Here is a 55,734-nt window from a genome sequence, read left to right on the forward strand (position 1 = left end):
AGGCCTCGATGTTGACCTTGACGCCGGTCTCCTGCTCGTACTGGGTGCCGAGGGTCTTCAGGCCTTCGACCCAGGGGCTGTTGGCGGCGACGACCGTGATCTCGGAGACGTCGGCGGAGTCGCCCGCGTCGCCTGTGCCGCCCGCGCAGGCGGTGAGGCCCAGGGCCGCGACGGCGCCGGCGGCGAGACCGATGACCAGCCGACGGGGTCTGCGTGTCGTGAACATCGTTGTTCCTTTCAGGAGGTGGGTGGTGCGTGGGATTCGGGTCAGACAGCGAGGGCGGCCGGAACGCGGCCCGCGAAGACGTCGACGATGGCCTGCGCGGTGGCGAGGCCGATGCGCTCGTACGCCTCCGCACTGTCGGCGGCCGCGTGGGGGGCGACGACGACATTGGGGAAGGAGAAGAGGGGGTTGTCCGCGGCGACGGGCTCCACCTCGAACACGTCCAGTCCTACCCCGCCGATGCGTCCGGACGCGAGTCCGCGCACCAGCGCCGCCTCGTCGACCAGGCCGCCGCGGCTCGTGTTGATGAGAAGGGTGCCGGGACGCATCGCGGCGATCAGCTCGTCGTCGACCGTGTGGTGGGTGTCGGGCGTGTGCGGGGCGTGCACCGAGACGATGTCGACGTCGCGCACGACATCCGTGACGCGGTCGACGATGCGCACGCCCAGTCGCTCGGCCGCCTGGCGGTCGGCGAACGGGTCGAAGGCCACGAGGTCGACGTCGAAGCCGGTGAGGCGGCGGGCGACGGTCTGCGCGATGGCACCGAAGCCGATGAGGCCGATGCTCTTTCCCGCGAGCTCTCGGCCGACGTAGCGATCCCACCGACCGTCCTTCGTCGCGGCGTCAAGCTCGGGGATGCGGCGCAGCAGCGCGAGCATGAAACCGATCGCCAGTTCGGCGACCGCCGCGGCGTTGCCGCCGGGGACGTTCACGACGCGGATGTCGCGGGCGCGGGCTGCGTCGAGGTCGATGTTGTCGAGTCCCACGCCGAGGCGCGAAATGATCTGCAGCCGGCCGGCGCGATCGAGGGCATCGGCGTCGTAGACCTCGACGCCGGCGACGGCGGCATCCGCATCCGCGATGCGTGCGTGCAGTTCTTCGGCGGTCCACGGCACGGTGGACTCGTTCTCGACGAGCGTGAAGCCGTGCTCGAGAAGCAGTGCACGGCCGGAGGCGCAGAGGGCCGGGTAGCGGACCGGCCCGACGATGACGGTGCGACCTGCACCCACCGGTGCGGTCGAATCGTGTCCTGCCATCTGGGAGCCCCTCCTCGAAACGGGTCTGGGCTGCTCCAGGCGGAGCGACCGGTCACCGTTGAACGATCTGTTTTCTGTTAACAGTCAACATAGGACAGTGTGAGGGCCGTGTCAAATACCCGCCAGGCGGGTATCGACGGCGGAGGCGTCAGTGAGCGGCGTCGGGCAGGCTGCGCAGGGCGTCGCGCACGTGACCCTTGGCGAGGGTGAGGTGAAGGTGCAGCCGCTTGACGGCGGCGTCGGCATCACCGGTGCGGATCACATCGAGAAAGCCCTGATGATCGGCGGTTGCCGAGGCGATGTCGCTCGTGTCGCTGAGCTCGAACAGGATGGCGAAGATGCGCTGGTACGGGCGCCACGCCTCCATCAGCCGACGGTTGCGCGCGTTGACGTAGAAGCTCGTGTGGAACTGCATGTCCGCATCCGCGAAGCGCTCGCCGTCGTCGCTCTCGGCGGCCGCCGCCATGTCGTCGACGATCGCCTGCACACGGTCCCAGTCCTTGGAGCTGGCGTTGGCGATGGCGAGCCGGATGGCGAGGGACTCCAGCACCTCGCGCAGCATGTACAGCTCCTCGATGTCGGTCATGCCGACGGCGCGGGTGTAGATCCGTTTGCGGCGGTCCTCGACCAGGCCCTCCGCCTCCAGGTGGCGCAAGGCATCGCGCACCGGACCACGGCTGACGTCGAAACGCGTGGCGAGGGCGTCCTCGGCGAGGTGCGTGTCGGCGGGGATGATCCCCTTGATGATCTCGACGCGAAGACGATGGGCTATCTGGTCACCCATCGCAAGGGGGCGGAGATCGGACACGAGCACCTCACTGTCGTCGGTTAACAGTCAGCGTTGCATCGTGCTCGTCCGCGGGTCAAATCGCCGCGCGGTGGACTCAGTCCCCGGGCGGCAGCTCGCGCCGGGGTCTCCACACCACGATCTCGGTGGAGCGACGCACACGCGTGCCCGAGCGCAGCGGGACCACGGAGCCTGAGGGGCCGGCGGCGAACACGCGCGCTCCGGGCCGCCGCTCGAGCTCGGCGCGCATCGCGTTCTCGAGGTCGCGTACCCGGCCGTGAAGCTCCCGCACGCGGTTCTCGAGCTCGATGATGCGGGCGATGGCGGGAAGGCTCATGCCGTCCGCCGACAGGCGCGAGACCTCGCGCAGTTGTTCGATGTGGCGCACCGAGTACCGGCGCGATCCGCCCTTCGTGCGTCCGGGTACGACCAGTCCCAGCCGGTCGTACTGCCGCAGGGTCTGCGGGTGCATACCGGCGAGTTCCGCGGCCGTCGCGATCGCGAACACCGGCGCCTCGTCGTCGATCTCGTTCTCGTCCATCCCGCTCACCTCCTTGCCCCGATCGTCTCGTCGTCCGCGGGTGCCGCATCCGGATTCGGATGCGGCACCCGCGGATCATTCGTCAGTTGCGCGCCTTGGCCATCAGCTCGGCGCGCGGGTTCTCCTTGGGCTCCAGCTCCTGGAAGCGTTCGAGCGCCTCCTTGGCCGCATCGTCGAGGTGGGCGGGAACCGCCACCTGCACCTCGGCGAGCAGATCGCCCGTGCCCTTCTGGGTATGCACACCGCGTCCCTTGACCCGCAGGACCCGGCCCGACGGCGTGCCCGGAGCCACCCGCAGGCGCACCGGGTCGCCACCCAGGGTGGGGACCTCGATCGTCGCGCCGAGCACGGCCTCGGTGAAGGTGATCGGCACGGTCAGGCGCAGGTTGAGCCCGTCGCGCGTGAAGACCGGATGCGGCCGCACCGAGACCTGCACGACGATGTCGCCGGCCTCGCCGCCGTCGGGTGAGGGACGTCCGCGGCCGCGGAGTCGGATCTTCTGCCCGTCGGCGACACCGGCGGGGATCTTCACCTTGAACGGCTTGCCGTCCTCGCCCTGGAGCGTGATGGTCTCGCCGCCCACGGCCGTGGCGAAGTCGAGCGTCGTCCGCGCGGTGACGTCGGCACCCTTGGTGGGGCCGCCGAAGCCGCGGTAGCCGCCCGACGTCTGACCGAAGCGGCCGGATCCGAACGTGCCCCCGCCGCCGCGGTCGAACATCGTGAAGAAGTCCTCGAAGCCGCCCGAGTCGAACTGGCTGCCGCCACGGCCCTGGCCGAAGCGCGAGAACACGTCCTCGAAGCCGCCCGCGCCCGCGCCGCCCGCGGTGAAGCGGGCGCCGGAGCCCATGGCGCGCATCTGGTCGTACTCCTCACGCTGCTCCTTGTCGCTGAGCACCGAGTACGCCTCGCTGATCTCCTTGAAGCGCGCCTCGGCCGCCGCATCCCCGGGGTTCGAATCCGGATGGTACTGGCGGGCGAGCTTGCGGTACGTCTTCTTCAGATCGGCGTCGGAGACGTCCTTCGCGACGCCGAGCACCGCGTAGAAGTCCTTGTCGAACCAGTCTTGACTGGCCACGTTCTCCTCCTAGTCCGCCGGCACGGCGACCACGACCTTCGCGGGGCGCAGCTCGACGGAGCCGAGTCGGTAACCGACCTCGACCACCTCGAGGATCGTCGCCTCGGTCTGGCCGGGTGTCGGCTGTTGGAAGATCGCCTCGTGCTGCTGGGGGTCGAACGCATCGCCGGCCGCACCGTAGGTGACCAGGCCCATGCGCTCGGCAACGCCGCGCAGCTTCTCGGCGATCGCCGCGAACGGGGTGCCATCGGCGAGGTCGCCGTGCTTGGCGGCACGGTCGAGGTCGTCGAGCACGGGCAGCAGGTTCTTGGCGACCGAGCCCTTCGCGCGCTCGATCTCCACCTCCCGCTGCTCCTCGGTGCGACGCCGGTAGTTGGCGTACTCGGCCTGCAGGCGCTTGAGGTCTCCCAGCAGGTCGGGGTCCTCCGCAGCCGCATCCGCGTTCTGCTCGGCACCCAGGATGTCGTCGACCGTCAGCTCCGGCTCCTGCGAAGCGGGGTCGGAGGCGTGCGCCTCCGACCCCTCCTCGCCGGGCCGAACCTCGTCGCCGTCGTCCGGCTGTTCGAAGTTCTTGTCCGTCATGGTCGTATCTCTTACTTCTTCTCGTCCTCGTCGTCGACGACCTCGGCGTCGATGACGTCCTCCTCGGGGTTCGGCGTGGTGCCGCTGCCCGGGTCGGTGGCGGACGGGTCGGCGGGCTGACCCTCGGCCTGAGCGGCCTGGTACAGGGCCTCGCCCAGCTGGCTCTGGCTCTGGTTGAGCTTGTCGAACGCGGTCTTGACCGCGTCGTCGTCCTCACCGGCGAGCGCTGCCTTCAGCGCGTCGACGTCGGCCTGCACGGAGTCCTTGACCTCGGCGGGCAGCTTGTCGGCGTTCTCGGAGATCAGCTTGTCGACGGAGTACGAGAGGGTCTCGGCCTGGTTGCGGGTCTCAGCCGACTCGCGCCGCTTCTTGTCCTCCGCGGCGTGCTCCTCGGCCTCGCGCACCATGCGCTCGATGTCCTCCTTGGGAAGCGACGAGCCGCCCGTGATGGTCATCGACTGCTCCTTGCCGGTGCCCTTGTCCTTCGCCGAGACGTGGACGATGCCGTTCGCGTCGATGTCGAAGGTGACCTCGACCTGCGGGATGCCGCGGGGGGCCGGGGCGATGCCGGTCAGCTCGAACGTGCCGAGCGGCTTGTTGTCGCGGGTGAACTCGCGCTCGCCCTGGAAGACCTGGATGGCGACCGACGGCTGGTTGTCGTCGGCGGTCGTGAAGGTCTCGCTGCGCTTGGTCGGGATGGCCGTGTTGCGCTCGATGAGCTTGGTCATGATGCCGCCCTTGGTCTCGATACCGAGGCTCAGGGGGGTGACATCGATGAGCAGCACGTCCTTGCGCTCACCCTTCAGCACACCGGCCTGCAGGGCGGCACCGACGGCGACGACCTCGTCCGGGTTGACGCCCTTGTTGGGCTCCTTGCCGCCGGTGAGCTTCTTGACGAGCTCGGTCACCTGCGGCATGCGGGTCGAACCACCGACCAGCACGACGTGGTCGATGTCGTCGACCTTGATGCCGGCCTCGCGGATGACGTCGTCGAAGGGCTTCTTCGTGCGGTCGAGGAGGTCCTTGGTGAGGTCCTCGAACTTGGCACGCGAGAGGGTCTCGCTCAGCGACACGGGGCCCGAGTCGGTCAGCGACAGGTAGGGGAGGTTGATCGAGGTCGAGGTCGAGCTCGACAGCTCCTTCTTCGCCTGCTCCGCGGCCTCCTTGAGGCGCTGCAGCGCGATCTTGTCGCCGGAGACGTCGACGCCGGTCGTGTCCTTGAACTGCTTGATGAGGTAGTCGACGACGCGCTGGTCCCAGTCGTCGCCACCGAGGCGGTTGTCACCGGCGGTGGAGCGCACCTGGATGGTGGAGAAGTCGTCGTCCTTGCCCACCTCGAGCAGCGAGACGTCGAAGGTTCCGCCACCGAGGTCGAAGACGAGGATGAGCTCGTCCTCCTTGCCGCGGTCGAGGCCGTAGGCCAGAGCCGCAGCGGTGGGCTCGTTGATGATGCGCAGGACGTTCAGGCCCGCGATCTCGCCGGCCTCCTTGGTGGCCTGGCGCTCGGCGTCGTTGAAGTACGCCGGAACGGTGATGACCGCATCCGTCACGCTGTCACCGAGGTACTGCTCGGCGTCGCGCTTGAGCTTCTGGAGGATGCGGGCCGAGATCTCCTGCGGCGTGTACTGCTTGCCGTCGATCGCCTGCGTCTTCCAGTCTGTGCCCATGTGGCGCTTGACCGAGGTGAGCGTGCGGTCGACGTTGGTGACGGCCTGACGCTTGGCGGTCTCACCCACCAGAACCTCGCCGTCCTTGGTGAAGGCGACGACGGACGGGGTGGTGCGGAAGCCCTCCGCGTTCGCGATGACCTTCGGCTCGCCGCCCTCGAGGACGCTGACGACGGAGTTCGTCGTACCGAGGTCGATACCTACTGCACGGGGCATGTGTTTCCCTCTCCCTTTGCAAGGGCCTCCGCGGATGCGACGGCCCGATGTGTGTGAAATCTGCTCGCGGGCTCAGGTTGAGCCGCGATGACTCAAGGATAGACACATCGATCCTGAGCGTCAAGTGAACTTGATATGAATGCGCTCAACTTTGTTCGTCGGGGATGCGGGTGGCAGCGGCTACGCTGAGCGCACCGCGACGACGCGGGCCGGCGCGTCCGCGGCACCGGCTGTTCACCGAGAGGTCCTACCGTGCCCGACATGTCCGACTCGCCTGTCCCGGCCCCCGCGGAAGCTGCGGCGGCATCCGTCGCCGGCACCCCCGCCCCCGAACGCACCCGCCGCGGGCCGGTGATCGCGTGGGGCCTGTGGGACTGGGGATCGGCGGCGTTCAACGCGGTCGCCACAACCTTCGTGTTCACGGTGTACCTGACCAGCAGCTCGTTCGGGAGCACGGCCGAGACCTCGGCGGCCATGTCGTTCGCCCTCGCCGCGGCCGGCATCGTCGTGCTGCTCACGGCCCCGGTCACCGGTCAGCGCTCGGACGTGTCGGCGCACCGCAAGCGCTGGCTCGCCATCAACACGGCCGTGGTCGTGCTGATGCTCGCTCTCATGTCGCTCGTCGCCCCCGACCCGGCGTTTCTCTGGCTCGGCCTCGCGCTGCTCGCGATCGGCACGGTGTTCTTCGAGCTCGCATCCGTCAACTACAACGCGATGCTCGCGCAGGTGTCGACGCCGAAGACCGTCGGCAAGGTGTCGGGCTTCGGCTGGGGTATGGGCTACCTCGGCGGCATCGTGCTGCTGCTCATCGTCTACTTCGGCTTCATCAGCCCCGACGTCGGGCTATTCGGCGTGACGAGCGAGAACGGCTGGGCCGTGCGCGTGTCGATGATCGTCGCCGCGGTGTGGTTCGGGCTGTCCGCGATCCCGGTGTTGATCGCCGTGCCCGAGAACAGGGTCCTGCGTCCGATCGAGACAGAGCGGGTGGGCGTGTTCGCGTCGTACGGGCTGCTCTTCCGCAACATCGCGAAGCTGTGGCGGGAGAGCCGCCACACGGTGTACTTCCTGTTCTCCAGCGCGGTGTTCCGCGACGGCCTGACGGGCGTCTTCACCTACGGCGGCGTGCTGGCGGCGGGCACCTTCGGCTTCAGCCCCGGCGAGGTCATCATCTTCGCCATCGCGGCGAACGTCGTCGCCGGCCTCGCGACGATCGCCTCCGGCCCCCTCGACGACCGCTTCGGCCCGAAGCCGCTGATCCTGGTCGCGCTCATCGGACTCATCGTCAGCGGCTCGTGCATCTTCATCTTCCACGCCGGCGGCGCGGGCATGTTCTGGGTGTTCGGCCTGATCCTGTGCCTGTTCGTCGGGCCGGCGCAGTCCGCATCCCGCACCTTCCTCGCCCGGCTCATCCCGCCCGGGCGCGAGGGTGAGGTCTTCGGCCTCTACGCCACGACCGGCCGCGCCGCGGTGTTCCTGGCACCCAGCGCGTTCGGACTGTTCGTGGTCATCGGCGGCGAGCAGTACTGGGGGATCCTCGGCATCGTGCTGGTGCTGGCCATCGGCCTCGCGATGCTCATCCCGGTGCGCGCCGCATCCCGCCGCCTCACCGCTTCTTCCTCGTCACCCGCCCCCTAGACCGCGAGACTGCATCTTTCGCACGAGATCACGGGTAAATCCAGTGATCTCGTCATGGAAATGGGCCCACGCGCCCCGAGGCTCCGCGTCCGCGTCGCGGGCGTGGAGAGGGCGTGGGGACAGTCTCGCGGTAGGGGGCTGCGGGTCAGCGCGTGGCGCGGGCCAGGTTGGCGCGCAACTCCTCGGCGTTCTGGCGCACGACGTAGGCGGGCTGGTCCCGCTCGACGCGCCAGCTCTCGGCCAGCGGACCGGTCGAGACCGTGTCGTAGCCGAACTCGTCGTAGAGGGCGGTGATGAAGGCGAGACCCTCGTCCGTGTCGGCCGCCGTCGCCAGCGCTCGGCGGTTCTCAGTTCCGGCGGGGGTGCCGTCGGTGTTGATCTGGGCGGCCATGATGTGGTTGAAGCCCTTCACCACGGTGGATGCGGGCAGCCGCTCCTGCAGCATCTCGCTGGTCGTGGTCCGCTTGTCCTCGAGCGCCTGGATGCGGCCGTCCCGCTCCCAGTAGTAGTTGTTCGTGTCGACGACGATCTTGCCCGCGAGCTCCGCGACCGGCAGCTGGTCGATGGCCTTCAGCGGCACGGTGACGACGGCCCACTCGCCGAAGGCGGCCGCATCCGCTGCCGTGGCGGCATGCGCCTTCGGGCCGAGCTCCGCCACGAGGCCTGCCAGCGTCTCGGGCCCGCGGGAGTTGGCGATCGCCACCTCGTATCCGCGGTCGACGAGGCCCTTCGCGAGGGCCGATCCGATGTGTCCTGCTCCGATGATTCCGACGCGTGTCATGAAGAAGGAGAACGCGGACGGATGCGGCGCATTCCCGCTCAGTCGGCGATCCGCCGCATCGGCACGTGGGGGATGCCGTCCTCGTGGAAACGTTCGCCGTCGACGGTGAACCCGAAGCGCGCGTACCAGGGCGCGAGGTGCTCCTGCGCGTCGAGGACGATCGCCGCACCGGGCCAGCGCTCCCCCGCGCGCAGCACGGCACGCGTCATCAGCTCGGCAGCCACGCCCCGCCCACGGGCGGCCTCGGCCGTCGCCACGCGCCCGATGCGTGCGTGACCCGTGTGTTCGTCGTGCAGCAGGCGGAGGGTCGCAACGACCTCACCCTGCTGCTCGGCCCAGAACAGCTCCGCATCCGGCTCGAGGTCGCGCCCGTCGAGCTCGGGGTACGCCGCGGCCTGCTCGACCACGAACACCGTGACGCGCAGCCACATCAATCGATACAGGGTCTCGGCGGGGACGTCCGAGAGACGGGCGGCGCGGTAGGAGAGCTCTGTCACTCCTTCACGTTAGTGCGGGGGCGCCGCATCCAGGCCGGCATACGCAGCCCGCCCTCGTTCTCCTGCTCGACCTCGAGACCGTAGTGGTCGCCGATCTGCTCGAGCAGCTGTGCGCGTTGCGCCCGGTCGTACACCCGCCTCTCGCGCTGGAAAGCGACGATCGTCGCCCAGCACATGAGAAGCATCACGACGCTGAAGGGCAGCGCGATGAGGATGGCGGCGGACTGGAGTGCCGTGAGGCCGCCGGCGATCAGCAGTGCGATGGCGAGCACGGCGGTGGCGAGGGTGAAGAACACGCGCACCCAGCGCTTCGGCTCGGGGTTGCCGCCGGTCGCGAGCATCGCCATGACGAGCGCCCCCGAGTCCGCGGAGGTGACGAAGAAGATGGCGATCAGCACGATCGCACCGATCGTCAGCACGGGAGTGCCGGGCAGGAACTCGAACAGGCGGAACAGGGCGCCCTGCAGATCGACCTCACCGTCGGAGAGCATCGAGCCCGGGTTGTGCAGCTCCTGGTACAGCCCCGACCCGCCGAGCACGGCGAACCACAGGATGCCGACGAGGGTGGGCACCAGCAGCACGCCCATCACGAACTGACGCACCGTGCGGCCGCGGCTGACGCGCGCGATGAAGACGCCCACGAACGGAGCCCACGCGATCCACCAGCCCCAATAGAACGAGGTCCACGCCGCCTGCCACTCCTCGCCCGCGGTGCCCTGGAAGGCACTGACCGTGAAGCTGAGGCCGACGTAGTTCTGCAGGTAGGCGCCGATCGACTGCACCCACTCGCGCAGGAGGTACTCGGTCTGCCCGAACACCAGGACGAACACGAGCAGGACCCCTGCGAGGATCAGGTTGGCGCTCGAGAGCCACTTCATGCCCTTGGTCACGCCGGACAGCACCGAGAAGAGCACGAACACGGTGATGACGGCGATGATCAGCACGTTCATGAGCGTGTCGGGCTCGGGCAGGCCGGTCGCCTGCAGCCCGGAGCCGATCTGCAGCACGCCGAGGCCGAGCGAGGTCGCGACGCCGAAGATCGTGCCGCACAGCGCGATCGCGTCGATGGCGTTGCCCCACCCGCCGCGCACGCGGCGCCCGAGCAGGGGCTCCAGCGCCCAGCGGATGGAGATGGGGCGCCCGCGGCGGTGGATCGCGTATGCGAGGGCGAGCCCGACGACGACGTAGATCGCCCAGGCCTGCACGCCCCAGTGCAGGTACGTCTGGGTGAGCGCGCCCTGCGCGAGTTGCTCCGGCGTCCCGGTCACACCGGGGCGGGGGTCGACGTAGTGGCTGAGCGGCTCGCTCACCCCGTAGAACACGAGGCCGATGCCCATTCCGGCCGCGAACAGGAGCGAGAACCAGGCGCCGATCGAGAACTCGGGCTCGTCGGTGTCCTTGCCCAGCTTGATGTCACCGAAGCGGCTGAAGCCCATGAACAGGGCGAAGGCCACGAAGAACGCCGCGATCAGCACGTAGTACCAGTTGAAGGTGTTCACGATGCCGGTCTGGATGGTGCCGAAGAACACCTCCGCCGCATCCGGGAAGATGATCGCGAATGCTGCGGCGATCAAGACGACGGATGCGGCGGGCCAGAAGACCCACCGGGCGATTCCTCGCGTGGGCGCGGATGCGGGCGGGGTGGCCGATTCGGGTGCGGTTGTCACCACCCCACCGTAGACAAGAGGCGCGAGACGCCCCCTCGCCTCTTGTGCCTCGCGGCGCCGCGAGGTAGTGGCGGCGTCAGTCGCGGGATGCGGGCAGCTGGAACCATGCGGTGGTTCCGCCGCCCTCCCGCGGCTTGATGCCGATCGAACCGCCGTGGGCCTGCACGATGCGACGGCAGGTGGAGAGGCCGATTCCGGTGCCCTCGACCTCAGTGTTCGCGCGGACGAGGGGGTCGAAGACGCGCTCGACGTCGGCGGGGTCGATGCCGGGGCCGCGATCGCCAACCTCGATGCGCCACCCGTCCGGCGTGCGCTGCGCGCGCAGGTCGACGCGAGGATCCGTCCCGCCGAACTTCAGCGCGTTGGACACGAGGTTCTGCAGCACCGCGCGCAGCTGGGTGGCGTCGCCCGCCACGACGGGGAGCTCGCCGATCGTGATGCGCGGATCGCCGTCGGTGACGCCCAGGTCGGCACGCACGTCGTGCGCGAGCGCGCCGAGGTCGGTCGGGGCGAGGTTCAGCACTCCGCCCAGACGCGCGAACGCGAGGATGTCGCGGATCATCTCCTGCATCCGGGACGTGCCGCGGATGCCGGTGGCGACCCAGTTCTCCACGGACGGCGGAACCTTCAGCTCATCCTCGAACTGCTCCTGCAGCAGGTGCAGCGACATCGTGACGGAGGTGAGGGGCCCGGCGAGGTCGTGGCTGATCTGACCGGCGAACGCGGACAGGTGATCGTTCGAGCGACGCAGCTCGTCGCGCAGCTCATCCGCGCGCTGGAGGACTGTGTGCAGGTAGCGCGTGCGCCGTTCGAGCTCGAGGATGTCGACGATCCGCGCGGCGAGCACGGCGAGCAACGCCGTGCGGTGCTCGTCGATCTCGCGGGGCACGGTGTCGAAGACGCACAGTGTGCCGATGGTCTCCCCCGCGAGCACGAGCGGATGGTTGGCGTAGAAGCGGACGGACCCCAGGTCGCCCGTCACGAACGGGTTCGAGCGGTAGCGCGGATCCGCGCTCGCGTCCGCGACGGCGACGGGCTGCCCCAGGTGCAGATTGAGCGCGCACATCGAGTCCTCGCGGCGGCAGATGTCCGCATCGAACCCGACGGCGGCGAGCTGATGCTGCGCGTCGTCGGTGATGATGTTGATCGTCGCCATCGGGACCTCGGCGACGAAGGCGGCGAGCTCGACCACCGAGCGCAGCGCGTCGGGAGGGCTTCCCAGCACGTCGTACTCCGAGATCACTTCCTGCACAGTCATCGTGTCGTCTCCCGGCCCCGTGGTCGCGTTTCTCGATCCAGGTTAGGGCTCTCTCCAGAACTGTGGCGCGCAGAGGTTCGAAAGGTCCTCCTGCGACAATGACGCCATGTCCACGGCTCCACCCGCATCCGTCTCGGAATCTCCTCTGAGCAGGATGCGGGGCATCGCCGTGGCGGTGGCCGCGTGGCTGCGGCGGCATCCGTTCACGACCGCGCTGCTTCTGGTGATGCTGGTGACGGGCGTCGCGCAGATCGTCATCACCTCTCCCCCGGATGCGGACACGGGCCTGCTCCCGCCGTGGAACGACTCGTTCGACGACTTCCGCTGGTGGTCGGCGATCACCCCCATGTTCGTCACGGGCTCCGTCCCGGAGCTGCTGACGACGCTGGTGCTCGCGACCATCGTGGTGGGTCAGGCCGAACGGGTCATGGGCACGGCTCGGGCGGCGATCGCCTATGTCGTCGGCGGCGTGCTCGTCACCTCGGTCTCGATCGCGGTGGGGCTGCTCGAGGAGCACTTCCTGGCCTTCCTGCCGCTCAACGACGTCTTCTTCTTCACGCTGACCCCGCTGGCCGCGATCGTGTGCACCGCGATGGCGGCGAGCTGTTTCATCGGGGCTCTCTGGCGACGGCGGGTACGCCTCGCATCCCTTCTCGCCGTCTGCGTGCTCTTTCTCTACCGCGGCGATGCCGACAGCCTCTTCATCCTCGTGGCGCTGCCGGTCGGACTCGGCGTGGGCTTCCTGCTCGGCGGGCGACGGGCGAAGACCCTGGTCGTGCGCAGCTCGCACCACGAGATCCGCGTGCTGCTCGCGTCCCTCGTGGCCGTGGGCGGCATCGGACCCGTCATCGCGACGTGGTTCGGGTCCGGCACGGGCCTGCTGTCGTTCTACGGGTTCCTCAGCATCGATCCCGTCGTCGTGGTCGACGGCACGACGTGCGCGTTCGGCTCCGCGGTCGACTGCCCGTCCGAGTACACGACGGCGGCCGAGGTGTTCCCCGCCGCGGGCTGGATCGCGCTGCTGCCGATGATCATCGCGCTGATCGCGGCCTGGGGCATCCTCCGCGGCCGGCGGGCGGCGCTGTGGATCGCGGTCGTGCTCAACGCGGCCGTGTTCGGCTGGATCATCGTGCAGTGGATCACGCTGCAGCCCGAGACGGTGGCCGACATCGCCGCGTATCAGGGGACGGATGCGGAGACCTACGTCTGGCAGACGATCTCCGGCGCCCTGCTGGCCGCTGTCGCGCCGCTCGGCACGACGATCGCACTGCTGGTGTTCCGACGGCATCTCCGCGTGACCTCGAGCCCCGCCGCGCGGCGACGCTACCTCGTGGTGCTGGGAACCGCGACGGTGCTCACCGCGCTCATCGCGACCGCGGGACAGGTGCTGACGCGCGAGGGCCACGATCCGGTGATCGATCTCGGCGACATCCTGCTCGCTCTGCCGCTGCGCTTCATCCCTCCGACGCTGCTGCCGCCCGACGTCGTCTCGTTCGTGCCGGAGACCTTCGAGGCGCGCATCTTCTGGTACCTGCCGCCCGCGATCTTCTGGGCCGGGGCGGTACTTGCGACGGCGTACTTGATCTTCGCGCCCGCGGCCGTCGGCGAGCGGGACGACCGCATCCGTGCGCGCGAGCTGCTGCGCGCGGGCGGCGGGGACTCGTTCAGCTTCATGTCGACCTGGCCCGGCAACTCCTACTGGTTCTCGCCCGACGGCACCGCCGCGATCGCGTATCAGGTTCACCACAACGTCGCCGTCACGGTGGGCGGACCGTTCGGCCCGGCGTTCGCGGACGTGCGGGTGTTCGAGCAGTTCGCGGCGTTCTGCGGCGACAACGGCTGGCGGCCGGTGTTCTACAGCGTGAGCGATGGGCCCAGCGCCGAGCTCGCGTCGCGGGGGTGGTACCGGCTGCGGATCGCCGAGGAGGCGCTGCTCGATGCGCAGGAGTGGACCCCGGCGGGCAAGAAGCGGCAGGACATCCGCACGGCGACGAACAAGGCGGCGCGCGAGGGCGTGACGGCGGTGTGGACACGCTGGGCAGACCTCAGCATCGCGCAGCACCTGCAGCTGCGCACGCTGTCGGAGTCGTGGCTGGCCGACAAGGAGCTCCCCGAGATGGAGTTCACCCTCGGTGGGCTCGACCAGGTCGACGATCCGGATGTGCGCCTCATGCTCGCCATCGCCGAGGACGGCCGCATCGAGGCGATCACGAGCTGGCTGCCGTTGTACGGCCCCGAAGGACTCCGCGGCTACGTGCTGGATGTCATGCGTCGGCGGCACGAGGCGTTCAACGGCGTGATGGAGTTCGTCATCGGCGCGGTGGTCGTGCAACTCAAGGAGGAGGGGCTGCAGACGCTGAGCCTGTCGGGTGCACCCCTGGCGTACACGGCCGAGGCGGGCGCGGAATCGGATGCGGTGCAGCGCATGCTCGATCTCGCGGGCTCGCTGCTGGAGCCGGGCTACGGGTTTCGCTCACTGCACAGCTTCAAGCGCAAGTTCCAGCCGGACTTCTCGCCCGTGTGGCTCGTGGTGGCCGATTCGGCGGCGCTGCCGGCGACGGGACTCGCGCTCGTACGGTGTTACCTGCCTCAGCTCACGCTGCGGCAGGCCGCGCGCATGGCGGCGACGCTCGGCCGCGACCGCACGCGAGGCTGAACCGGGTCAGCTGCCGGCGGCTCCCGCATCCGTAATTCCCACGTCGGTGACGTGGAAGTTGCGCGAGGAGCGGGATGCGGTCGGCCCGCGCTGGCCCTGGTAGCGGTTGCCGTAGGGGCCGGAGCCGTAGGCGTTCTCGGCGGGCGAGCTGAGGCGGAAGAAGCAGAGCTGGCCGATCTTCATGCCGGGCCACAGCTTGATCGGCAGGGTCGCGACGTTGGAGAGTTCGAGGGTCACGTGTCCCGTGAAGCCGGGGTCGATGAAGCCTGCCGTGGAGTGGGTCAGTAGGCCGAGGCGTCCGAGCGAGGACTTGCCCTCGAGGCGGGCGGCGACGTCGTCCGGCAGGGTGACGCGCTCGAAGGTGGCGCCGAGCGCGAACTCGCCCGGATGAAGGATGAACGGCTCGTCGGGGCGCACCTCGATCAGCCGGGTGAGTTCGGGCTGGTCCTCGGCGGGGTCGATGAAGGGGTACTTGTGGTTGTCGAACAGGCGGAAGTACCTGTCGAGGCGCACGTCGACGCTGGAGGGCTGCACCATCTCAGGATCGGAGGGCTCCAGCCCGATGCGTCCGTCGGCGAGTTCCTGCTTGATGTCGCGATCCGAGAGCAGCACCAGCCCAGCCTAGCGAGCAATGCCCTTTGCTATGCTGGCCGCGTACCCCCGGGGCTGTAGTTCAATGGCAGAACTTCTGCTTCCCAAGCAGACAGCGCGGGTTCGATTCCCGTCAGCCCCTCAGAATGCACGAAGCGGTCCGGCTTGTCCGGGCCGCTTCGTGCATCTATTGGTTGAGCGAATCGAACCCTTGGGTGGGCCCACGCCGCCAGAGGCTCCGCGCGCGGCGCAGCCGCGGGTGGAGAAGGCGGTGGGGACGATTCCCGTCAGCCCCTCTCTGTTTTCGTGTTTGCCGCGGGAATCGAAAGCAGGCGAAGCCTGCGTATTCGATTGGGCCCACGACGCAGAGGCTCCGCGGCCCGCGCAGCGGGACGTGGAGAAGCGTCGGGGACCGTCAGCCCCTCTGATGCAGAACGCGGTCCGGCTCGTCCGGGCCGCGTTCTGCATGTATCCGGCGCCGCGGGAATCGAAAGCGGGCGCAGCCCGCGTATTCGATTGGGCCCACGACGCCGAGGCTCCGCGCGCGGCGCAGCCGCGGGTGGAGGCGGTGGAGACCGTGAGCGCCTCCATATGTCAGTTCCAGGACTACTTCAGACATTCTGAAGTTAGGTCGGACCTAAGTTTCCGGGCCTGTCGACCGATACGGGCCGTATTTCCGCACCGGCCCGTCAGAAACTCCCACCAATGGAACAGCCGCAATCCCGCCGATGGCTATTCTCAGCCCATGCCTCAGACTCCCAAACGGTTCGTCTTCCGGCCGCTCTGGACCACAGTCGGAGCTGTCGCGACTGTGGTGACGATCCTTCTCGGGGTGCTTCAGATCGGCAGCTGGGTCAACGAGCACGCGCCTTGGATCCTGTGGGTAGCGGTTGCGACACTCATCATCGTCGCCTTGCTCCTCGTCGCTCGGATCGCTGCAGTTAGGATCGAGAAAGAGGGCGTTGCTGAAGAGCTTGTGGTTGCACGAGCCGATGTCGTCATAGCGCAAACTGAGAACGTCGCCGCACATGCTCGGATCCGTGAACTAGAGACAGCGCTGCGGCACGCAGCTCCGCTTAGCGAGGTGGACCGAGGACTCGCGCGTCAGCTCTACGAGTACGCATCTGACGCCGAGGCTCTCGATATGTTGTCGCTCTTCTTCCCGTACCAAATCCCCCATGAACCGGTGAGCAAGATGGAGGAACTCGCTAACCTGCCACGAACGCGTTCTGCGCACGACGTGACGCTGAGTCATCACCTGACGGATCTCTCCGAAGCGGCGACTCAGTGGCTCACCAAGCTTCAGCAGATCGTGTCCACTGACGGCGATTACTACACAACGAGGCTTGATCAGCACGTGAGTCAGAAGGTCTATCAGCAGCACACCGCGATGACCAACGAGTTGGGGTCCGCCGGCTTCGAGCTCCACACCAAGCTGCTCGAGTACCAGCGCTACTACGCGTCACTCGAAACCTGAGACATCCGGCAATCCTCGGCGCGGCGAGCACCCCGGTTCGTTCTGGGGCCAAGCCACCCCTATGCCCAGATGCGGGAGAAGGGCTTATTTGCCAGTCAATCGCACACTCACTTCCGCAGCGATGTCGTCCACCGTCGCCTGCCACCCCTCTCGCACTGCATCAAAGTTCAGCTCGGACGAGTAGTCCGGCGGAACGAAGTACCGAGCGAAGTCTCCTTCTTGCGCGCCTAGTCAAGGAGTGTCAGCCGGGGACGTTCGTCCTGCGCCCCGAGCATGCGGCGGACGTGCGCGGGCGTCCACGCAAGTTCGGCAGCAAGCTCCGGGATCGTCACGCCGCGCTGTTCCGCAAGTTCCACAGCCGTTGAGAGCAATGAGGGAAGCTCGCCCGGGAACTGCGCGACCGGCTCGTGCACGACGCCGGTCTGGTTGAGGCGAATGTAGCCTCGGCGTGCAGTGGCGTCGGAGATCTTCCCGAGTTCACGGCTTCGGTAGATCACCGACTTCGGCTCAACGCCCCACTCCAGACTCACTTTCAGCACATCGGCCATGTCTAACCGGCTCTTCAGTCGAGTCTCCATCGCGGCGCGCGGGGTGAGGAACTCGGCCGCAAACTTGTCGGCCTCCCGCTCGATGTCAGTGGTGCCAGCCACGCGTCCGCCGTGAAGCACCAGGTGGCCGAGCTCGTGTGCGGCGCTAAACCGATGGCGGTAGACATCGTCTGCGCGGTCGGGCGAGAGCACCATGACGGGTCGGTTGAAGGCTGAGGTAGAGAAGGCGTCGATACGGGCAACTTCGTCCTCGACCATCGGGACGAGGACGGCAACGATCCCCTTCGACTCCGCCAGCCTGACGACCTGGGGCACCGGCCCATCGCCCATGTTCCAGGCCTCTCGTAGATGCCTAGCAGCGGCTGCGGGGTCCGCAGGGAACGTGCCTGGTGCGATCTCCCCGCCGGCGAACCCAGGAATGTCGATGGTTGGGAATCGCACGTGCCGCTCGAGAGCGTTCGCGAGCTCCCACACCTGTTCCGTATAGGAGATCGCCTTCTTCCGCTGCCGGGAAGTCGTGGCTCGCAGGCTCCGAAAGTAGACGTTGTCGGATTCGAGTCGGACCCGGGGTCGTCCAGCAGCGAAGAATCCCACCGGCACCTTCAAGTACCCTGCAAGCTTCTCGAGCGTGTCTGCTCTCGGCGGCGTGATGCCGGACTCGAACTGACCGATGGCTGCAGCTGACACGCCGACGGCTTCCGCCACGTCCTGTTTCGTCCGCAGAGCGAGCTGCCGGGCCTGTTGCAGTCGCTCGGGGTCGAACGTGCGCGCGACGGTAGCTGCGTCCGCGGTCTGCATGCCCCCCGTGATCGGCCTCACTTGCTACCCGCTGCGAGCTCATCATCGTCGCCGCGCACACCCATATCCAGGTTCTTCATCGGCGCCTCGTCAAAGCGGCGCGGCTCTCTCGTCTCCTCGGTTGCTTTGAGATCGATCTCAACCGCGACAGGCAGCTCTTCGTGGTGGATCCAGATCACGGCACCGTGGGCATCGAGGTAGCCATCGCCGATATGGATCCGCTCGAGGCCGGCACGATCACTCGCGACGAAAGCGACGAGCACGACAGCCTCAGCTTCAGATGTGGGGGAGGCAAGCTCTTCGGCGTCCGCGTCGTCATGCCACTCCGCGAGGGGGAGGTACTCCTCCGGGCGCCGCTCGACATCGGACAGCAGTTCGTCACGGAACTGCGACCAGCGGATGATGAGGCGATCAGCCTCGGGGCCGGACTGAGAGGCACACTTCGCCACGTAAATGGTCGTCCCTCCGACGACTGGCAGGTAGAAGCGACTGCCCTTTGGGCGGATCTTGCGCACGTTTTGGACCTCAGCGAGCTCTTCCACAACGCCAAGAGCGAGCACCTGCCAGAAGGTCGCGCCGTACGGCTCGTCCGTCGGCAACCCGCTCGTCGCCTTGGTGTCGGCGGATGTGTCGTGCGCGGATCGGCCCGCTCGGATGAGAGCTTCCGCCACGGCGGGTGCGGCATCGCCGAACCGAGCCCGGAACCACTCGCTTCCGCCAAGTCCATGCATCGCGCTCATAAGTCCCCTAAACATCTGCTTCGATCCGACATTAGCACTTTATCGGCAAACATGAAACGAACACTCTTGATTCATTTTCCATCCGGCGATTCGGCGACTACGGTACGTCGTGCGACTTTGCCATCTTGCGCCCAGAACGACGTTGAGGGTGCGGAAGCTAGCGGACCGCGGCTCGAGTCCTCAGGCTGCCGCTTCGGACGCACTTTGACCGGAAGTCAAGTTGCGCCTGATGCTTCGCGCTTACACGCCCGTGCAGCCCCACCGGGTCACTTCCCATGGCCCCGCTGCGTCGGCTCGCAGGTTCGCCGCCCACCGTCTAGAGCTTCAACTCCGGCCACGCGTGCGCCCCAATCGCCCTCCGAGACGCGCCGCAGGGTACTGAGCATGTGTCCGTCGGTCCAAGACAGTAGCCTCGACGGAGGGGGGAACGATGGACGATGACACGGCGATGAGACCATCGGTCGCGCTCGTTGGGAGCTTTCGACAGCACTATGAGGCGATCTGCGGGGCGAAGGCCATCTTCGACTCGCATGGCGTCGAAGTGACGACCCCGCTTGGCTCACCCGTCCTCGATCCAGGCCAGGACTTCGTTCGGTTCGCGACCGACTGTATGGATCTGTCGGATCCCCACGTTCAGACGGTGGCGCTGCACAGAATCTTTCGAGCCCGTGCTGTGTACGTTGTCGCCGTAGGTGGGTATGTTGGGCGCACCACCGCGTACGAGGTGGGCCGAGCCACCCAGGCCGGACGTCCGATCTATTTCAGCGAGCGCCCCCTGGACCTCCCCATTCACGTGCCCGGTGAGCATGTCGTTGAGCCGGACGAACTCGCACGGCGGATACTGGAATCACGAGAGATCGCTTCAGTCCACGCAAGTGAAGATGAACACGCACTGCTCGAGCGGAGGCTTCTGACCGGTGACTACAGCTATGAGTGACCCCAACAGGCTCGTCATCTGCGGCTCTATGCGCGCCTACGACACGATGCAGGAAGTGCACCGCATGCTCGTTGCCCATGGCGTCGACGCGATCCTCCCCGAGCCCGATGCTCTGCCGCTTCGCGCAAGTACCGATGAGGTCGACGAGGCCAAGCGCTCGGCATCCAAGAAGCACTTCGATTCCATCCGCGCGGAACACACGTACGCCGTTCTCGTCGTGAACGTCGACAAGGACGGGGAGCTGGACTACATAGGCCCCAACGCGTTCGCGGAGATCGCCGTGGCCTTTGCCAGCGACCGGCGAATCTACCTGTGGCAGGGCAGCCCGCGTCGCTACTCCGAAGAACTCCGCGCATGGGGCGCGACGGAATTGCACGGCGAACTGGCACAGATCGAAACCGAGCTTCACCGCACTCCCTGGCGCCGATCACTTCGAAGCGCGTAGGCACCGGTCGAATGCCGGCGCTCGACCGCATCTTCCTGCACTTCTTCGACACCCACTACCTCGAAGCGACCGCGAGCCGCGTTGACAAGGTTCAACTTTACGAAGAGATGGTCCTTGCGACGAGAATCGCGATTCTTGCCGCGCGGCAGGTGCTCATCCCTGCATCGTCCTACTTCGAGTCACCGCTGTGCCGGAGGATCATCGACGAACTGCAGCCGCTGTTCACCACAGGGGCGGTGAAACTCGTCGGCGGCGCGACGGGCGTCGACGAGTTCATCGAAAGCAAGCTGCTCACGTATGACCCCGGCGGCGCACAGTTCTCGGCGTACACCAACTTCCGCGACGGCAACGCCACGCTCCCTCCGTTCAGCCCTCGAAACCAGAGCGCGACCCGAGACATCACCAAAGGGTGGTTCGACGTTGCCTCGCAACCGGACTTCGAAGCGGACGTGTTCGGGCGCGCACGCGACGCACTCGACTCAGGATTCGCAGAAAGATGGGCGCAGGCTCCGGTAGCACTGGGTGGGCGGGCGTTCACTCCTGAGTACGTCCAACCGCTCGTCGCACCCCCAGACGCGCCGGCCACCATCGGGATGCGTATTGGGAATGTGATCAATCGCGCGTACTTCTCTAGCTTCGCGTTTGAGTTCCACGCAGGGTTCGTTACCAACATGTCTGTACTGACCGCCGCTCACGGCTTGGACAATCGTTTCGGGAACCTCGACTACGTGGCGGTGCGAGAGGAACTGCGCTCGCGAGGTCTCATGGATCAGGTCCTGGACTCATCGGCCCTGCAACTGGTGGATCTCCGCGATGACAACACCGTGGCGATGGCGATCCTTTCGGGAGTGTCCACGATCGACCTGAGCGTGCTCCACAGCACGAACTTGCGCTTGGACATCCCTATCGACCTTTCCCCCGCGGTCAAGAAGATGCGTGCCATCAAGCCCGGAGCTAAGGCCGCGACCGCCTACCACCACACCGTCGCCGATATCCTCGATGACATATTTGTGGCCTCACTGTTCCGTGTGAAGCTGGAGCAAGAGATCTATCAGGGCCGCAAACGCGTCGATATCTCTTACCTGAACATCGCGCGGACGGGCATCTTCAACTGGCTGCACCTCCGCTACGGCGCACCGCTTATCTATGTGGAGTGCAAGAACTACAACGACGATCCGAAGAACAGGGAGTTCGACCAACTCGCCGCAAGGTTCTCCACACAGGGAACGAGGGTGGGGCTCTTACTCTGCCGTCGCGTGGACGACAAGAAGGATGCGCTCGCCCGCGCCCGCGACGCGTTCCACGCCGGCAACGGCCTCATCATCGTGCTCGACGATGATGACGTAGAGTCCCTGGCCGCGCTGGACCGAAACATGGGCTATGACCTGCCGCAGGGGAAGTTCCTGCGTGAACGAATCATGCAGGTGATCTCTTAGCAGTGAATTGGCAGCGCTTGGGCGACGAGCCTGACGAATTCTTCGCAAGAGGCACTGTCCTGTCCACTTCAAGGAGATCCACCCCCTCCGACCCGACGACCTGCCTGAGAACATCCCCTCCTACGGACTGATAGGCGGCGGCTATCTCCGTGACGCCGGGGGTCGACGTCTAGGCAGCGAACCGCTCGCCATGACGCTGAACTTTCGTCAGCGCGCGGAGACCTGTCCGTGGCGGGAGGTCATCGGGGAAGACTTCGACGCCCGCATCGACAGCCTCGACGCAGAACCGCAGGCCTTCCGCCCGTCCCTGACGCTTGCGCGCCCGGTTCACCTACTTCAGAGGGTCGGCTGGTAGTACCCGACTTCGAGTCCAGTCACTGAATGAACGAGGTCAAGCAAGTGAGTCGAGTAGGCATTACTGCCCTCGATCTGGTCCACCATTCCTGCGAGGAGTGTGAGGGCCGCTGCGGGTGTCTGCGGGTGCAGGAAGTCGCGTTTCACTTTCATCGCGATTGAGGGCAACGTCACATATCCGGTGAACTTTCGGTTCCACAGCCGGCCATGGTGAGCGGCGATGTTCCGGATGAAGGCGATGTTTTGCACGGCCTGGAGGAGCTTGGGGATGTCCTCGAATGCGAGCGACTTCGCAACTGGTTCGAGAACCGACTTATCCCTCAGGGCGCGAAGCATGCGGGAGAACGTGCCGATGGACAGCACCTCGATTGCCGCCCAAAGAGGGACAGTCTCCTCCTTCTCGATGTGGTGCCGGATGAAGAGCTCGCTGCGCGTCCGGAGTTCTTCGAACGCGGCAAGAACTGTGTTTCGGTTCTTCGTCTCAGCTGCGTGCTGCCCCATTGCCCGCTCGTCAGTCGGGTCCGGAAATGAGTCGGGAAGATAGAGGCTCGCCGCGAGGTGACCGTCACCGCCGACAGCGCCGGCGACGTGGTAGGCCACACGAGCACGCAGAGTCGGCTCGACGACAGAGACGCCATCGAGAACCGCGTTACGCACAGCTCGGTCTAGATCATAGACATCCATCAGTCTCGATGCGGTCGCGCCAGAGGCATAGCGGTCTTCACCCGGCTCATAGAAGCAGCGCGCATACCCGCTGACTCGGTAGTAGTTGCTCGAGTACAGGAACAGGCCGAACTTCTTCTCGGAAACGCCGTCGAGCTGAAGCCCCCGGTCGCGGTGTTTCTGCACCTGTGCGGCGAGGTTGATCCAGTCCTTCATCCTGCCCCCAGAAACGAAGAACCCACCCAGCCTTGCGGCTGGATGGGCCCGAATGTTGTCACCAACCTATTCCAGAGAACTCGCGCGCGCAAATCGAGATGGTCGGCCTCAGCAGTCCCCCGCGGCCATGACCGTCCACCTCTCGTCGCATTCGGGATGCGGTTCCATCCTGCCCGAGCAGGCCCCTCACAGGCCCCTCGCGTAGCGTAGGGAGGTATGGCCGACACCCTTGCCGACCGACGCTCACCCCTCCGACCCGCCGTGGATCTCGTCCGCGGCACGCTGATCGGCGCGGTGGAGGTGGTTCCGGGGGTCAGCGGCGGCACGGTCGCCCTCATCGTGGGCGTGTACGCCACGCTCATCGAAGCGGCCAGCCACGTCGTGCGCGGCACGCTCGCGCTCACTGATGTCTTCCGTCGCAAGGGCCTCGCCCGCGCCGCATCCCACTTCCGCGCCGTGCGCTGGCGGATCGTCGCGCCGGTGCTGCTGGGCATGGTGCTCGCAGTCGTGCTGGGCGCGAAACTCCTCGCCCCGCTCGTGCAGGAGTTCCCGACCGAGACCCGCGCGGTGTTCGGCGGCATGATCGCCGCATCCCTGCTCATCCCGATCCGGATGCTGGGACGCGACTGGACCTGGCGCCTGGCCGTCGTCGCCCTCGCCGCGGCGGTCGCCGCCTTCTTCCTCACCGGGCTTCCCTCGGGAACCCTCGAGGATCCGCCGCTCGTGATCGTCGCCCTCGCCGCATCCGTCGCCGTCTGCGCCCTCGTGCTTCCCGGCCTGTCGGGCGCCTTCCTGCTGCTCGTGTTCGGGCTCTACGAGACGACGCTCGTCGCCCTGAACGAGCGCAACGTGCCCTACATCCTCGCCTTCGCGATCGGCGCGATCGTCGGCCTCAGCCTGTTCGTCAACATCCTGCGGATGCTGCTCGCCCGCTTCCACGCGGCGATGCTCGCGATCATGACCGGACTCATGCTCGGATCCCTGCGCGCCCTCTGGCCCTGGCAGGATGCGGCAGGCACCGCCACCACGCCCACGGGCGACGTCCTGGGCCCGGTGCTGCTGGCCGCCGCCGGCGCCGCCGTCGTCCTGGCGGTCGTGGCGATGCAGGCAGGCCTCGACCGGCGAGCGCAGCGCGCCGCGTAGAGACGCCCCTGCGAACCGCTCAGCCGGCGGCGGCCTGCTCGGCGAGCAACAGCGAGCCGTAGAGTCCCGCCTCGCCGTCGAGCTCGGTGCGGGCGATCGCGAGGTCCCGCGACGAGCCCCGCGCCCCGGCCGGACCCACGCGCACGGCTGCAGCCTCCTGCAGCGCCTCGATCAACCCGGGCGTCTTGAGCACGCCGCCACCGAACACGATCAGTTCGATGCCCAGCGTGAAGTACAGCGTCGCGGCGAGCTGGGCGAGATAGAACGCGGTGATCTCGTTGCTCTTCGCGCGGGCGGCCGCATCCAGCTCCTGGGTGTCGATGCCGTTGCGCGCGCGGACGGCAGGGCCCGACGCGACGCCCTCGAGGCAGTCGCCGTGGAAGCGGCAGCTACCGGCGAAGGTGTCGTCGGGGTGCCGCGCGACGGGGAGGTGCGCGATCTCGGGCCAGCCGGTGCCCACCAGCACGCGGCCTCCGGCGATGAGCCCCGCCCCCACTCCCGTGCCGACGGTGACGTAGGCGACGTCGCTCGCGCCCTGCGCCGCGCCCCACTGCAGCTCGCCCAGGGCGGCGCCCGTGACGTCGGTCGTGATCCGTGCGGGAGCGCCGGCGGCAGCGTCGCGGATGCGGCCCAGCACGTCGACGCCGTCCCAGCCTGCCTTCGGTGTCGAGGTGATGGAACCGTAGGCGGGCGAGGCGGGGTCGAGATCGAGCGGACCGAAGGCCGCGATCCCGACCCCGGCGATCTCGCCGTCGAGCGTCCGGATGAAGTCGCCCACCGCGGCGAGCGTGGTGTCGGGCTCTCCGGTCGCCACGGAGCTGCGGCTCAGGATGCGGCGAGGGTCCCCCTCCGGCGCCGCCGCGCACACGATCTTCGTGCCGCCGGTCTCGATGCCGACGAGCAGACGGCTCACGCCGCGTCCTCGTCGCGGGGCACGATCCCCCCGAACACGGAGTTGTTGCGCATGGCACGACTCTCGTCGTCGTCGCCGAGGAGCGCCCGTCGCAGACCGTCGACGTCGTGGGTGCGCAGGAGCGCATTCCACCGTTCGACGGCGGCACGCGCTCCGCCCTCGGTGGTCTCGCGCTTGCGCGGCACGTTCTGCAGCGCCCGGGTGATCACGTAGAGCGGCTCGGTTTCGAGCAGCTCCACGATCCGGCGGTGCTGCGCCAGCTTCTTCTGGTCGTTTCGCGACATTCCTGCCTCCGCGTCCCATCCTGCCGCGGGCGGGCTGCCCGCGGGTGAACCCGCGTCAGTTGACCGAGCCGCCGACGGGCGCGGCGAACTCATCGAGAGCGGCGACGACCTCGGGCGAGAGCTCGGCCTTGCTCGCGGCGATCGCGTCATCGATCTGACCCGGGCGCGAGGCGCCGATGATCGCCGTGGTCACGACCTCGTCGCGCAGCACCCACGCGACCGCGAGCTGCGGGATCGACAGGCCCGCATCCTGCGCGATGCCGTCGATGCCCCGGATGCGGCGCAGGTAGTCGTCGGTGAGCGCGCTGCTGTTGAGGAAGTGGCTGTCGGCGGCACGCGAGTCGGCAGGGACCGTGCCATCGAGATATTTGGCGGTCAGCAGCCCCTGCGCCAGCGGCGAGAAGACGGCGCTGCCGACCTGCAGCTCCCGCAAGGCCGGGAAGAGCTCCGCCTCGGGAGTGCGGTCGAACAGCGAGTAACGGGGCTGGTGCACGAGCAGGCGCACGCCCTCGGCGGCGAGCAGCGCGTGCGCGCGACGTGTGAGCTCGGCCGGGTAGTTGGAGATGCCGACGTACAACGCCTTACCGCTCCGCACGATGTCGACGAGCGCCTGCATCGTCTCTTCGAGGGGCGTGTCGGGGTCGACACGGTGGGAGTAGAACACGTCGACGTAGTCGGTGCGCATCCGCGTGAGACTCTGGTCGAGCGATCGCATCAGGTACTTGCGCGACCCGCCGTCGCCGTACGGCCCCGGCCACATGTCGTAGCCGGCCTTCGTCGTCAGGAACAGCTCGTCGCGGTAGCGACGCAGGTCGCTCTCGAGCACGGTGCCGAACGTCGTCTCGGCAGCGCCGTAGGGCGGGCCGTAGTTGTTGGCGAGGTCGATGTGCACCACGCCGCGGTCGACCGCGTGGAGGAGGATCTCGCGCTGCGCCTCGATCGAGCGACCGCGGCCGAAGTTCTGCCACAGCCCCAGTGAGACACGGGGCAGGCGCACCCCGCTGGCGCCGGCGCGCGCGAACGGCACATCGTCGTAGCGGGTCGCCTTGGCGATGTACGGCGAGAGCAGGCGGGGGTCATCGGCGGCGATGGGCATGACGATCCTTCGGGAGGGAAAGGGGGTGCTGATCGCAAGCCTGCCACACCCGGACGACAGCCGACCCCGGCCCCGCAGGCGGCGGGGTCGGGGTCGGGTGTCAGGGGGTCACTCCTGGATGAAGGCCAGGATGTCGGGGTTGATGACATCGGCGTGCGTGGTCAGCATGCCGTGCGGGTAGCCCTCGTAGATCTTCAGCGTCGAGTTCTGCAGCAGCTCGTGCTGCTTGAGCGCCGCATCCTTGTACGGGACGACCTGGTCGTCGTCGCCCTGGATGACGAACACGGGAACCGTGATGGCCTTGAGGTCCTCGGTCTGGTCGGTCTCGGAGAACGCCTTGATGCCCAGGTAGTGGGCGAGGGCGCTGCCGGTCATGCCCTGGCGCCACCAGTTGTCGATGACTGGCTGCGAGGGCGTGACGCCCTCGCGGTTGAAGCCGTAGAAGGGACCGGATGCGACGGCCTCGAAGAACTCGGCACGGTTGGCGGCGAGCGCCTCACGGAAGCCGTCGAACACCGAGATCGGCGTGCCCTCGGGGTTCGCGTCGGTCTGCACCATGAGCGGCGGCACGGACGACACGAGCACGGCCTTGGCGACGCGGCCCTGGGGCTCGCCGTACTTCGCGACGTAGCGGGCCACCTGGCCGCCGCCCGTCGAGTGTCCGATGTGGATCGCGTTGTGCAGGTCGAGGTGCTCGACGACCGCGTTCACATCGCTCGCGTAGTGATCCATGTCGTGGCCGGTGCCGATCTGCGAGGAACGGCCGTGTCCGCGGCGGTCGGTCGCGATGACGCGGAAGCCCTTGCTGAGGAAGAACAGCATCTGGGCGTCCCAGTCGTCCGACGAGAGGGGCCAGCCGTGGTGGAACACGATGGGCTGGGCGTCGGTGCTGCCCCAGTCCTTGAAGTAGATCTCTGCGCCGTCTTCGGTGGTCACGTAAGCCATGGGAAGCCTCCAGGGTGTCTTGTTTCAGAGTCGTTGAGGGGAGCGCTCTCGAGCCCCACGGGCCGAGGGTGCGTTCACGATAGCTCCGCGCCTCACGCTGAGTTCTTCGACATCTGTCCAGACAATTCCCACGGGTCCGACCCGCGTCCCCCGCCGCCGGACCGTGTCAGCGGTAGGTCTCGAGGCGGCGCAGAGGCGGCTGCGCGCCCTCGTAGGTGACCGCATCGGCGCCGACCGCGCAGGCGGCGGTGAGGGCCGCGACGTCGTCCCATCCGGCGTGCAACGCCAAGGTCAGTGCGGCGCAGAACGCGTCGCCCGCCCCGACGGAGTTGATCGCGGCGACCCGCGGGGCGCTCACCCGTGCGACCTCGCGGCCGCCCTCCCGCAGCGCTGCACCGTCGGTGCCGTAGGTGACCGCCACACGGCGGGCGGCGGCGAGCGCCGGCAGCAGTTCGTACTCGGTCTCGTTCACGATCACGAGGTCCGCACGCTCGAGCACCGCCTGCGGCACCTCGCGCGCGGGCGCCGCGTTCAGCGCGAGGAAGCCGGGCACCCCGGCCAGCGCCGCGATCGCGGACACCGGGATCTCCTGCTGCGCGAGTACCGCTTCGTCCGCCGCGAAGTCCACGCCGTCCAGGTGCACGGTGTCGTTCGCGCCCGGACACACGACGATCTGATTCTCCCCGGACCCGTCGACGACGATCAGTGCGGTCCCGGTCGGATCGTCGCCGAGCCAGACGCCACTCGTGTCGACGCCCGCATCCCGCAGGTTCTGCAGCATCGCGTGACCGTCGGTGTCGTCACCGACGGCCCCGACCATGCGCACGCGCGCGCCCAGACGCGCCGCGGCCACCGCCTGGTTGGCGCCCTTGCCTCCCGCGTCGCGCTGCAACCGACCGCCGAGGACGGTCTCCCCGGCGCCTGGCAGCCGATCGGTGGTGGCCGTCAGATCGACGTTGATACTTCCGACGACGCAGAGAGGACCGAGCATCCACCCATTCCACCACGCGCCGAAGCCCCGGATGCGGCACCTCGGCGCCGGAGGAGATATAACCGAACAGGCGGACGAGGGGGTCGCGCCCCGACCCACCGAGGAGAACGATGACCGAGCCCACCCCCGTCTACCTGGACTGCGACACCGGCGTCGACGACGCCGTCGCGCTGGCATACCTGCTGGCGTCTCCGACGATCGACCTCGTCGGGGTCGGCACCGTCAGCGGCAACATCTCCGCCGCCGAGGCTACGCGCAACACGCTCGACCTGCTCGCCCTCGCGGGCCGCGACGACATCCCCGTGGCGCAGGGCGCACACGATCATCTCGACCACCCCTACGGGGGCGGCGCGCAGTGGGTGCACGGCGAGAACGGCATCGGCGGCGTCGAGCTGCCCCGGAGCCCGCGGGCGGCGGATTCGCGCAGCGCCGTCGAGCTTCTCATCGACCTGTCCCACGCCCACGCCGGACGCCTGCACGTGCTGACGATCGGGCCGATGACGAACCTCGCGCACGCTCTGGAGGCGGATCCCACCCTGCCCGAGCGCGTCGCCGCGGTCACGGCCATGGGCGGCGCGGCCCTCGCGCCCGGCAACATCACGGCAGCCGCGGAGGCGAACGTCTACAACGACCCGCAGGCGGCGGCAGCGCTCCTCGCCGCCGACTGGGATGTGACGCTCGTGCCCCTGGACGCGACCATGGAGCACACCATGAGCGAACAGCAGCGCGAAAGACTCGTCGCCGACGATCGCCCGTTCGTCTCGGCGATCGGCCACATCCTCGATCACTACTTCGACTTCTACCGCGACACCTACGGGCACCGCACGTGCGCGCTGCACGACCCGCTCGCCGCCGCGATCGTGGGCGGCATCACACCGTCACGCGCACCCCGCGTGCCGGTGACGGTCGACGTCACCGACGGACCGGGGCGCGGTCAGACGATCGCCGACCTGCGCGGTCAGCGGATCGCGGCGCGCGACCACGACGGCGTGCGCACGCGCATCGTGCTCGACGTCGACGCGGGTGTGGCGGACCATCTGATCGACACGATCCTCGCGGGCTGAGCGCTCAGGCCACCGGTTCATCCTGACGGCGGGCCCGCGGGGCCATCAGCACCGCGCCGATACTGGCGGCGATCACCAAGGCGATGCCCGCGATCTCGAGCACGCTCAGGTGCTGCCCGAGCAGGAGGAAACCGGCGATCGACGCCGTCGCCGGTCCGAGGCTCATGAGGATCGCGAACGTCGATGCGGCCAGTCGCCGCAGCGCGGACAGCTCGAGCGCGTAGGGGATCGTCGAGGACAGCACGGCGACCCCGGCCCCGAGCGCCAGCAGGTCGGGCCGCAGCAGCGCGCCGCCCGCATCCGCGATGCCGAAGGGGAGCGAGAGCACGGCGCCCACGGCCATGGCCAACGCGAGGCCGTCGAGCCGGACGAACTCGCGTCCGACCCGCGCCGAGGCGAGGATGTACAGCGCCCAGCTCGCGGCGGCGCCCAGCGCGAAGACCACACCGAGTGCATCCAGGCGGTCCCAGCCACCCCCGCCGAGCGCAGCGACGCCCACGAACGCGAGTCCGGCCCAGAGCCATGCGGAGGCCCGACGCGCCGCGATGATCGACAGCGTCAGCGGCCCGAGCACCTCGATCGTCACGGTGACGCCGAGCGGCAGGCGTTCGAGAGCGAGATAGAACAGCCCGTTCATCAGCGCCAGCACCAGCCCGAACCGGACGACCGCGAGCCAGGCCGCCCGCGAATGCCCCCGCAGGCTCGGTCGTGCGATGAGCAACAGCACCATCGCCGCGAAGACGAGCCGAAGCATGACCATGCCCAGCGGTCCGACCTCATCGAACAGCAGAACGGCGAGCGAGGCGCCGACCTCCTGGCAGGCGAGGCCGACCAGGACCAGGGCGACGGCGGAGGTGGATCCGGAGCGAGCGGTCACGAAGCGGGCAGCGGGCACACGGCCGCAGCGGCGATCGCGTCGTGATACTGCTGCGCGGTCCAGGGCAGACCCGCATCCGGGGCGCTCTGGCCGCTGGCCGCGGGCGCCTTGGAGGCGATGGAGGCGAGCTCCCACGCGAGGTACGCGCCCACCAGGTCGGTGGCCGCCGAGTTGTTCAGCACGACAGAGACGGTCATGCCGGTGGTCGGGTCGGCGAAGGATGCGGTGATGTACCCCGGCACCGAACCGAACTGTCCGATGAGCGAACCGGCCTGGAAGGCGCCGCCCGTGGCGGTCAGCCACGACGGCTGGTCGGGGGAGACGAGCATCGGGGACGCGAAGCGCTCCTCGCCGCCGAACGCTCCGGCGGCGAGCGCCTGCGTGTAGCGGCCCACATCGGCGATCGTGGAGACGACTCCCGCGTTCGTGAAGCCGAAGCTGGACGACATGGTCGTCATGTCGCGCGGCTCGGCACAGTTCATGGCACCGTCGGGGCCGGGCTGCGACAACAGACCCGTCAGCGAGGGCTGTCCTGGCTTCGCTGCGGTGCGCCCGGGAAGGCTGGTGCGGCTCAGCCCCAGCGGCGCGAAAACGTGCTCGTCGAGCAGGGCTGAGGCGCTCTGGGAGCCGGCGTTCTCGAGCGCGAGCCCGAGCAGCACGTACCCCGTGTCGGAGTCGCGCCAGGCAGCGCCCGCCGTGGCCGGGTCGAACCCGGTGATGCCGTAGGCGGCGAGCTCCGCGGCGTTCCACTCGCGGGCGGGCAGGCCGATCGCGTCGTCCTGCAGCACGGCACCGTACGAGCCCAGACCGCTCGTTCCGTCGCACAGCATCCCGAGGGTCACGCCGCTGAGACCGGCGACACTGGGGACGTACGTGCGCACCTCGTCATCGAGCGAGACCGTGCCGGCATCCACCATCTCGTAGAGCACGTCGCAGATCATCGGGCGGGTGAGATCGCCCACCCGGAACACGTCGTCGACCGAGGCATCGCCGACACCGGCCACCCATGACCCGCTCCATGGCGCCCAGACACCGACGATCGCGCCGGTCGAACCGGTCGCGGCCATCGCGAAGTTCACCGCTGACTCGAGCTGCGTCTGCGTGTCTGCCGGGAAGGCGCCCTCCACCTGCGTGGGCATGTCGATCTCGACGCTCTTGGCCGGCGTGCATCCCGCGAGCGCGAGAACGACGGCAGCTGCGCCGGCGATCGCGGCGGCAGCGCGTTTGAAGCCGGAACTGATCGGCATTTCACCCCCGCGGTCGTGCTCCAGCATTCAAACACACCCACATCACAAGACCATCACGGCTCTTAGGCTGTGCTGCATGACCCACGTTTTCGACGACGAGACACTGGCCGGTGTTCTCGGGCACATGAACTCCGATCACTCCGACGACAACATGCTCTTCGCACGCGCTTTCGGCCCGCATCCGGCGCCCGTCGGCGCCCGCATGGTCGGATTCGACGGCGACGGCGGGGACTGGGTCATCACGGCTGCCGGGGGCGCGAGCGTCGACATGCGGCTGACGTGGCCCGGCGGTCCCATCACCCAGCGAGCCGAGGTGCGACGCGAGATCGTTGCGCTGTATGACGCCGCATGCGCCGAGCTGGGCATCGAGCCGCGCCCTCACTGACCGCATCCGACATCCTGGGCGAATTGACGATTTAGGTTCTGCTTACCTGAAGGTATAGTGGGCCGCATGAGCGAGCCCATCCCGTTCTCCGCAGCCCTTCGCGAACGTTCCAGCGGTGCCCACTCGGGCAGCGAGGGCGCCGGATTCATGTCCGACCTGATCAAAGGCGAGGGCACGCGCGATGACTACATCGCGCTCGTCGCGCAGCACTGGTTCATCTACGAGGCGCTGGAGTCGGCGGCCGAGCGGATGCGGCGTGACCCCGTGGCGGCGGTGTTCATCAGCGAGCGCCTCACCCGCCTTCCCGCTCTCGCCGCCGATCTCGAGTTCCTCGTCGGTCCCGACTGGCGCGAGCGCATCGAGCCCCTGCCGACCACCCGGCGCTACGTCGACCGCATCAACCAGGTCGGCGCGACGTGGCCGGGCGGATTCGTCGCCCACCACTACACCCGCTACCTCGGCGACCTGTCGGGCGGGCTGTTCATCGGCAAGCTCATGCAGCGCCGGTTCGGTTTCGACACCAACGGCATCGGGTTCTACATCTTCGCGGACATCGCCGACCCGAAGGAGTTCAAGGAGCACTACCGCGTGCAGCTCGACTCCGCCCCCTGGGACGAGGCCGAGAAGGAGCGCGTGATCGACGAGGTGCTCCTGGCCTACCGCTTCAACACCGAGCTGTTCGAGGACCTCGCCCGGGCGAAGGCCGAAGCCGCCGCCTGACCCGGCGCGCCGCATCCGTGCGTGGGGGCGCTGCCTTGCTCGGCCCGAGGAGGGGGAACCCCCGGGGAGCGGAACCGGGAGCGAGGGGATGCGGTCAGGCGCGGGCGCGGGACATGAACCGCTGCACGTCGGGGTCCACGCGGATGTCGGAGGGCCGGAGCGGCCGCGACAGGTACAGGCCGTCGAGCGAGGTGAGCCGGGACAGCGCGACGTACGTCTGCCCGGGCGCGAAGGCTCCCGCCCCGAGATCCACGATGGCGCGGTCGTACGTCTTTCCCTGCGACTTGTGGATCGTGACCGCCCACGCCAGCCGCAGCGGGAACTGCGTGAACTCGGCCACGACCTCCCGGCTGAGCGAGCGGGATGCGGCGTCGTACGCGTAACGAAAACGCTCCCAGACGGCGGGCTCGACGTCGTAGTCGCGGCCGTCGATCTCCACCCGGACGATGCTCCCGGCGATCTTGACCACCGTGCCGATCGTGCCGTTCACCCATCGGGGCCCGTCGCCGTAGGACTGGGTGTCGTTGCGCAGGAACATGACCTGCGCGCCGACCTTCAGCTGCAGCTCCTGTTCGGCGGGGAAGGCGGCCTCCCCGCGCCCGAAGTCCCCACTGACCTCTGCGTGCGCGGTCTGCACGCGACCGGACAGGGCATCGAGGTGGCGCCGGTTGATCGCGTTGACGCGGTCGTTGCGGGTCGCGAGCGTGATGATGGGCTCGTCCGCGGAGAACTCGGGGGGCGTGCGGGCGCCCGTGTCGTTGAGGATCTTGGCCATGTCCGCGGTGACCTGGCCGTAGCGCACCGCGTTCAGCAGCGCCTTGAACCCCGGATCCGACTGCCGATGGATCTCGCGCAGCTCGGCCACGTGCAGATCGGCGCCGTACCGCCCCATGTCCATGAGACCGTCACCGCTCGACTCCCCCGCCCACACGTGCGCGTCGAAGAACCAGAACGAGTGATAGTGGTCGCGCACGTAGCGCAGCTCGTCACCCCGCGGCGGAACGGGCGCCAACTGGTACGGGTCTCCGAACATGACCATCTGCACGCCGCCGAAGGGCTCCGCCCGCCGACCCCGGGCCTGGCGCAGCGCGCGGTCGATGGCGTCCATGAGGTCGGCGTTGACCATCGAGATCTCGTCGATCACGAGCGTGTCGATCGCGTTGAGGAGCTTGCGCGTGGCATCCGACTGGTCGAGTTCGCTGTTCGCGATGAGCCCGATTGGCAGCCGGAACAACGAATGGATGGTCTGGCCCTCGACGTTCAGGGCGGCGACGCCGGTCGGAGCGCACACGGCGATCTGCTTCGACGTGTTCCACGCCAGGTGCTGCAGCAGCGTCGACTTGCCGGTGCCGGCGCGACCGGTGACGAACACGTGCTCCCGGGTGTCCTCGATGAGCCGGAACAACGCCTGCTGTTCGGCGGACAGGGCGGGGGTGCTCACCGATCCATGCTAGGCGCCGCGCGGCCGCATGACGCCCGGGGGCGACTCCCCGCGCTTTCGCGGGGACCCTTTCCTAGACTTGGCCCGTGAGCCGCTTGAGACGAACCCGGCGCCCCGGCGTGCGCCTGGCGTTCGATCTCACGACCCTCGGCCTCATCGGCGCCCTCCTGCTCGCGGCCCTGGGCGCCGGCACGGCTGCCCTGTACCAGGAGTTCTACAGCCCCTCCGCTTTCGTGCAGCGCTATCTCAGCATGCTCGAGTCCGGGCGCGCCGCTGACGCCCTGGCCCTGCCCGGCGTCTCGCTCGACTCCTCGGAGCTGACGGATGCGGGACTGCCCGCATCCGCATCCGACGCACTCCTGCGCAGCGCCGCGCTCGGCTCCCTCACCGACGCCCACGTGGTGTCCGAGCAGACCGACGGCGCCGACACCGTCGTGACCGCCAGTTACGTCGCCGGCGGGCACGACGGGACCACCTCGTTCCGGGTCCGCAGCAACGGGACGCTCGGCTTCATCCCGACGTGGCGGTTCAGCCAGAGCCCCCTCGCCGTCATGAACCTCATGGTCCTCGGCTCGTCCACGTTCGACGTCAACGGATTCCGCGTCGACCGTCGCCAGGTCTCCCCCGACGGCGTCGACGCCGACCCCGTCGCGCCCGTGTCGCTGCTGGTGTTCTCGCCGAACCTCTACTCGGTCACCGTCAACAGCGCGCTCTCGACGTCCGAGGGGCTCGCCGTTCTCGCGGACGCGCCGATGGTGAACGTGCCCGTCACCGTGCAGACCAAGCCGACCGACGAGTTCGTGAAGGTCGTGCAGCAGCGCGTCGAGGAGTTCCTCACCGCGTGCAGCACGCAGCAGGTGCTGCAGCCGACGGGCTGCCCGTTCGGCTTCGTGGTGCGCAACCGCGTCGAGAAGCTCCCGACCTGGTCGATCACGCAACAACCCACCGTCGAGGTCCTTCCCAACGGTGCGGGATGGGTCATCCCCGACGCGGATGCGGTCGCGCACATCGATCTCGAGGTGCGCTCCCTGGCCGACGGTTCGCTGCGCGAGGTTTCCGAGGACGTACCGTTCGTGGTGAACGGAACGATCGACATCCTCCCGGACGGAACCGCGTCGATCCGCATCGGCGGCTACGACCCGGGGCTCTGAGTCAGCCCTGACTGCGACGCGCGTCGCGGGCGGCGATCGCCGCCAGACGTGCGTTGTACTCCTCGAGCTCCGCGTCGCCGGTGCGATCGGCCTGGCGGTCGTTGGATCGCTGCAGGCGCTCGTCGCTGCGGCTCCACTGGATCGCCACGGTGATGCCGAGGATGAGGGAAGGGATCTCTCCGATGCCCCAGGCGACGCCGCCGCCGACGTACTGGTCTTCGAGCGGCGTCGCGCCCCAGGTCCGACCCATCGCGCCGAACCACTCGGCGGCGAACAGGCCCGTCTGCATCATGATCGCCACACCGAAGAAGGCGTGCATCGCGATCACGACCACGAGGGTCAGCAGCCGGAACGGGTAAGGGAAGCGCAGCGGCACCGGGTCGATCCCGATGAGAGAGAGAACGAACAGGTAGCCCGTGATCAGGAAGTGCGTCACCATCCAGATGTGCCCGAGGTGGTCGTAGAGCGACCACCGGAACAAGTCTGTGTAGTAGAAGATCCACAGCGACGCCACGAAGTTGAGCGCGGTGAAGATCGGATGCGTGACGACCTTGGCGAAGGGCGTGTGCACCGCCCACAGGATCCACTCGCGACCGCCGCGCGTACCGTCGTCGCGCTTGCGGATGGCGCGCAGTGCCAGCGTGACCGGTGAGCCGGGCACGAGCAGCAGCGGGATCGCCATCGTCAGCAGCATGTGGCCGACCATGTGCACGCTGAACAGATACTCCTGATACGCGTTCACGGCACCCGAAGTGACCCACAGCAGCAGCAGCATGCCGGCGACCCACATGATCGTGCGATAGATCGGCCAGCGGTCGCCGCGGCGGTGCAGGCGCCACACACCGGCCAGGTACAGGAAGATTCCGAAGGCGACGACGAACAGCCACAGCAGATCGATGTTCCACGCCGTGATCCACCGCAGCGGCGTGAGCTCCGGCGGTACGGGCGCGTCGGTGAGGAACTCCGCAGGAGTGCGCGCCACCGGCGGCTGCTGATCGGTGGGCGGAGGCGTGCGCGCGAGAGCGGCGGCGGCTCCGCTGGCGATGCCCATGAGGGCGAGTTCCACGGCGATGAGCGTCCAGAACCGCCGGGCACTCGCGTTCTCGTTCATCCGCGAGATGAGCCGCAGCCGGTACCAGGCGCCGAGCAGGCCGAGTCCGATCAGGGCCACGACCTTGACCGCGAGGATGCCGCCGTAGGGGCTGAGGAGAGCGGGCAGTGCCTCCACGCTGACCCATGCACGGACGGAGCCCGAGACCGCGACGACGATGAAGGCGACGAGCGCGATGCTGGAGTAGCGCCGCAACAGGGCGATCTGACTCGAGCGCGCCACGACCGGCCGGATCACGACCAGCAGCACGAGCCCTCCCAGCCAGACTGCCGCGGCCAGGATGTGCAGCACGAGCGAGGTGACGGCGACGCTGTGGTTCGCCAGCTCTCCGGAGTGGCCCTGCGTGCCCATCGGAACGAGCGAGGCCAGCGCGAGGATGGCCACGAGCAGGGTCGGCGTCCACGCGCGCACCGCGAAGGTGAGCACCGTGAGCACGGCGCCGGCGACGGTGGTGATGAGCCATGTCCGCCCGAGCTCGACCTCGACGAGGAAGCGGCCGAGCTGCTGTCCGAAGACCGCATCCGCGCTCGGGGCTGCGTTGAAGACGTTGACGAAGGTGAAGAACCCGGTGACGGCGGCGGCGACGGTGAACACCGCGGCGCCGATGGATGCGGTGTCCAGCGCGACCTCGAAGGCGCGGTCCTCGGGCCGCAGGCCGAACAGCGCGAGCACGAGAGCGCCCACCATGGTCGCCGCCGCGAGGTTCAGCACGAGGGTGGCGATGGGAAGTCCCCAGCGGACGACGGGGCCGGCGTCGGCGATGACGAGCGGCGCGGCGCCCCCGCCGTAGGCCAGGGCGACGATGAGGGCGACGAGAGCAGTGACTCCGAGGATGACCGGACCCGCAACCCGCAACGTGGTCGCCGAGACCGTTCCGGGACCGCCCGAACGGGGTCCGGCGGCGCGGGCGGAGGCGGTCGTCATCACTGCTCCAGCCTAGGCGCGCTGCGCTGTCAGCTCGCCCAGACGACGAAAAGGGGGGAGCCTGACGGCTCCCCCCTCACAGACGGTCGTCGATTACTTGACGGCAGCCTTGAGCTTCGAACCGGCGGTCACCTTGACGCGCTTGCCGGCGGGGATGGCGATCTCGGCGCCGGTCTGCGGGTTGCGGCCGGTGCGAGCGGAGGTCTCGACCTGCTCGAACGCGATCCAACCGGGGATGGAGACCTTGGTGCCCTTGGCGACGGCCTCGGAGACCGTGGAGAAGAGGGAGTCGAGCACGCTCGACACGGTGGACTGGCTCTGTCCCGTGGCGCTGGCGATGCTCGCGACGAGCTCGGTCTTGGTGATGGACTTGTCGGCCATGTGGGTTGTCCTCCAGGCGGCGGTGCGCCGCTTTCTTGACTTCGGTCCGGGGCTCGGCCCCGGTTGGTCGGATCGACCGAGCACGAATATACCCACGAACCCCGTGATTCCGCGGATTATGGGCGTGAACCGCCCACATCCGACGGCGTGTCTCACCCGAAATCACCCAAATGGGTCGGAATCGGCCCAACCGGGCGTCCGAGAACGACGAAGGCCCGGAACCTCAGGGGTTCCGGGCCTTCGTGCGGATGCGGGTGCTTACCAGCTGGACTTGGTCACACCGGGCAGCTCGCCACGGTGGGCCATGTCGCGGAAGCGCACACGCGAGATGCCGAACTTCGACAGCACACCGCGGGGGCGGCCGTCGATGACGTCACGCGAACGCAGGCGCACGGGCGACGCGTTGCGCGGCAGCTTCTGCAGGCCGACACGGGCGGCCTCGCGCTGCTCGTCGGTGGACTCGGGCGAGACGAGCGCCTTCTTCAGCTCGGCGCGCTTGGCGGCGTAGCGGTCGACGACCTCCTGGCGCTGCTTGTTGCGCGCGATCTTGCTCTTCTTAGCCATGGATCAGCGCTCCTCTCGGAATTCGACGTGCTTGCGGATGACCGGGTCGTACTTCTTGAGCACGATGCGGTCGGGGTTGTTGCGACGGTTCTTGCGCGTCACGTAGGTGTAGCCCGTGCCGGCGGTCGAACGCAGCTTGATGATCGGACGGACGTCCTGTGCCTTCTTCGCCATTAGAGCTTCACACCCTTCGCGATGAGGTCCTTGACGACGGACTCGATGCCGCGTGCGTCGATGACCTTGATGCCCTTCGCCGAGACGTTGAGCTTGACGTTACGACCCAGCGAGGGCACGTAGTACGTCTTCTTCTGCACGTTCGGGTCGAAGCGGCGCTTCGTCCGGCGGTGCGAGTGCGAGATGTTGTGACCGAAGCCGGGAACCGCTCCAGTCACCTGGCACACTGCTGCCATGGTGATGTCTCCTTCTGTACCGTGACGCCGGACGGCGCCACCCAAGATCCCTTGTCTGCGCCCACGATCGACCCGGCCGTTTCCGACCCGGAAGAGGATGTGGACACGAACTGCGCGCAGGAGTGCGCACAGACAAGGAGTCAGTCTAGCACGTGCGGCGTGTCGCCTTGACGAGCCCCCTCCCCCGCCGACCGTCACCCCACGTTGTCCACAGCGCACCGCGCGCTGACACTCCCGACAGGTGCCGCGCTGCCACGATGGCGTGACGGCCGCGACGCCGTCGATTCGGGGGAGACGATGACGGATACACCGCAGGGCGGCCGCTGGCCCGCCTCCGCGCGCGAGCTCGCCGATCCGCACAGGTGCCCCTTCTGCTTCACGGTGATCAGCGGGTCACCCTGCCCCGCTTGCGGGCAACCGCTGGACGACCCGCGCATGGGGCAGGTGCTCGCGATCGGCCAGATGATGGCGGATGCGGAGGCCACACGCCAGAGCATCATGACCGCCGTCCGCGAGAGCGCCGTCGCCGCGCGCCAGGCGGCCCTCGCGGAGCAGGCCGCCCTCGCCGAGCAGGCCGCCCTCGCCGCCCAGCAGCAGGCCGCCCCGCCGCCGGCCCCCGTCATCCCCGCTCCCGTCGGCGCCGCCGCTGTCGCGTCCGAACCCCTCGCCGCGCCCGTCGCGGCCGACGCCGCACGTGTGGAGCCCGTCCGCTCCGCACCTGTCACCCCCGCATCCCCGCGTCCCGCGGCGCCGCCGCCGGCACCCCGCCGGCGGCGGCTCACCGTGCCGGTGTTGCTGCTCATCGTGGGCGTCTCTCTCGTCGGCATCGCGGCGGTGTTCTTCCTGCTGCTCGCCTGGTTCGTGGCCGGCATCGCTCTTCGTGCGGTGATCGTGGGCGCGATCACGCTCGTCACGATCGGCGGTGCGTCGCTGCTGCGGCGCAGGCGCCTCACGGCCACGGCGGAGGGCATCGCAGCGCTCGGCGTCGTGCTGCTGGGGCTCGACACCTGGGCGGTGTACGCGAACGATCTGTTCGGCGCGGCGAGTTTCCGACCGGCCGTGTGGACGGGCATCGGCGCCCTCACGGTGGCGGTCATCGGCCGCGCATGGGCCCGGTTCTCGCGTCTGCGCACTCCCGATCTCGCGGCATCCCTCGCACTCCCCGCGGGGATCGGGTTCCTGGTCGGCGGCGCCGTCGCGCTGCCGTCGCCCGAGGCGCTGATCGCGGGACTCCTCGGCGCCGCGGTCGGCGGGCTCGCGCATGCGCTCCCCGCGCCCGCATCGTCGGCGCGGTCGGGCGAGACCGGCGCCGTCGAGCGGTTCGTGCTCGCGATCGTCGGCCTGTCCGCCCTCGCAGCGGGCGCGCTGCTGACGCCGCTGTTCGCCGAGGGGATCGGCGCAGCGATCTGGGCCAACGGCGGCGTGATCCTGATCGGCTCGGCGTACGCGTTCGTGCTGCGCCCCGCCGCACCCGAGCGCGTCGCCGGCGCGTGGCTCGGCGCTGCGGCATCCGTGCTGGCTGCCCTCTCCCTCGCGACCGCCGGGTGGCAGCTCGCCGCCCGCAGCGATCTGCCCGTGTTCGGCGTGCTTGTGGCGCCGGTCCTGGCGGTCGCCGCGGCGGTCGCGCTGGATCGTCTGCGGGTCCGGCTGCCCTGGCTGATCCCCGCGGCCATCGCCGCCGGGATCGTCGCGGTCTGTTCGCTCGCCGTGCAGATCGTGATGTGGTCGACCCGCGCGGCGCTCGCGATGTACGGGAACTGGCCGCTGTGGCGCACACCGGCGTTCGAAGCCGCCGGCGGCTCACTCGAGATTCCGCTGCTCGCACTCGTCGCGGCGGCCGTGCTCAGCGTGCTCCTGTTCCTCGCTCCCGCGGCACGACGAGACTCGATGCGGCACGTCCGTCCGGTTGTGGGCACCCTCCTGCTGACCTCCGCCGCGGCCCTCACGCTGATCCCCGCGGTCGCGGTCGCTGCGGGTGTCATCGTCGCGGTCGCATCCGTCGTCGCGATGCGCAGGCGTACGGACACGACGGGATGGGTCGTCGCGGGCTACATCGGCGCCGGCGCCGCCTACCTGACCGGCCTGTCGGCGATCTGGCTGTGGGTAGCCGCGGTCGCCGTCGCCGCACTGCTGCCCGTCGCTCATCGGCTCGCCGCGCGCGCAGCGGGCGGGCTCGCCGTCGCCTTCGCCGTCCTTCCGATCGGCGTGCTCGCGGTCTCGTCGACGATCGCGCCGAACGCGCTGAGCGTGCAGCTCGGCGGAGCATCGGATGCGGCCGCCGCGGGCTGCGCGTTCGTGCTGCTGCAGTGGATCGCACTGGTCTCGGCGCTCGCCTCGCTGCTCGGGTGGCGCGACGCCGCGTCGCGCCGGGCGCTCGCCCTCGCGACGACCGTGCTGCTCGCCGTCTCCCTCCCCGCCGCGGCGGCACTGGGCGCTTCGCCGCTCGCCGAGCGCGCCCTGCTCGAACCGGGCCTCGGAATCGGGCGGGCGGCTCTGCTTGTCGTCGCGTTGATGGCACTGACCGCGCGGCACCGGGAGAGCCCGGTCGGCTGGGCGAGTGCCGCGTTCGTCGCGCCCGCCGCGGCATCCGGTGCAGTGGCTCTGCTCACCCTGGTCGGCGCACCGCCGTTCACCACCGCACTGGTGACGGCTGCGGTCGCCGCGGCCGTCATCGCCGGCGGTGCGGTCCTCGCGCTCCGCGCACGCGTGCCTCGGGTGCGGCTCGCGGCGGATCTGGGCGCGGCGGTCGTACTCCTGTTGGCGGCGTGGCCGAGTCCCCTCCCGGACGGTCGGGTGCTCTTTCCGATCCCGACCGAATGGCGTGGGGCGTTCGTCGCGATCATCGCGATCGCGATCGGCGCCGCATCCGTCACCCGGGGCTGGCGCGCCGAGGGCGCGGGCGGAGTTCCGCTCGCCGCGGCTCCGCGGCGTCTCCTGGCCTGGCCCGCGTTGGCGGGAGGGACCGCGGCGCTGTGGCTGTGGCTCGGGCCGGCATGGCCCGACGCCGCCCTGGAGGCGTACGTCGTTCCACCGGCCGTGGGCCTCATCGCCTTCGCGGTCCTGCTGAGCGGACTCGGCCGCGTCCCCGAGGCCACGCTCGCGGCGGCGTTCGGCGTGGGTCTGGGGCTTCTGCCGTCCGCGGCCACCGCCCTCAGCGGCGACGCGACGCGCGGAATCGCCGCGGCCGCGATCGCCACCGCCGTCGCCGGCGCTGCGGCGTTCCTGGGGCGCCTTCGTTCCTCCCCGCCCGGACTCGCCGCGGCCGCCACGGCGCTCGGCGCACTGCTGCTGGCGGCGAGCGGCCTCGTCATCACCGGACCCGAGGTCGCCGGCCTATGGGCGGCCGCGGCCGTGGCGGTGACGCTGATCGTCGGTGTCGGCCTGGCGCGGGAGACCTCCGCCGCCGCGGTGAGCGTCGCGACTGCGGCGGGCCCCGTCGCGACCGTCGTGGCTGCGGCCGCCGTCATCAGCGCCGTCGCGACGCACGACTCGTTCGCCGTCGGTCTGACCCTGGTTCTCGTCCTGCTCGCCCTGCACCTGGCATCCGCCGGTGCGCACCGCATCCCGCTGACACCGGCACTGCGCTGGACCACATGGGCCGTCGCGCTGATCGCCGGCTCCCTGATGCTCGCCGGCGGCGTGTTCACCGAGGTCGAGCTGGCCTTCGCACCCGCCGGCGTCGCGCTCGCGGCAGGGGCCGTCCTCGCCGCCGTCCGCGCCGACCGCACCAGCGCCCTCGAACGCGCGGCGTGGCTGGCCGGCCTCACGATCACCGCCCTGCCGAGCGTGTTCGCACCCGTCGAGCCGCTGCGCACGTGGTTGGTCATCTCGCTGTCGCTCGCGGCCGCCCTCGTCGTCGTGCTCGCCCCCCTGCCCGACATCGGCCGCCTCAAGACGCCCTCCGTGCTCGTGCTCCTCGTCGCCGCCTGGGCGATGGCGGTGCGCGGTGTGGGAACGGATGCGGTGGCCCCCACGATCGCGTCTCTGGTCGTCGGCGTCGGCTCGGTCGCCGTTGCGGCGGGTCTCGTCCGGATCGGCGCACGGGCAGGCGTCCCCGCATCCGTCGCCGCGGTCGGCTCGGCCTTCGTGGTCGTGACCGTCGCCCTACGGCTCGACGGAGCGCCCACGACGACCGCCGTGACGATGAGCGCCGCAGCGCTGGTCGGTGTGGCGTCCGCCCTCGTGCTCGGACACGAGCGCTGGCGGGGCGTCGCCGCCGTCGCGGCGGTCGCGAGCGCGGTGACGCTGGCCACGGCGGCGGGAATCCGCATCCTGCTGCTGACGGAGCTGCCGGGCGTCCTCTTCACGATCGAACCGGAGATCTGGGCTCTGGCGGCGTTGGGGCTCGTCACCGCCATCGCGGTCGCGGCGCTGCGCACGCGTTCCGGCAGCCGCGTCGACGTCGCCGCCATGATCGTGCTCTCGGCCGCGGTCGGCGCGCTCACGATCGCCGAGCTCGCCGCGTTCGACGGCGCGCGACTCGCGGTCCGCGTCCTGCTGATCATGGTCGTGCTGAGCGCGGCGGGAACCGCGGGCTGGGCGCTTCGCCGCCGGAACGGTCTCGTGCTGCTGGGCGCCGCCAGCGCCTTCGCCCTCGTCACCGCCGCGTCGACGGCGCCCGCGGTCATCACGATGATCGAAGTCATCACGCTGCCGCCCGCTCTCGCGGGACTCGCGGTGGGCCTCGCCCGGATGCGGGCCGAACCCGCGCGGCGCTCATGGCCCGCGCTCGGCGGCTGGCTCGCCCTGCTGACGCTGCCGTCGCTCGCGTACGACGTCGATCCCGATGCCGCACTGTGGCGCGTGGTCGCGCTGGGCGCCGTAGCGATCGCCCTCGTCGTCATCGGCGCGGTCCGCGCTCTGCAGGCGCCGCTGGTGGTCGGCTCGGCGGTGCTGCTCGCCCACGCGATCGCGCAGCTGTGGCCCTGGATCGCCGCCGCCTACGTCGCCTTCTGGTGGCTGTGGCTGGGGCTCGGCGGGGTGGCGCTCATCTTCCTGGCTGCCCGCTACGAGAAGCGGATGCGGGCGCTCAAGGCGGCCTTCGCCGCGGTCACCGCGCTGCGCTGAGCCCGGGTCCGGCGCCGCGTCCCCAGCGGAACGCCGAGACGGTGGGGTCGTCGGGGATCCAGAAGCGCCACGGGAAGTCGTCGCCGCCGGCGACACCCGCCACCCCGACGCGCGGGCCGGTGGCGATGTCTCGGCGAGGACTCACCGGGAGGAGGAGCCGGGCTCGCGCCCCCGCCTGCACGCCACCTGTCACCGCATCGATGCCGTCGTGCACGGGATGACGGAGTCCTGAGGCGTCGCCGAGGCGGCCCGGTCCGCGGGCGAGATCCCGGTCGTGGCGAACGACACCGCGTTCGCTGCGGCGGCGACGGGCCGCATCCGCGCCCTCGACGACCTCCGCGCCGCGCAGGAGGACACCGCCGGCGACTCCCGCGGGGCCGCAGACCACGTTCACGCAGGAGTGGATGCCGTGGCTCAGGTACACGTAGAGGTGGCCGGGCTCGCCCCACATCGTGGCATTGCGCGGCGTCGGTCCCATGCGGGCGTGCGAGCCGGGATCGGGCACGTCACCGGTGCCGCGGCCGTGGTACGCCTCGACCTCGCTCAGGCGCAGCACGACCCGTTCGCCGTCGAGCTCGACCTCGAGCAGCGCGTCGAGCAGGAGCGGCGCGACCTCCACCGGCAGGGCCCTCAGCGCCTCGCGCGTGGCCGGTGCATGGGTCGTCATCGCAGCGGAACCTGGCACCACGAGATGTCGAAGGCGCCGAGGCTGGACACCTCGGTCTCGCTGTCGAGATCCAGGATGTGGGTCTCGACCGTCTCGGGCACCGGCAGGGCGTAGCTCGTCACGTACGGGTTCTTGGCGGCATCCGGCTGCACCAGCACGGCCGCGTAGCGACCGGACGGCGAGACGCACGTCTGCAGCAGCGCCGAGCTCGCCGCCACCGTGAAGACCGGCTTGGCGTGGCCCTCGCCGTCGACCAGCAGAAGCGAGGAGCCGGCGCCATTGGGATCGGTGTACTGACGCAGCGTCCGATCGCCGGTGAGAGGCACGACGCCGCCGAGGTAGCCCGTCGCGTCCTGCGTCGAGACGAGCGGCGTCTCCGAGCCGTCGACGAGCGAGACCGTGACGAGTCCGTCGGCGCGCAGCACGATGGCCGTCGTCGAGCCGCGCGCGATGCCCTCGATCTGCGCGGCCGCTCCCAGATCGACGGGATTCTCTCCCGAGGGCGGTGCGAGCAGCAATCGGCCCTGGAACGAGAGCATGAGGATGCTGTCGGTATCGGGGACGAAGCTCCACTGCGCGACGCTCGCCGGTTCACCCGACACGTCGATTCTCGTCGGCGGGGTGTCGGCGTCGGCCGGCTTGAGCGAGGCGGTGTAGAGCACGCTCGCCCGGGCCCCCGCGGCCGACATGTCGGGGTCGGTGTAGGTGTAGCCGATGGTCTCGCCGCGATCCGCGGTCTGCAGGTCCTGAATCGGCCCCGTTCCGGGAAGCGGCAGCGAGCGCTGTTCCGTCCCGTCGGGGTCGGTCACGATGAGCTCGTTCGAGCCGTCGTCGTCGACGACCGACATGACGAGGTGCGCACTCGTCGCGCGGAAGTCCTCGATGTGCCGGTGCGTGAAGACGGGGACGGCGTCCTCGCCCGACAACGACGTGCGAAAGACGGTGTCGTGCTCGCCGTCGTCGCCGCGCTGCAGCAGATACACCGACAGCGGCGGAGTGCGGAAGCTCTCGGTGAGGGTGACGGCCGCATCCGATCCCTGCCCCGCGACACCCGAGACGGTGACGGTGTAGTCGGTGTCGTCGCGGAGGGGCAGCGTGAAGCGCACCCCGATGCTGCGGCCGGATGTCTCGACGGCGAAGTCCGCGACCGGGCTGACGGTCACCTGCGAGGGGTCGATCGCCGTGAGGGTCTGCGTCGTGGTGAGGATCAGGCGCGAGCCGGATGTGGACACCGCCGCCTGCGGGTCGAACTGCACGTTCGTCACCCGCGGGCCCTGAAGGGTTCCGACCGCGCCCGCGGCGGCGCCCGCGAGCGCCAGCACGGCCAACACGATCGCGAACGCCCCGAGGTACGCGCGGATGCGGCGGCGCCGGGACTGCTCGCGTCGCGAGGGGCGCCGGGCCTCAGTACTCATAGGGATCGCTCGGCTCGTCGATCGGCGTGACCTGTTCGGCCACGATCGCCAGCTGTCCGGACCCGGTCGCGCGCACCGTGCCCGAGACGGTGACCCACTGCCCGGTGGACGGCGCGGCCGCATCCGCCGAGATGGCCAGGCGCGCGGGTTGCGCGTCGATCACGCAGTGCGTGATGACGAGGCGGCTGAGATCGAACCCGCCGTCGATGTCGCCGCTGACGAAGCCCGTGAGGGTCACCGCGTCGCCCTCGAACGCGTCGGGATTGGTCGCCGTGGCGAACACCGCGGCCCAGTCCCCCACCCCGAACTTCGACGTGTCGCCGGTGGAGGCGAGCGAGATCACATCCGATCCCGCGAACAACGGCGGCGCGCCGACGTCACGGGATGCGGCGAGCTCCGCCGAGAGGGATGCCGGCGGAAGCGCCAGCATCGTCACGACGACGCCCGAGGCGAGGACGCCGCCGGCCACCGCGGCCACGGCTCCCGCCGACACCCTGCGTTCGTGACCGTGATGCGTGTGATCCTCGTCATGGGCGTCGCCGTGGTCGTGACCGTGGTCGTCCTCGGCCCCGAGCGGCAGCACGAAGCTCAGCGCCGTTCCGACGAGCACGACGACGGCCATGCCGATCGCGAACCACGCCCCGTCCGGGTTGATGTAGAGGCCGATGCGGCCGGTGACGGCCAGCACCAGGGTGATGACGGCGAGGGCCGCGGCGAGCCCCGCACCCAGCCAACGGGTGAGGACGCTACGCAAGGAGATTCACCACCGCTCCGAGCGCGAAGGCGAACAGCAGGACCGTGGTGACGATCCCGACGAGTGCGCGGGTGGAGAAGGTCGTGCGCAGCAGGGCGATCATCTTCACGTCCACGAGCGGACCGGTCACCAGGAAGGCGACCAGCGAGCCGGGGGTGAACGTCGAGGCGAAGGAGAGCGCGAAGAAGGCGTCGATGTTCGAGCAGATGGAGACGACGATCGCGAGCATCATCATCGCCACGATCGACAGCACGGGGTTCGAGCCGATGGCCAACAGCGCGTTGCGCGGCACGAGAACCTGCACCGCGCCGGCGAGCGCGGAGCCGATCACGAGCGCAGGCATGACCGCACGCAGCTCGACGAGGAACTGCGCCAGGGAGCGGCGACCGCGCCCGCCGCGCTCGTGGACGACGACCTCACACGTCGCGCGGAAACGGTCGGTCAGCAGGGCGTCGGGCGACGGGTGACGGCTGTAGAGCCAGCCGATGAGGTTCGCCACCGCGTAGCCGCCCAGCAGGCGCGCGATGAGGATGCCGTCGCTGAAGCCGAAGGCCTGGTGCGTCGTGATGATCACGATAGGGTTCACGATCGGCGCGGCGATCAGGAAGGTCATCGTCTCGGAGACGCTGAAGCCGCGCATGAGCAGGCCGCGCGCGAACGGGACGTTGCCGCATTCGCACACCGGCACGATCATGCCCAGCAGCGACAGCACCGCCCGACGCGCCCAGGCGCGCCGCGGCATCCACCGCTCCAGGACGCCGGCGGGCAGCCACACCTGGACGAGGATCGAGAGCACGACGCCCAGCGCCACGAACGGCAGCGACTCGATGAGCACGCTGAGCGCGAGCGTGACCCCGTCCTGGAGGCGCGTGGGGACGTCCGCCGGGAGGAGCTGCGGCGCGAAGATGTAGATCGCCGCCATCACGACGATGAGCGCCAGTCCGAGACTCAGCGCCACGGACGTACGCGAGCCGGACGAGCGCCGCGGGGGCGCCGACCTCGCGCGCTCGGTGCGACTAGTCGTCACGCTCATTCGCCCGGGCGGCGGTGCACGCACCGCAGAGCCCGAAGATGTCGACGACGTGCTCGGCGGAGGTGAAGCCGTGGCTCGCGGCCGTGCGCTGAGCCCACTCCTCGACCTCCGAGGCCTCGATCTCGACGGTCAGACCACACTGCCGGCAGATGAGGTGATGGTGGTGGCCGCTGGTCACGCAGGCGCGGTAGAGGTTCTCACCCTCGGGGCTCTGCAACGAGTCGGCGTCACCGCCGGCGGCCAGCCCGGCGAGCGCGCGGTAGACCGTCGCCAGGCCGATGCCGGTGTTGTCGTCGCGCAACCGCGCGTGCAGCGTCTGGGCACTGACGAAACCCTGCGCGTCGGAGAGGGCTTCGCGGACGCGCTCGCGCTGCCAGGTGTTGCGCTGAGCCATGCCCGAATCCTACCCGCGCACCCTGGCAGCGGGCCGGGCGCTGTTCTCAGGCGGCACGCGTCACGCGGTCGCGGCGTGCTCCGATCGCGCGGCAGACGATGTAGATGACGAACGAGATGGTCGTGATGTACGGGCTCACGGGCAGCGTGCCCGCCACCGCGAGCAGGATGCCGCCGACGGCGGAGACGACGCCGAACAGCGCAGCCCACAGCGGCACCGCGAGCGGGCCGGTGGAGATGCGCATCGCGGCCGCTGCGGGGGTCACGAGCAGCGCGAGCACGAGCAATGCGCCGATGATGTGCACGGCGACGGCCACGATGAGCCCGAGCAGCAGCATGAACGCGAGCGAGACCGCCCTCGTCGGCACACCGCGCGCGGCGGCCGACTGGGGATCCAGCGAGTCGAAGCGCAGCGGGCGCCAGATGAGCAGCAGACCCACCAGCACCACGGCCGCGATCGCGATGAGCACGCCGAGCTGCCCGGTCTGCACGGAGACGATCTGGCCCGTGAGCAGGCTGAACCGGTTCGCGCTTCGTCCGTTGTACAGCGAGAGGAAGAGGATGCCGAGACCGAGGCCGAAGGGCATCAGCACACCGATGATCGAGTTCCGATCGCGCGCGCGGGAGCCGAGCCAGCCGATGAGGGCTGCGGCGATCATCGAGCCGACGATGGATCCCGTCACGACGTCGAAGCCGAGGAGGAGGGCGGCAGCGGCGCCGGCGAAGGAGAGTTCGCTGATGCCGTGCACCGCGAAGGCCATGTCGCGCTGCATCACGAACACGCCGATGAGACCGCCGACGATGCCGAGGACGGCGCCCGCCCACACCGAGTTCTGCACGAGCTCGAGGATCTGGCCGTACTGGGCCACGCCTCCGAACAGCGCGTCGCCGACGTCGCTCCAGTTCATGCGTGGTCCTCGTGGTCGTGATGGTGGTGGTGCGACTGCTCCGCATCCGGCGCTCCGACGACGACGAGGCGTCCGCCCGCCCGCAGCACGTGCACGGGAGCGCCGTAGAGGTCACTGAGCACGGCGGAGTCGAGCACCTGGTCGGGGGTCCCGAGCATGAAGGTGCCGCCGGCGATGTAGAGGATGCGGTCGACCGTGTCGAGCACCGGGTTGATGTCGTGGGTCACCAACAGAACGCCGGCCTGACGCTGCCGGCGATGCCGATCGATCAGCGACACCACGGCCTGCTGGTTCGCGAGGTCGAGACTCGTCAGCGGCTCGTCGCACAGCAGGAGGCGGGGGTCGTCCGCGAGCGCCTGTCCGACGCGGAGCCGCTGCTGCTCCCCGCCGGAGAGCAGTCCGACGGGACGGTCGGCGAAGGTCTCAGCACCCACGGCGGTGAGGAGCTCGTCGACGCGAGCCCGGTCGCGACGGCGGGAGATCGGCAGACCGAAGCGGTGGCCGTCCACGCCGAGCGCGACGACATCGCGGCCGCGCATCGAGGTGTCGCGCGGCAGCGGGCGCTGCTGGGGGATGTAGCCGATGCGCCGGTTCCCGGCCCGGGTGACCGGCGCCCCGAGGGCCGTGATCGTTCCTTCGCTGAGCCTGTCGAGGCCGAGGATCGCCCGCAGCAGCGTCGTCTTGCCGGCGCCGCTGGGTCCGAGAACGGCAACCAGCTCGCCGGGCGCGACGGTCAGATCCAGCCCGCGCCACAGGTCGCGTCCGCCGCGCCGAAGCGCAGCGGACGCGATGACGAGCGGGTCGCGCTCGGCCGTCACTTGTCGAGGGCTCCGGCGAGGTCCTCGATGTTCTTCTGCATCCACTGGATGTAAGTCTGGTCGTCCGGACGCGTTTCCGTGAACTCGAGCACCGGAATGCCCGCGGTACCCGCCGCGTCGATGATCTGCGTCGTCTCGGCGCCGCCGGCCTGAGCGTTCGCGATGACGACCTTCACCTCGCCCGACGTGACCTCGTTGAGAGCCGCCAGCAGCACCGCCGCGGGCACGTCCTGGCCCTCTTCGACGGCCTCGCTGAACTCGTCCGGCGTGGCGTTCTCGAGTCCGGCGGCGGCGATCAGGTAGCCCGGCACCGGCTCGGTCACGAAGACCTCGGCGCCGCCGTGGGCGGCCTTGATGTCGTCGAGGGACTTCTCGAGACCGGCGACCTGCGCGAGGAACGCGGTCGAGTTCGCCTGGAAGGTCTCCGCCTCGTCGGGCACGAGACGCGAGAGCTCCTCGGTGATCGCCTCGGTCACGTGCTCGATCGTGTGCGGGTCGTACCAGACGTGCTCGTTGAAGCCCTCGATGTGGTCGTGGTCGTGCTCCAGCTCGGAGTGCGGGCTCGCCTCGAGTTCGTCCGTGTCGTGCTCGGTCGCCTCGGTGCCCTGCCAGCTGTCGGAGTACTCGGCGGCCACGATCACCGGAGCCTCGGACTTGCTCGCGTCGATGAGAGAGTCCATGAACGCGTCGTACCCGCCGCCGTTCTGGATGATGAGGTCGGCCTTCTGCACCGTCAGCTGGTCCGCGGCCGTGGCCTCGTAGTCGTGGGGGTCCTGCGCGGCGGACGAGATCACGGGCGTGATCGTGGCCGCATCCCCCGCGATCTCCTCGGCGATCTGGCTGTAGACATTCGTCGAGGTGACGATGGTGATCGCGCCGGCGGATGCGGAGCTCTGCGACGGATCGGCCGTGGCCGACGCGCATCCGGCGAGCGTGAGGGCTGCGCCGGCGACGAGGGCGGGCGCGAGGAGAAGTCGGGTCTTCAGGGGCATGGCGGTCACTCTACGCCTACTGATAATCGTTATCAAAATCGGTTGAGCACGACGATGGCACATGGTTCGAGTTCGCTCGACACGTGTACGACGAATTCCGGGGCCCACCCGGTGTGTTGCAACTGCCTCGGTGCGTCCGCGTCGCCAAACTCGGAAGACCGGACCGCAGCTTCGGCATCGCTCACCGTGGTGAGGGGTCACGATGCCCCTGACGATCCTCTGGCCGATGTTCAGAGCGATCGTGATCGGTGGTGGTGACGCACTGATAGGCGATCCTCGCCGGAGCCTGAGAGGAGCATCGTCATGGTTGAGAAGGCCGACACCGAGCGGAACCCCTTCGCGCATCCGGGGTTCATCGTCGGCGCGGTGGTGGTGGCCGCGCTCGTGGCGACGGCCATCGTTCTGAGCGTCACCAACCTCGGCCGTGGCAACGACGACGCCCCGCCCATCGTTCCCTCCGACGCTCCGCGACCCACGGTCACCCGGACGCTCCCACCGGTATCGGTCGCGAGCGCCAGGAGCGCCCATGGTCTCGAAAGCGTCGAGCTGTCCGGCGCTTTTGAGAGGCTCGGAGGAGCCGGCGACGAAGCCGCTTGAGCGGATGCGTCAGGAACGTATGCTGCCGAAGGCGTCACCGCAGGAGAGCGGACCGTAGGACCCGACCACGCCGGCGACGCCGCGGGAAGTGGCGTGAACACGAGACAAGGGCGGGGGCGGCGGTTCACCGCCCCCGCCCCGAGCCTGCGTCTCTACCCTGCGGCTATCGCCGCGTCGGTCGCCGTCTTGAAGCCGAGGTTCATGCGCGTGCCATAGTTCTGACCCACGAACGAGTTCCCCGAAGTGTGCACACCGATCACACAGTTGCCGCATGCGGTGCCGCTTTGGAGTGCCCAGACAGGTCCGCCGCTCTGACCGCCGGAGGTGTCGATCGTGTACGTGAGCTGGCTTGCGCCGAAGGCATACGCCGAGTCAGTGTGCTGCCACATGTGGTAACCCGGTCCGTTCACGCCCACCTTGTCTCCCGGGTAACCCGTGACCCGGTGATAACCGTAGTTCGCGTTCACGCCGCCACCGGGATCCCGGTAACCCATGTGGCCGACAACGTCACCGATGTTGCAGTTGAGTCGGATCAGCCCCCAGTCGGATGCACCGTCCCCGAAGCTGATCCAGTTCTGCGAAACGGTGAGGTTGGTGGGGATGCACCCATACTCTGCGGTGTTGCCCTCCGCGCCGAAGTAGACATACATCTCGGTAGCCCAAGCGCCGTCACCGTACAAGCAGTGGGCAGCGGTCACGACCGTTCGCTGACCGACCAAGGCCCCCGAGCACATGTAGCCGGTGCCGTTGCGCTGGTAGAGCAACAGGGGGATCTGCGAGAACGGCGAGCTGTTGGGGAACACTTGCACACGGTCATCGCTTCCGATGATGACCCGAGACGATGGTCCGCCGGGCGCTGCCGGGGAGAGGGGCATCTCGCTCTCAACATCCGGATCGATGGTCAACTCACCGACGACGAATCCGCCTTCCAGATCTGCCAGATCGCCGCTACCGATCTCGCTCGGCGCGATGTCTTCGGTATTGAGTTCCACCGGCAGAGTTGTGATGTTTCCATGGTTGTCGACAAGCGTCACCTCGTCCGGTGAGACGCCTGCAGAGTCCGCGGGCGCTGCATATGCAGCGCCCGCCCCCGCAGCGAGTGCACCAGCCGGCAGCACGAGACAGATCACCGCCGCCGCAATCCGCCTCCGGACCTTTCGATTTGTCGCCATCATGATCCTCCCCCTCATATGCAACAAATAGCTTTCTCACAGCATGCCAAATTGAGTGGGCGGTGTGAAGAGTGCCAGCAGAGCTGTCAGGCGACGCGGCACTGCGCTGCGGGGTATCGAGCTGCTTCACGGCTGGCGCGGCCTAGGGCGACCGGGCGGCAGGATGCGGTGAGCCAGCCGCATCCGCGTCGATACGGTGGCGGGATGCGCTCCCTCATCCGCCTCGACGACTGGACATCCGCCGACATCGAGCAGGTCTTCGCCCTCGCCGACGCATACGAAGCGGGGCGGGGTCCGAAGACGTCGGGCTGTGCGGTCATGTTCTTCCCAGCGACGAGTCTTCGCACCCGTGTCACATTCGAGCGCGGCGCGGCGCTCATGGGTCTGCAGCCGGTCGTCCTTCCCGAGTCCACCCTCGACAAGCCGGAGGCGCACGCGGATGTCGCGGGCTACCTCGCCGGCTGGGCCGACCTCGCCGTCGTCCGCCACGGCGACATCGGCGTGCTGGAGGCCCTCGCGGCCCCGGGCGCCCTTCCCATCGTGAACGCGATGACGGGCATCAACCATCCCTGTGAGGTCCTCGCCGACCTGTGGATGCTGCGACGGAACCGCGATCTCGCCGCGACACGTTTCCTGTTCGTCGGGCCTGACGGCAACATCTCGCGCGCGTGGCAGGAAGCCTCTCGCGCGCTCGGGCTCGACGTGGTGCAGTGCGCGCCGGCCGAGCTGCGCACACCCGGCGCGCGATGGGTCGGGGATCTCGATTCGGCGATCCGCTCCGCCGACGTGATCATCACCGACGACCCCGGGAGCCACGCCGAGATCCTCGAGCCGTATCGGATCACCGCATCCCTGCTGGATGCGGCGCCTCGCGGTGTCCGGCTGAATCCGTGCCCGCCGTTCATCCGCGGGCGGGAGGTCAGCGAGGACGCGGTGGCACATCCCGCCTTCGTCGGTCACGCGTTCAAGAGCGCACTCCTGCCCGTGCACCAGGCCGTGATGGCCTCCTGCCTCGGAATCGGCTAGCCGCGTCCGCTCCTGCGGGCGGGATGCGGGCGCCGGGCGGGTGCGGACCCAGGCGGGGATCACTCCACGAGGAGGGCGGGCTCCTCGAGGACGGCGGCGACGTCGGCGATGAAGCGGCTCATGCCGTCACCGTCGATGACGCGGTGATCGAACGAACCGGACACCGTGGTCACGAAACGCGGGCGCACCTCGCCGTCGACCACCCAGGGCTTCTGTCGGATCGTTCCCATCGCGATGATCCCGGCCTCACCCGGGTTGATGATGGGGGTTCCCGCATCCATCCCGAAGACGCCGATGTTGGTGATCGTGATTGTCCCCTGCTGCTGGTCGGCGGGCGGGGTCTTGCCCTCGCGCGCCGTGAGCGTCAGGCGCTCCAGGGCCTTCGCCAGCTCGCGCATGCTCAGGTTCTGGGCGTCCTTGATGTTCGGGACGATCAAGCCGCGCGGCGTCGCCGCCGCGATGCCGAGGTTCACGTAGTGGCGGAGGTTGATCTGCGCACCGTCGTCGCCGTCGACCCACGCGGCGTTGACCATGGGCGTGCGACGCACGGCCCAGATGACCGCGCGGGCCATGATCAGCAGCGGCGAGACCTTCGTGTCTGCGTAGTCGGGCGACGCCTTCAGGCGCTTCACGAGCTCCATCGTGCGCGTCGCATCGACGTCGGTCCACACCGTCACGTGCGGCGCGGAGTACGCGCTGCGCACCATCGACCCGGCCGTCGCCTTGCGCACACCCCTCACCGGGATGGACTCCTCGCGCGGGTCGGACTCGGCCACGGATGCGGCGACCGGGATCGTCTCCTCGCGCACCTCGGGCCACTCGGGCGTCTCGATGTTGCGGAACACGCTCGCTTGCGACGCGTGCTTCACGACATCGTCGCGCGTCACCTCGCCGCCGGCGCCACTGGGCGTCACGGCGGAGAGGTCGACGCCCAGGTCGCGGGCGAGCTTGCGGATCGGCGGCTTCGCCACGACCCCGGCGGCGGATGCGGCGGGCGCCGCGGCGGGCTTGCGGCGCCGCGAAGTGACGGCACCGGCGGAGCCGTAGCCGACGAGGACGGAGCCGCCCGCCTCGGGCTCGGCGGCGGGGGCCGGGAGTCCCGGGTCGCCGGGTGCGGGGACATCGGATGCGGGAGCCGCCGCATCCGCGATCGTGATGATGGGGGCCCCGACATCGACCGTCTGCCCCTCTTCGACGAGCACCTCGCCGACCACTCCCGCGAAGGGCGACGGCAGCTCGACCAACGACTTCGCCGTCTCGATCTCGACGATCACGTCGTTGACGGCGACGGTGTCACCGCTCTTGACGTGCCAGGTGACGATCTCGGCGTCGGTGAGACCCTCGCCGACATCCGGGAGATGGAAGGTCTGCGTGCTCATTGCGGTTCCTTTCGCCGTACCTGAGGGGCGGAGTGGTCAGTAGGCGAGGGCGCGGTCGACGGCCTCGAGGATGCGGTCGGCATCGGGCAGGTACTGCCCCTCGAGCTTGGCGGGCGGGAAGGGCACATCGAACCCGGACACGCGCAGCACCGGGGCCTCGAGCGAGTAGAACGCGCGTTCGGTGACGGTCGCGGCGATCTCCGAGCCGAGCGAGGTGAACTGCGGCGCCTCCTGCGCGTAGACCATGCGACCGGTGCGGGCGACGGAGTCGAGGATGGGGCCGTAATCCACCGGCGAGAGGGAGCGCAGGTCGATGACCTCGCAGCTGGTCCCCTCGCTCTCGGCGAGCGCGGCGGCCTGCAACAGCGTCGAGACCATCGCGCCGTGGCCGACGAGGGTGACGTCGGTGCCCCTCCGCACGATGCGGGAGGCGTGCAGCGGCAGCGCACGAGCGGAGAGGTCCACCTCGCCCTTGGGCCAGTAGCGGCTCTTCGGCTCGAGGAAGACGACGGGGTCGTCGGAGGCGATCGCGTCCTGGATCATCCAGTACGCGTCGTTCGGTGTGGACGGGCTCACCACACGCAGGCCCGGAGTGTGCGTGAAGTACGCCTCGGGGCTCTCCTGGTGGTGCTCGACGGCGCCGATGTGCCCGCCGTACGGGATGCGGATGACCACGGGCATGCGCAGCGCGCCCTCGTGACGGTTGGTGAGCTTGGCCAGCTGCGTCGTGATCTGGTCGAAGCCGGGGAAGACGAAGCCGTCGAACTGGATCTCGCAGACGGGACGGAACCCGCCCATCGCGAGCCCGATCGCGGTGCCGATGATGCCCGACTCGGCGAGGGGGGTGTCGATCACGCGGTTCTTGCCGAACTCGGCCTGCAGACCCTCGGTGACGCGGAAGACGCCGCCGAGGGGACCGATGTCCTCGCCCATCAGCAGCACGCGGTCGCTGTCGCGCATGGCCTGGGCCATGCCCGCGTTCAGGGCCTTGCTCATCGGCAGGGTGGTCATCTCGCTCATGCCTGACCTCCCTCGAGGG

Annotated in this window: 54 protein-coding genes and 1 tRNA gene (2 of these 55 running past the window's edge); 15 read left to right on the plus strand and 40 right to left on the minus strand. The window is 69.2% G+C overall.

Translation table 11 applies throughout. The features are described 5' to 3' along the window. The 7 genes from LXM64_RS15385 to dnaK form a co-directional block, all read right to left on the minus strand. Positions 1-226, minus strand: partial view of an ABC transporter substrate-binding protein gene (locus LXM64_RS15385; protein ID WP_137418628.1) — the start only. It extends 1,082 nt beyond the left edge of the window; 226 of the gene's 1,308 nt are visible here — the first part of the coding sequence; its start codon is at positions 224-226; its stop codon lies off the left edge, out of view. Between the two features lie 41 nt (positions 227-267). Beyond that, positions 268-1,260 (minus strand): phosphoglycerate dehydrogenase, encoded by a 993-nt coding sequence (locus LXM64_RS15390; RefSeq protein WP_234073981.1) that lies wholly within the window; start codon positions 1,258-1,260, stop codon positions 268-270. Between the two features lie 148 nt (positions 1,261-1,408). Continuing rightward, positions 1,409-2,068, minus strand: a complete 660-nt coding sequence (locus tag LXM64_RS15395; protein WP_234073982.1) for a GntR family transcriptional regulator — start codon at positions 2,066-2,068, stop codon at positions 1,409-1,411. 76 nt (positions 2,069-2,144) lie between these two features. After that, positions 2,145-2,588 (minus strand): heat shock protein transcriptional repressor HspR, encoded by a 444-nt coding sequence (locus tag LXM64_RS15400; RefSeq protein WP_234073983.1) that lies wholly within the window; start codon positions 2,586-2,588, stop codon positions 2,145-2,147. Positions 2,589-2,670: 82 nt separating this feature from the next. Continuing rightward, positions 2,671-3,663: a DnaJ C-terminal domain-containing protein gene (locus LXM64_RS15405; protein ID WP_234073984.1), complete on the minus strand. Its 993-nt coding sequence runs from the start codon at positions 3,661-3,663 to the stop codon at positions 2,671-2,673. Positions 3,664-3,672: 9 nt separating this feature from the next. Then, a complete protein-coding gene (locus LXM64_RS15410; protein WP_234073985.1) occupies positions 3,673-4,245 on the minus strand; it encodes a nucleotide exchange factor GrpE in 573 nt (190 codons plus the stop codon). Between the two features lie 11 nt (positions 4,246-4,256). Further along, a complete protein-coding gene (gene dnaK, locus LXM64_RS15415) occupies positions 4,257-6,128 on the minus strand; it encodes a molecular chaperone DnaK (protein WP_137418618.1) in 1,872 nt (623 codons plus the stop codon). Positions 6,129-6,389: 261 nt separating this feature from the next. On the opposite strand from dnaK, the gene LXM64_RS15420 reads away from it, so the two are divergent. After that, positions 6,390-7,763 (plus strand): MFS transporter, encoded by a 1,374-nt coding sequence (locus LXM64_RS15420; protein ID WP_234073986.1) that lies wholly within the window; start codon positions 6,390-6,392, stop codon positions 7,761-7,763. Between the two features lie 145 nt (positions 7,764-7,908). Here the strand turns inward: LXM64_RS15420 and LXM64_RS15425 are convergent, their stop codons facing one another. From LXM64_RS15425 to LXM64_RS15440, 4 genes are all read right to left on the minus strand, one after another. Beyond that, a complete protein-coding gene (locus tag LXM64_RS15425; RefSeq protein ID WP_234073987.1) occupies positions 7,909-8,544 on the minus strand; it encodes an NADPH-dependent F420 reductase in 636 nt (211 codons plus the stop codon). Positions 8,545-8,582: 38 nt separating this feature from the next. Then, complete coding sequence (locus LXM64_RS15430) at positions 8,583-9,041, minus strand: GNAT family N-acetyltransferase (protein ID WP_234073988.1); 459 nt, start codon at positions 9,039-9,041, stop codon at positions 8,583-8,585. Further along, positions 9,038-10,711, minus strand: a complete 1,674-nt coding sequence (locus tag LXM64_RS15435) for a BCCT family transporter (RefSeq protein ID WP_419144843.1) — start codon at positions 10,709-10,711, stop codon at positions 9,038-9,040. Before LXM64_RS15435 ends, LXM64_RS15430 begins: the two co-directional genes overlap by 4 nt. 73 nt (positions 10,712-10,784) lie before the next feature. After that, a complete protein-coding gene (locus tag LXM64_RS15440) occupies positions 10,785-11,966 on the minus strand; it encodes a sensor histidine kinase (RefSeq protein WP_234073990.1) in 1,182 nt (393 codons plus the stop codon). A 106-nt stretch (positions 11,967-12,072) separates the two neighbouring features. On the opposite strand from LXM64_RS15440, the gene LXM64_RS15445 reads away from it, so the two are divergent. After that, a complete protein-coding gene (locus tag LXM64_RS15445; RefSeq protein ID WP_234073991.1) occupies positions 12,073-14,622 on the plus strand; it encodes a DUF2156 domain-containing protein in 2,550 nt (849 codons plus the stop codon). 6 nt (positions 14,623-14,628) lie between these two features. Here the strand turns inward: LXM64_RS15445 and dcd are convergent, their stop codons facing one another. Then, on the minus strand, positions 14,629-15,234 hold the full coding sequence (gene dcd / locus LXM64_RS15450) for a dCTP deaminase (protein WP_234073992.1): 606 nt from the start codon (positions 15,232-15,234) through the stop codon (positions 14,629-14,631). 50 nt (positions 15,235-15,284) lie between these two features. On the opposite strand from dcd, the gene LXM64_RS15455 reads away from it, so the two are divergent. After that, positions 15,285-15,355 (plus strand) — tRNA-Gly (locus tag LXM64_RS15455). Between the two features lie 603 nt (positions 15,356-15,958). Continuing rightward, the gene (locus LXM64_RS15460; RefSeq protein WP_234073993.1) at positions 15,959-16,690 is read left to right on the plus strand and encodes a hypothetical protein; all 732 of its coding nucleotides are present in this window, start codon (positions 15,959-15,961) and stop codon (positions 16,688-16,690) included. A gap of 227 nt (positions 16,691-16,917) precedes the next feature. Here LXM64_RS15460 and LXM64_RS15465 read toward each other — a convergent pair whose 3' ends face one another. Continuing rightward, a complete protein-coding gene (locus LXM64_RS15465; RefSeq protein WP_234073994.1) occupies positions 16,918-18,036 on the minus strand; it encodes an XRE family transcriptional regulator in 1,119 nt (372 codons plus the stop codon). 17 nt (positions 18,037-18,053) lie between these two features. Then, on the minus strand, positions 18,054-18,776 hold the full coding sequence (locus tag LXM64_RS15470) for a hypothetical protein (RefSeq protein ID WP_234073995.1): 723 nt from the start codon (positions 18,774-18,776) through the stop codon (positions 18,054-18,056). Between the two features lie 430 nt (positions 18,777-19,206). Here LXM64_RS15470 and LXM64_RS15475 point away from each other — a divergent pair, with 430 nt between their 5' ends. Genes LXM64_RS15475 through LXM64_RS15485 form a run of 3 tightly spaced genes read left to right on the plus strand, consistent with a single transcriptional unit; the run spans position 19,207 to position 21,594 of the window. After that, positions 19,207-19,713, plus strand: a complete 507-nt coding sequence (locus LXM64_RS15475) for a hypothetical protein (protein ID WP_234073996.1) — start codon at positions 19,207-19,209, stop codon at positions 19,711-19,713. Then, complete coding sequence (locus LXM64_RS15480; RefSeq protein ID WP_234073997.1) at positions 19,706-20,158, plus strand: hypothetical protein; 453 nt, start codon at positions 19,706-19,708, stop codon at positions 20,156-20,158. Before LXM64_RS15475 ends, LXM64_RS15480 begins: the two co-directional genes overlap by 8 nt. A gap of 11 nt (positions 20,159-20,169) precedes the next feature. Beyond that, on the plus strand, positions 20,170-21,594 hold the full coding sequence (locus tag LXM64_RS15485) for a hypothetical protein (protein WP_234073998.1): 1,425 nt from the start codon (positions 20,170-20,172) through the stop codon (positions 21,592-21,594). A 336-nt stretch (positions 21,595-21,930) separates the two neighbouring features. On the opposite strand, the gene LXM64_RS15490 is transcribed toward LXM64_RS15485, so the two are convergent. Further along, positions 21,931-22,827: an Abi family protein gene (locus tag LXM64_RS15490; protein ID WP_234073999.1), complete on the minus strand. Its 897-nt coding sequence runs from the start codon at positions 22,825-22,827 to the stop codon at positions 21,931-21,933. A gap of 216 nt (positions 22,828-23,043) precedes the next feature. Between LXM64_RS15490 and LXM64_RS15495 the strand changes: the two genes are divergently transcribed. Beyond that, complete coding sequence (locus LXM64_RS15495; RefSeq protein WP_234074000.1) at positions 23,044-23,970, plus strand: DUF368 domain-containing protein; 927 nt, start codon at positions 23,044-23,046, stop codon at positions 23,968-23,970. Positions 23,971-23,989: 19 nt separating this feature from the next. Here the strand turns inward: LXM64_RS15495 and LXM64_RS15500 are convergent, their stop codons facing one another. From LXM64_RS15500 to LXM64_RS15520, 5 genes are all read right to left on the minus strand, one after another. Then, positions 23,990-24,883 (minus strand): ROK family protein, encoded by an 894-nt coding sequence (locus LXM64_RS15500; protein WP_234074001.1) that lies wholly within the window; start codon positions 24,881-24,883, stop codon positions 23,990-23,992. After that, positions 24,880-25,167, minus strand: a complete 288-nt coding sequence (locus LXM64_RS15505; protein WP_234074002.1) for a hypothetical protein — start codon at positions 25,165-25,167, stop codon at positions 24,880-24,882. The genes LXM64_RS15500 and LXM64_RS15505 overlap by 4 nt, the downstream gene beginning before the upstream one ends. 55 nt (positions 25,168-25,222) lie before the next feature. Next, on the minus strand, positions 25,223-26,263 hold the full coding sequence (locus LXM64_RS15510) for an aldo/keto reductase (RefSeq protein WP_234074003.1): 1,041 nt from the start codon (positions 26,261-26,263) through the stop codon (positions 25,223-25,225). Positions 26,264-26,371: 108 nt separating this feature from the next. Beyond that, positions 26,372-27,208: an alpha/beta fold hydrolase gene (locus LXM64_RS15515; RefSeq protein WP_234074004.1), complete on the minus strand. Its 837-nt coding sequence runs from the start codon at positions 27,206-27,208 to the stop codon at positions 26,372-26,374. A gap of 166 nt (positions 27,209-27,374) precedes the next feature. Next, the gene (locus LXM64_RS15520; protein ID WP_234074005.1) at positions 27,375-28,199 is read right to left on the minus strand and encodes a ribokinase; all 825 of its coding nucleotides are present in this window, start codon (positions 28,197-28,199) and stop codon (positions 27,375-27,377) included. A gap of 110 nt (positions 28,200-28,309) precedes the next feature. Here LXM64_RS15520 and LXM64_RS15525 point away from each other — a divergent pair, with 110 nt between their 5' ends. After that, entirely contained in the window at positions 28,310-29,263 is a 954-nt protein-coding gene (locus LXM64_RS15525; RefSeq protein ID WP_234074006.1) for a nucleoside hydrolase, read from the plus strand. A 4-nt stretch (positions 29,264-29,267) separates the two neighbouring features. Here LXM64_RS15525 and LXM64_RS15530 read toward each other — a convergent pair whose 3' ends face one another. Further along, the gene (locus tag LXM64_RS15530) at positions 29,268-30,140 is read right to left on the minus strand and encodes an EamA family transporter (protein WP_234074007.1); all 873 of its coding nucleotides are present in this window, start codon (positions 30,138-30,140) and stop codon (positions 29,268-29,270) included. Beyond that, positions 30,137-31,387 carry a serine hydrolase domain-containing protein gene (locus LXM64_RS15535; RefSeq protein WP_234074008.1) on the minus strand — a complete coding sequence of 417 codons (1,251 nt, stop codon included), beginning with the start codon at positions 31,385-31,387 and terminating at the stop codon, positions 30,137-30,139. The genes LXM64_RS15530 and LXM64_RS15535 overlap by 4 nt, the downstream gene beginning before the upstream one ends. A gap of 76 nt (positions 31,388-31,463) precedes the next feature. On the opposite strand from LXM64_RS15535, the gene LXM64_RS15540 reads away from it, so the two are divergent. Both LXM64_RS15540 and LXM64_RS15545 read left to right on the plus strand, forming a co-directional pair. After that, the gene (locus tag LXM64_RS15540; RefSeq protein WP_234074009.1) at positions 31,464-31,772 is read left to right on the plus strand and encodes a DUF2470 domain-containing protein; all 309 of its coding nucleotides are present in this window, start codon (positions 31,464-31,466) and stop codon (positions 31,770-31,772) included. A gap of 66 nt (positions 31,773-31,838) precedes the next feature. Beyond that, positions 31,839-32,492 carry a heme oxygenase (biliverdin-producing) gene (locus LXM64_RS15545; RefSeq protein WP_137418592.1) on the plus strand — a complete coding sequence of 218 codons (654 nt, stop codon included), beginning with the start codon at positions 31,839-31,841 and terminating at the stop codon, positions 32,490-32,492. 94 nt (positions 32,493-32,586) lie between these two features. Here the strand turns inward: LXM64_RS15545 and LXM64_RS15550 are convergent, their stop codons facing one another. Further along, positions 32,587-33,933: an ATP-dependent DNA helicase gene (locus LXM64_RS15550; RefSeq protein ID WP_137418591.1), complete on the minus strand. Its 1,347-nt coding sequence runs from the start codon at positions 33,931-33,933 to the stop codon at positions 32,587-32,589. Between the two features lie 86 nt (positions 33,934-34,019). Here LXM64_RS15550 and LXM64_RS15555 point away from each other — a divergent pair, with 86 nt between their 5' ends. Further along, entirely contained in the window at positions 34,020-35,084 is a 1,065-nt protein-coding gene (locus tag LXM64_RS15555) for a hypothetical protein (RefSeq protein ID WP_234074010.1), read from the plus strand. Position 35,085: 1 nt separating this feature from the next. On the opposite strand, the gene LXM64_RS15560 is transcribed toward LXM64_RS15555, so the two are convergent. The 5 genes from LXM64_RS15560 to rpmB form a co-directional block, all read right to left on the minus strand. Further along, positions 35,086-37,119, minus strand: coding sequence for a cytochrome c oxidase assembly protein (locus tag LXM64_RS15560; RefSeq protein ID WP_234074011.1), 2,034 nt, complete (start codon positions 37,117-37,119; stop codon positions 35,086-35,088). A 93-nt stretch (positions 37,120-37,212) separates the two neighbouring features. Further along, on the minus strand, positions 37,213-37,500 hold the full coding sequence (locus tag LXM64_RS15565) for an HU family DNA-binding protein (RefSeq protein WP_137418589.1): 288 nt from the start codon (positions 37,498-37,500) through the stop codon (positions 37,213-37,215). 258 nt (positions 37,501-37,758) lie between these two features. Then, on the minus strand, positions 37,759-38,064 hold the full coding sequence (rpsN, locus tag LXM64_RS15570) for a 30S ribosomal protein S14 (protein WP_137418588.1): 306 nt from the start codon (positions 38,062-38,064) through the stop codon (positions 37,759-37,761). A 3-nt stretch (positions 38,065-38,067) separates the two neighbouring features. Then, positions 38,068-38,238: a 50S ribosomal protein L33 gene (rpmG, locus tag LXM64_RS15575; protein WP_005051772.1), complete on the minus strand. Its 171-nt coding sequence runs from the start codon at positions 38,236-38,238 to the stop codon at positions 38,068-38,070. Then, the gene (rpmB, locus tag LXM64_RS15580; protein WP_137418587.1) at positions 38,238-38,474 is read right to left on the minus strand and encodes a 50S ribosomal protein L28; all 237 of its coding nucleotides are present in this window, start codon (positions 38,472-38,474) and stop codon (positions 38,238-38,240) included. The genes rpmG and rpmB overlap by 1 nt, the downstream gene beginning before the upstream one ends. Positions 38,475-38,771: 297 nt before the next feature. Between rpmB and LXM64_RS15585 the strand changes: the two genes are divergently transcribed. Then, positions 38,772-43,541 carry an SCO7613 C-terminal domain-containing membrane protein gene (locus tag LXM64_RS15585; protein ID WP_234074012.1) on the plus strand — a complete coding sequence of 1,590 codons (4,770 nt, stop codon included), beginning with the start codon at positions 38,772-38,774 and terminating at the stop codon, positions 43,539-43,541. On the opposite strand, the gene LXM64_RS15590 is transcribed toward LXM64_RS15585, so the two are convergent. Genes LXM64_RS15590 through LXM64_RS15625 form a run of 8 tightly spaced genes read right to left on the minus strand, consistent with a single transcriptional unit; the run spans position 43,525 to position 50,521 of the window. Next, positions 43,525-44,208, minus strand: a complete 684-nt coding sequence (locus LXM64_RS15590; protein WP_234074013.1) for a DNA-3-methyladenine glycosylase — start codon at positions 44,206-44,208, stop codon at positions 43,525-43,527. The two genes, LXM64_RS15585 and LXM64_RS15590, sit on opposite strands and share 17 nt — an antisense overlap. Next, complete coding sequence (locus LXM64_RS15595; RefSeq protein ID WP_234074014.1) at positions 44,205-45,623, minus strand: hypothetical protein; 1,419 nt, start codon at positions 45,621-45,623, stop codon at positions 44,205-44,207. The genes LXM64_RS15590 and LXM64_RS15595 overlap by 4 nt, the downstream gene beginning before the upstream one ends. After that, positions 45,613-46,377, minus strand: coding sequence for a TIGR03943 family putative permease subunit (locus LXM64_RS15600; RefSeq protein ID WP_234074015.1), 765 nt, complete (start codon positions 46,375-46,377; stop codon positions 45,613-45,615). The genes LXM64_RS15595 and LXM64_RS15600 overlap by 11 nt, the downstream gene beginning before the upstream one ends. After that, a complete protein-coding gene (locus tag LXM64_RS15605; protein ID WP_234074016.1) occupies positions 46,370-47,410 on the minus strand; it encodes a permease in 1,041 nt (346 codons plus the stop codon). The genes LXM64_RS15600 and LXM64_RS15605 overlap by 8 nt, the downstream gene beginning before the upstream one ends. Beyond that, the gene (locus tag LXM64_RS15610) at positions 47,394-47,804 is read right to left on the minus strand and encodes a Fur family transcriptional regulator (RefSeq protein ID WP_137418581.1); all 411 of its coding nucleotides are present in this window, start codon (positions 47,802-47,804) and stop codon (positions 47,394-47,396) included. The genes LXM64_RS15605 and LXM64_RS15610 overlap by 17 nt, the downstream gene beginning before the upstream one ends. Positions 47,805-47,850: 46 nt before the next feature. Further along, positions 47,851-48,711 (minus strand): metal ABC transporter permease, encoded by an 861-nt coding sequence (locus tag LXM64_RS15615; RefSeq protein WP_137418580.1) that lies wholly within the window; start codon positions 48,709-48,711, stop codon positions 47,851-47,853. Then, entirely contained in the window at positions 48,708-49,529 is an 822-nt protein-coding gene (locus LXM64_RS15620) for a metal ABC transporter ATP-binding protein (RefSeq protein WP_234074017.1), read from the minus strand. Before LXM64_RS15620 ends, LXM64_RS15615 begins: the two co-directional genes overlap by 4 nt. Next, a complete protein-coding gene (locus tag LXM64_RS15625) occupies positions 49,526-50,521 on the minus strand; it encodes a metal ABC transporter solute-binding protein, Zn/Mn family (RefSeq protein WP_234074018.1) in 996 nt (331 codons plus the stop codon). The genes LXM64_RS15620 and LXM64_RS15625 overlap by 4 nt, the downstream gene beginning before the upstream one ends. Positions 50,522-50,824: 303 nt before the next feature. On the opposite strand from LXM64_RS15625, the gene LXM64_RS15630 reads away from it, so the two are divergent. Next, positions 50,825-51,118, plus strand: coding sequence for a hypothetical protein (locus LXM64_RS15630; protein WP_234074019.1), 294 nt, complete (start codon positions 50,825-50,827; stop codon positions 51,116-51,118). A gap of 152 nt (positions 51,119-51,270) precedes the next feature. Here the strand turns inward: LXM64_RS15630 and LXM64_RS15635 are convergent, their stop codons facing one another. Continuing rightward, the gene (locus LXM64_RS15635) at positions 51,271-52,293 is read right to left on the minus strand and encodes a trypsin-like serine peptidase (protein ID WP_234074020.1); all 1,023 of its coding nucleotides are present in this window, start codon (positions 52,291-52,293) and stop codon (positions 51,271-51,273) included. Between the two features lie 201 nt (positions 52,294-52,494). Here LXM64_RS15635 and LXM64_RS15640 point away from each other — a divergent pair, with 201 nt between their 5' ends. Then, entirely contained in the window at positions 52,495-53,316 is an 822-nt protein-coding gene (locus LXM64_RS15640) for an ornithine carbamoyltransferase (protein WP_234074021.1), read from the plus strand. Positions 53,317-53,375: 59 nt separating this feature from the next. On the opposite strand, the gene LXM64_RS15645 is transcribed toward LXM64_RS15640, so the two are convergent. The 3 genes in view from LXM64_RS15645 to LXM64_RS15655 are tightly spaced (at most 36 nt apart) and all read right to left on the minus strand, a layout consistent with a single transcriptional unit that may run on beyond the window. Further along, the gene (locus LXM64_RS15645) at positions 53,376-54,695 is read right to left on the minus strand and encodes a dihydrolipoamide acetyltransferase family protein (protein WP_234074022.1); all 1,320 of its coding nucleotides are present in this window, start codon (positions 54,693-54,695) and stop codon (positions 53,376-53,378) included. 36 nt (positions 54,696-54,731) lie between these two features. After that, entirely contained in the window at positions 54,732-55,715 is a 984-nt protein-coding gene (locus LXM64_RS15650) for an alpha-ketoacid dehydrogenase subunit beta (RefSeq protein WP_234074023.1), read from the minus strand. After that, on the minus strand, positions 55,712-55,734 hold the 3' portion of the coding sequence (locus LXM64_RS15655) for a thiamine pyrophosphate-dependent enzyme (RefSeq protein ID WP_234075496.1). Its footprint extends 1,084 nt past the window's final position; 23 of the gene's 1,107 nt are visible here — the last part of the coding sequence; the start codon falls outside the window, past its right edge — the gene reads right to left on this strand; its stop codon occupies positions 55,712-55,714. The genes LXM64_RS15650 and LXM64_RS15655 overlap by 4 nt, the downstream gene beginning before the upstream one ends.

Source organism: Microbacterium binotii, assembly GCF_021398715.1.
Taxonomy (GTDB): domain Bacteria; phylum Actinomycetota; class Actinomycetes; order Actinomycetales; family Microbacteriaceae; genus Microbacterium; species Microbacterium binotii_A.

Excerpts from the sequence above, each read along its gene's own strand:
- LXM64_RS15390 (WP_234073981.1), bottom strand. The coding sequence starts at position 1,260 with ATGGCAGGACACGATTCGACCGCACCGGTGGGTGCAGGTCGCACCGTC.
- LXM64_RS15400 (WP_234073983.1), bottom strand. The coding sequence starts at position 2,588 with ATGGACGAGAACGAGATCGACGACGAGGCGCCGGTGTTCGCGATCGCG.
- LXM64_RS15410 (WP_234073985.1), bottom strand. The coding sequence starts at position 4,245 with ATGACGGACAAGAACTTCGAACAGCCGGACGACGGCGACGAGGTTCGG.
- dnaK (WP_137418618.1), bottom strand. The coding sequence starts at position 6,128 with ATGCCCCGTGCAGTAGGTATCGACCTCGGTACGACGAACTCCGTCGTC.
- LXM64_RS15420 (WP_234073986.1), top strand. The coding sequence starts at position 6,390 with ATGTCCGACTCGCCTGTCCCGGCCCCCGCGGAAGCTGCGGCGGCATCC.
- LXM64_RS15425 (WP_234073987.1), bottom strand. The coding sequence starts at position 8,544 with ATGACACGCGTCGGAATCATCGGAGCAGGACACATCGGATCGGCCCTC.
- LXM64_RS15440 (WP_234073990.1), bottom strand. The coding sequence starts at position 11,966 with ATGACTGTGCAGGAAGTGATCTCGGAGTACGACGTGCTGGGAAGCCCT.
- LXM64_RS15445 (WP_234073991.1), top strand. The coding sequence starts at position 12,073 with ATGTCCACGGCTCCACCCGCATCCGTCTCGGAATCTCCTCTGAGCAGG.
- LXM64_RS15460 (WP_234073993.1), top strand. The coding sequence starts at position 15,959 with ATGCCTCAGACTCCCAAACGGTTCGTCTTCCGGCCGCTCTGGACCACA.
- LXM64_RS15465 (WP_234073994.1), bottom strand. The coding sequence starts at position 18,036 with ATGCAGACCGCGGACGCAGCTACCGTCGCGCGCACGTTCGACCCCGAG.
- LXM64_RS15470 (WP_234073995.1), bottom strand. The coding sequence starts at position 18,776 with ATGAGCGCGATGCATGGACTTGGCGGAAGCGAGTGGTTCCGGGCTCGG.
- LXM64_RS15475 (WP_234073996.1), top strand. The coding sequence starts at position 19,207 with ATGGACGATGACACGGCGATGAGACCATCGGTCGCGCTCGTTGGGAGC.
- LXM64_RS15480 (WP_234073997.1), top strand. The coding sequence starts at position 19,706 with ATGAGTGACCCCAACAGGCTCGTCATCTGCGGCTCTATGCGCGCCTAC.
- LXM64_RS15485 (WP_234073998.1), top strand. The coding sequence starts at position 20,170 with ATGCCGGCGCTCGACCGCATCTTCCTGCACTTCTTCGACACCCACTAC.
- LXM64_RS15490 (WP_234073999.1), bottom strand. The coding sequence starts at position 22,827 with ATGAAGGACTGGATCAACCTCGCCGCACAGGTGCAGAAACACCGCGAC.
- LXM64_RS15495 (WP_234074000.1), top strand. The coding sequence starts at position 23,044 with ATGGCCGACACCCTTGCCGACCGACGCTCACCCCTCCGACCCGCCGTG.
- LXM64_RS15505 (WP_234074002.1), bottom strand. The coding sequence starts at position 25,167 with ATGTCGCGAAACGACCAGAAGAAGCTGGCGCAGCACCGCCGGATCGTG.
- LXM64_RS15510 (WP_234074003.1), bottom strand. The coding sequence starts at position 26,263 with ATGCCCATCGCCGCCGATGACCCCCGCCTGCTCTCGCCGTACATCGCC.
- LXM64_RS15515 (WP_234074004.1), bottom strand. The coding sequence starts at position 27,208 with ATGGCTTACGTGACCACCGAAGACGGCGCAGAGATCTACTTCAAGGAC.
- LXM64_RS15520 (WP_234074005.1), bottom strand. The coding sequence starts at position 28,199 with ATGCTCGGTCCTCTCTGCGTCGTCGGAAGTATCAACGTCGATCTGACG.
- LXM64_RS15525 (WP_234074006.1), top strand. The coding sequence starts at position 28,310 with ATGACCGAGCCCACCCCCGTCTACCTGGACTGCGACACCGGCGTCGAC.
- LXM64_RS15535 (WP_234074008.1), bottom strand. The coding sequence starts at position 31,387 with ATGCCGATCAGTTCCGGCTTCAAACGCGCTGCCGCCGCGATCGCCGGC.
- LXM64_RS15540 (WP_234074009.1), top strand. The coding sequence starts at position 31,464 with ATGACCCACGTTTTCGACGACGAGACACTGGCCGGTGTTCTCGGGCAC.
- LXM64_RS15545 (WP_137418592.1), top strand. The coding sequence starts at position 31,839 with ATGAGCGAGCCCATCCCGTTCTCCGCAGCCCTTCGCGAACGTTCCAGC.
- LXM64_RS15560 (WP_234074011.1), bottom strand. The coding sequence starts at position 37,119 with ATGACGACCGCCTCCGCCCGCGCCGCCGGACCCCGTTCGGGCGGTCCC.
- LXM64_RS15565 (WP_137418589.1), bottom strand. The coding sequence starts at position 37,500 with ATGGCCGACAAGTCCATCACCAAGACCGAGCTCGTCGCGAGCATCGCC.
- rpsN (WP_137418588.1), bottom strand. The coding sequence starts at position 38,064 with ATGGCTAAGAAGAGCAAGATCGCGCGCAACAAGCAGCGCCAGGAGGTC.
- rpmG (WP_005051772.1), bottom strand. The coding sequence starts at position 38,238 with ATGGCGAAGAAGGCACAGGACGTCCGTCCGATCATCAAGCTGCGTTCG.
- rpmB (WP_137418587.1), bottom strand. The coding sequence starts at position 38,474 with ATGGCAGCAGTGTGCCAGGTGACTGGAGCGGTTCCCGGCTTCGGTCAC.
- LXM64_RS15585 (WP_234074012.1), top strand. The coding sequence starts at position 38,772 with ATGACGGATACACCGCAGGGCGGCCGCTGGCCCGCCTCCGCGCGCGAG.
- LXM64_RS15590 (WP_234074013.1), bottom strand. The coding sequence starts at position 44,208 with ATGACGACCCATGCACCGGCCACGCGCGAGGCGCTGAGGGCCCTGCCG.
- LXM64_RS15595 (WP_234074014.1), bottom strand. The coding sequence starts at position 45,623 with ATGAGTACTGAGGCCCGGCGCCCCTCGCGACGCGAGCAGTCCCGGCGC.
- LXM64_RS15605 (WP_234074016.1), bottom strand. The coding sequence starts at position 47,410 with ATGAGCGTGACGACTAGTCGCACCGAGCGCGCGAGGTCGGCGCCCCCG.
- LXM64_RS15610 (WP_137418581.1), bottom strand. The coding sequence starts at position 47,804 with ATGGCTCAGCGCAACACCTGGCAGCGCGAGCGCGTCCGCGAAGCCCTC.
- LXM64_RS15615 (WP_137418580.1), bottom strand. The coding sequence starts at position 48,711 with ATGAACTGGAGCGACGTCGGCGACGCGCTGTTCGGAGGCGTGGCCCAG.
- LXM64_RS15625 (WP_234074018.1), bottom strand. The coding sequence starts at position 50,521 with ATGCCCCTGAAGACCCGACTTCTCCTCGCGCCCGCCCTCGTCGCCGGC.
- LXM64_RS15630 (WP_234074019.1), top strand. The coding sequence starts at position 50,825 with ATGGTTGAGAAGGCCGACACCGAGCGGAACCCCTTCGCGCATCCGGGG.
- LXM64_RS15635 (WP_234074020.1), bottom strand. The coding sequence starts at position 52,293 with ATGATGGCGACAAATCGAAAGGTCCGGAGGCGGATTGCGGCGGCGGTG.
- LXM64_RS15640 (WP_234074021.1), top strand. The coding sequence starts at position 52,495 with ATGCGCTCCCTCATCCGCCTCGACGACTGGACATCCGCCGACATCGAG.
- LXM64_RS15645 (WP_234074022.1), bottom strand. The coding sequence starts at position 54,695 with ATGAGCACGCAGACCTTCCATCTCCCGGATGTCGGCGAGGGTCTCACC.
- LXM64_RS15650 (WP_234074023.1), bottom strand. The coding sequence starts at position 55,715 with ATGAGCGAGATGACCACCCTGCCGATGAGCAAGGCCCTGAACGCGGGC.